We start from the raw sequence: 57,671 nt of genomic DNA, 5'->3' as shown, positions 1-57,671 counted from the left end.
GCGCCTACGCGCCGGACCTCATAGAGTTCGTCGCGGAAGTCGTCTCCCCGGAAAGCATCCGGCGGGACTACGAGCTGAAACCCCGCTGGTATGCCTCCCGTGGCATCGCGAACTACCTGGTTCTCGACCCCCTCAAGGGGCATGTCGTCACCATGTGGAACCCGGGTCCTGACGGCTATCTCGGTCGTGACACCATTCGCTACGGCCCTGAGCTGATCGTGCACTCCCCGCTCGGCAAGCTCACCGTCCCCACCTCCCTCCTCCCCGTCGATCCCAAGGCCCCCCACCCGGCCTGAACGGGCCCCGACCCACCGGTACGCTCAAGGTGTGAACGCAGGAGAAACGCAGCGCGTGCCTTGGATCGTGGGGGTGTCCGGTGCTTCCGGAACGCCGTATGCGGCGGCCGTGCTGCGGGCGCTGCTGGACGCGGGAGAGACGGTCGACCTGGTGGTCAGCCGGGCCTCGCGGCTGACGCTGCTGGACGAGACGGGTATCTCGTTCCGCGACGCCCACTGGCAGGACGACCTGCGGGAATGGCTGGCCCGGGGAGCCGACGGCAAGCCCGGGACCTTCGACGTCGACCTCGGCGGGGTGCGGTACTGGAGCGCGGGCGACCTCGCGGCCGGGCCGTCCTCGGGGTCGTACCCGGCGAAGGGGATGCTCATCGTGCCCGCCTCCACCGCCTGCGTGGCCGGTGTCGCGCTCGGGCTGTCCAAGGATCTGCTGCAGCGCACGGCGAGTGTCACCCTCAAGGAGCGCCGGACGCTCGTCGTGGCGGTACGGGAGACCCCCTTGAACGGCCAGACGCTGCGCCACCTCGTCGCGCTGGACGACGCCGGTGCCACCGTCGTACCGGCCTCGCCCGCCTTCTACGCGGGCGCCACCCATATCCAGGACCTGGTGGACTTCGTCGCCGGGCGGGTGCTGGACGCGGCGGGCGTCGAGCACGGCCTGTACCGGCGGTGGCGGGGCGAGCTGGGCAGCGGAGCAGCCGGCTAGCAGGGCACAGCGCAGTACCTCTCATCACTCCGGAACTCTTCAGCGGAAGGCTTCGATCGCATGGACGCGGTGGACAGGCAGCTCATCCAGGCCCTGAGGGAGAACGGCCGGGCCTCGTACGCGGAGCTGGGGCGTCTCGTCGGCCTGTCGGGCCCCAGCGTCACCGACCGCATCAACCGGCTGGAGGCGGCCGGTGTCATCACCGGTTATCGCGCGACGGTGAACGCGGCCTCGCTCGGCCTCGGCGTCACGGCGCTGATCGGCATCTCGCTCTCCGACGCCGCCGACCACGAGGACGTCGCCCAGCGGCTGCGGGACCTGCCGGAGATCGAGGACTGCTGGTTCATCGCCGGCGACGACTCCTACATGCTCAAGGCGCGGGCGGCGGACGTGGACGGGCTTGAGCGGATCATCCGGCGGCTGTCCGGCACCAAGGGCGTCTCCCGGACCCGTACCACCATCGTGCTGTCCACGAAGTGGGAGAACCGGGTCGGAGAGCTGCCCGAAGAGGTCTAGGGATACCGTTGGTCGGGCTGTCGTAGAAAGGTGTTGGCATGGACGTCGGGCTCAAGCGCGAGCTGGAGGAGAAGGTCCGCTCCGGGGAGCGGCTGACCCGCGAGGACGGCATCGCGCTGTACGAGTCGGACGACCTGGCGTGGCTCGGCGGCCTCGCGCACGAGGTGCGGACCCGTAAGAACGGTGACGTCGTGCACTTCAACGTCAACCGGCACCTGAACATGACCAACGTGTGCACGGCGTCCTGCGCCTACTGCTCCTTCCAGCGCAAGCCGGGCGAGAAGGACGCGTACACGATGCGCATCGAGGAGGCCGTCAAGCTCGCCAAGGCGATGGAGTCGGAGAACCTCACCGAGCTGCACATCGTCAACGGCCTGCACCCGAACCTGCCGTGGCGGTACTACCCGCGCTCCCTGCGCGAACTGAAGGCCGCCCTGCCGAACGTCTCCCTGAAAGCCTTCACGGCGACGGAGATCCACCACTTCGAGACGATCTCCGGGCTGAGCGCGAGCGAGATCCTCGACGAGCTGATCGACGCCGGTCTGGAGTCGCTGACCGGCGGCGGCGCCGAGATCTTCGACTGGGAGGTCCGGCAGCACATCGTGGACCACCGGACCCACTGGGAGGACTGGTCCCGCATCCACCGCCTGGCGCACGAGAAGGGGCTCAAGACCCCCTGCACGATGCTCTACGGCCACATCGAGGAGCCCCGCCACCGGGTGGACCACGTCCTGCGCCTGCGTGAACTCCAGGACGAGACGAACGGCTTCCAGGTCTTCATCCCGCTGCGCTACCAGCACGACTTCGTGGACATGAAGGACGGCAAGGTACGCAACACCCTCCAGGCCCGCACCCAGATGGCGACCGGCGCGGAGGCCCTGAAGACCTTCGCGGTCTCCCGGCTCCTGTTCGACAACGTGCCGCACGTGAAGGTCTTCTGGGTGATGCACGGCGTGCAGACCGCTCAGCTGGCCCTTCAGCACGGCGCGGACGACATGGACGGCTCGGTCGTCGAGTACAAGATCACGCACGACGCGGACAACTACGGCACTCCGAACAAGCTGACTCGCGAGGACCTGCTGGACCTGATCCGCGACGCGGGTTTCCGCCCGGTGGAGCGCAACACCCGCTACGAGATCATCCGCGAGTACGACGGCCCCGACCCGGCGCGCAGGGACTCCCCGCAGCCGATGCGGGTGTGATCCCTCACTGATCCCTCACGGGAGGGGGAGGGGCGTGCGGCGTAATAGATACGATGACCATATGCCCCTTACCTTCACGCTCGACCCCGCCATCACCCCGGCCCTGCGGGACGGCATCCTCGACCTGTGGACGGACGTCTCCAACGCGGGCGGCGCCGTGGGCTTCGTACCCCCCGTGACCCGGGAGGACGTCCGGCCGGAGCTGGTGACCCACTTCGTGGCGATGGCCGAGGGCCGGCACCGGCTGCTCGTCGGGTGCGACGAGACGGGCGCGCCGGCCGCGACCGCGTTCTTCGCCTACAACACGCACCGGCTGCAGAAGCACTGGGTGTGGCTGTACACGGTGATGGTCCACCCCCGGCACCAGGGCAAGGGATACGGCCGTGACCTGCTGGCGGCCGCCGAGGACGCCGCCCGCACCTTCGACGGCATCGACGCGATCCGGCTGACCTGCCGGGGCGGCACCGGCCTGGAGCGGTTCTACGGCTCCTGCGGCTACAAGGAGGTCGGCCGGATCCCCGCCGCCATCCGGGTCGCGCCCGGCGACGACCGCGATGACGTGTTCATGCTGCGGCCGCTCGACTGACCCCCTTGCAAGATCTTCTCCTCGTCATGCTTCACTGGACGATGACCCTATTTGGAATCGGACGAGTGGATTGAGATGCTCCGCTACACGCTGATGCGCCTCGGCGTCTTCGCCGGCTGCCTCGTGGTCGTCTGGGGAGCCGTCTACTCCGGCATTTTCCCGCGCGGTTTCGGCGACTCCAACTTCCTGTGGGTGCTGCTGCTCTCGCTGGTGCTGTCCGCGCCGATCAGCTGGGTGGTGTTGCGCAAGGAGCGTGACCGGGCCTCGGTGCAGATCGTGGACAGGGTCGACCGGATGAAGGCCAACCTGGAGGCCAACCGAAGCCAGGAGGATGTCGCCGACGACACCGCCCGGGCGCAGGGCGAGGCCGCCGCGTCCAACTAGTCTTGCCCTCATGGGTGGGGCGAGGTCCAAACGGATGCCGCGCGCGGTGCGGGAGCAGCAGATGCTCGACGCCGCCGTGCAGATCTTCGGCCAACGCGGCTACATGGCCGCCTCGATGGACGAGATAGCCGAACTCGCGGGTGTCTCCAAGCCGTTGGTCTACCTCTACCTGAACTCCAAGGAAGGCCTCTTCACCGCCTGCATCCGGCGTGAGGCCACCGCGCTGACGGAGGCCGTCCGCGCCGGAGTGCGCACGGACCTGCCCGTCGACCGCCAGCTGTGGGACGGCCTCCAGGCCTTCTTCGCACACACCGCCGAGCACCCCGACGCCTGGTCCGTCCTGCACCTCCAGGCCCGCACCCACGGAGAGCCCTTCGCGGCCGAGGTCGCCGCGATGCGCACGGAGATCGTCAGCTTCGTGACCCGCCTGGTCGCCATCGCCGCCCGCGAGGCCCACCGGGACCCCGATCTGGCGGAGCGCGAGGTCGCGGGCTTCGCCGAAGCCCTGGTCGGCGCGGCGGAGTCCCTCGCCACGTGGGCCAATGCGACGGAGGGCGTCACCGCCAGGCAGGCCGCGTCCACGTTGATGAACGTCACCTGGTCGGGCTTGGGAAGCTTGATGAGGGGCCACCATTGGGTTCCGCCGGCGGGGGAGGATTAGCGCCGTAGGGGTGCGTCGCCGTCGCTGGGTGCGGGTGGTCGGTGGCTGGCCCCTTGGGCAGGTGATCTGCAGCTTGCCTGAAGGGGCGCGGGGAACTGCGCGAGCAACCCACCACGCACCCGCACCCGGCAATGGCGATGTCCCCCGACGGCGCCTAGCCCACCGCCTCCCCGGTCAGATGCAGCCGTCCCCCGGCATCCCGCAGCTCGAACCGGCCTTGGCCATCCGCGCCGTACCTCACCAGCCCCGGCAGCAGTACCGGCGCCCGGAACTCCGCCCGAACCCCGGCGGAGCCACCGTGGGCGGCCACACAGCGGGCCACCGTCCACATGCCGTGTGCGATGGCCCGGGGGAAGCCGAAGAGGCGGGCGGTGAGCGGGTGCAGATGGATGGGGTTGCGGTCACCGGAGGCGGCGCCGTACCGCCGCCCGACGTCCCCGCCGAGCCGCCACTCGGCGACGACGGGCAGCGGAGCCGGCGGTTCCTCCCGGGACCGGGGCGCGGCGGGTGTGCCGGTGCGGTGCCGCGCGAGGTAGGTGCTCCGCGACTCCCATACGACCTCCCCGTCGGCCCGCATCCCGGTGACCACCGTGGCTTCGGTGCCACGCCGGTGCGGGGTCAAGCCCTCGATGTGCACGGAGAGTTCGTAGATGCCGGTGGCCGACAGGCCGGTGTGCCGGACGATGTCGACGGAGGTGTGCACCAGGCCGAGCAGCGGCAGCGGGAAGTCCCGGCCGCTCATCAGCCGCATGGCCAGCGGGAAGCCGAGGACGTGCGGATAGGTGACGGGGAGGGTGCTGTCCCCGGTGGGGAAGCCGCAGACGCGCTCGTAGGCGACCAGCCGGTCCAGGTCGACCCGCAGACCAGGTAGCACCAGCCGGTCACGCGGAAAGGCGGCCTCGGGGGAGGGCCGTTTGAACGGCGAGCGCAGCGCGCCACGGGCCAGTAGCAAGCTCAGACCGCGGTCCGCCATCTTCTGCCCCCCATTGCCTGCTTCGTCGCCTGCTTCATTGCTTACTCTGGAGTAAAGTTACCGCCGGTAAGCCTACCCGACACTGGAAGTTGAACCCTCCTCACATAACCCCCGAGGCTGCACATCCCTGGCCCCGGACCACCCCCGAACCCGCACAATCCCCTCACGGCGGACCCGTACGATCGCCTCTCTACCTGCGGTAACCCCTTTCCGCCCAGGCCACCGCAGGTGCACGCACGTCAGAGGAGCCGCCCGTGTCCACCCCCTTCCCGCACGCCCCCGTCTCCTCCGGCACCCCGGTCTCCGCCATCGACTACGACGGCCGCCCGGTCCTCGTGGAGCCCTGGGTCCAGCGGCTGGACGGTGCCGTACGGGAGGTGTCCGTACCGCCGTTCGTGCCCCCGGTCACCCACGGCTCCCTCGCGGAGCTGCCGTTCGACAACGCCGAAGCGGCCCCCGCCCAGGTCGTGCTCAGCCGCAAGCTCCCCGACGGCCGCTGGGCGGACGTGACGGCCGCTCAGTTCGCCGAGCAAGTCCTCGCCGTGGCCAAGGGGTTGATCGCCGAGGGGCTGGTGCCGGGCGACCGTGTGGCCGTCATGGCCCGTACGACCTACGAGTGGACGCTGCTGGACTTCGCCGCCTGGGCCGCCGGCCTGGTCACCGTGCCGGTCTACCCGACCTCCTCGGCCTTCCAGACCCGCTGGATCCTGCACGACTCCGGCGCGGTCGCCCTGATCACCGAGACCGTCGCACAAGCCTCCGCCATCGGCCCCGAACTGCAGCATCTGCCCGATCTGCGCCATCTGTGGGTGATGGACAAGGAGCATGTGACCCGGCTGGGGGAGGCGGGCGCACAGGTGCCGGACAGCGAAGTGGCCGTACGGCGCGGGATGTTGAGCCCCGCCACGCTCGCCACGCTCATCTACACCTCCGGCACCACCGGCCGCCCCAAGGGCTGCGCCCTCTCCCACGGCAACTTCTTCGCCGAGGTCGACAACGCCGTCGAGCTGCTCTATCCGGTCTTCAAGGATCACGACGAGGAACCGTCGGTCCTCCTCTTCCTCCCCATGTCCCACGTCTTCGGCCGGATGGTGGCCATCGCCTGCGTCCGCGCCCGCGTCCGCCTCGGCCACGCGCCGAGCCTGGCCGCCGACGACCTCCTTCCGGACCTCGCCGCCTTCAAACCGACCGCGCTGCTGACCATCCCCTACATGCTGGAGAAGGTCTACAACTCGGCCCGCGCGAACGCCGAGTCCGGCGGCCGGGTCACGGCCTTCGACCGGGCCGCGGCGGTCGCGGTCCGCTACGGCGAGGCGCTGGAGGCCCGCCAGACCGGCACCGGCAGCGGCCCGAGCCGCTCCCTCAAGACGGCCCGAAGCTTCTACGACCCCCTCGTCTACCGCAAGATCCGAGCCGCCATGGGCGGTCGCGTCCGGTACGCCATCTGCGGCGGCTCCCCGCTCGGCCGCCGCCTCGCCGCGTTCTACGCCGGCGCCGGCATCGAGATCTTCGAGGGCTACGGCCTGACGGAGACCACCGGCGCCACGACGGTCACCCCACCTCTCAAACCCCGCCTGGGCACGGTCGGTTGGCCACTGCCCGGCACCCGTGTCCGCATCGCGGCCGACGGCGAGATCCTGGTCTCCGGCGACCATGTGCTGCGCGGCTACTGGGACCCGCAGGCGGGCGGAGTCGTCCCCGCGACCCGGGACGGCTGGCTGGCCACCGGCGACATAGGCGAGCTGGACGACGAGGGCTACCTGACCATCACCGGCCGCAAGAAGGAACTGCTGATCACGGCGGGCGGCAAGTCGGTGGCCCCGGCCCCGCTGGAGAACTGGCTGCGCCAGCACCCCTTGATCTCCCAGGTGATGCTGGTGGGCGACGCCCGCCCCTACGTCTCCGCGTTGATCACCCTCGACCCCGACGGCATCACCCACTGGCGCCAGATGATCGGCAAGCACCCGGTGCCGAGGGAACTCCTGGTCGGCGACCCGGACTTGGAGGCCGTCCTGCAACGCGCGATCGACGAGGCCAACAAGCTGGTCTCCCGCCCCGAGTCCATCCGCCGCTTCGCCGTACTACCGGTCGACTTCACCGAGGAGGCCGGCCACCTGACCCCGTCGATGAAGCTCCGCCGCGACCAGATCACGGCCGACTTCAACCGCGAGGTGGAGGAGCTGTACGCCCGCTGAGGACACCGTCGGCTGAGCTTTGCCCCTAGGCTGTCTGGTCGGCCTATGCACAGCGAGAAGTACCCACGGGGGCGGTTCGTGTGTCGGATTTGAAGAAGCAGGCGACGTCGATGCATAGGGCGGCGTCGGGGCTGCGGGGGGTGGGGCATCACACGGCGAAGCCGTTGGCGGAGTTCTCGGCGCAGCAGCACGATCTGAAGGCGTTGGGGGCGTTGCTGGGTGCGAAGGGTGAGATCGAGAAGGGCATGGCCACTCTGTCCGGGCTGGCGAAGCAGCTGGAGCAGGAGTGGGAGTCGGAGGCGAAGTTCATCGGTGAGGTCTCCGATGCTTTCGATCTGCTGGATGTGCTGCTGGCGGCGGCTCAGGGCAAGAAGGGCTGAGGCGTCGGGTCATGGTGGATCTCAATCCGCTGCATTACATCAACAAGTTCAACCACATGTTCGGCGACAGTGTCGCCAGTGGTCTTGAGTTTCTGGGTATTTCGGATCCGGCGGTGGATCCGGACGGGGTGCGGGAGATAGCGAAGAAGTGGCGGCATCTGGCCCAGGGCCTGGATGATGCTTCCACTGCTGCCGACCAGGCCCTGTCGGGGGTGGAGTGGGAGGGGAAGGCGGCCAAGGCCTTCCACAAGCGGTCCAAGAACGCCCGTAAGGCCGCGGGTGACATGGCGCATTCGCTGCGTGAGGGTGCGAAGGCGCTGGACGGCTTTGCGGACAAGGCGCATGAGCTGTTGTCCGAGATCGGTGTGATTCTGGCGGAGATCGCCGAGTACGAGATCGCGGGCCTGGCCCTGTCCGTGCTCACCGGTGGTGCCTCGGAGGTCGCTTCCACGCTGATGGCGGGGGAGCGGGCGATGAAGGTCGTGGCGCTGGTCGGCCGTATCGAGGAGGAGGGCACGACCCTCGGTTCGGTGGTGCGTGGGGTGATGGAGGTCATCCGGGGTGTGGAGCGGGCGCTGAAGGCGCTGAAGGAGATCCGGGCGGTCGCCGAGGTGGGCAAGCTGGCCGGTGAGGGTGCGAAGTTCTCCGCGTTCGAGACCTTGTTGAAGGACCCCGGCGCGTTCAAGGATCCGGGGAAGCTGGCCGGGATCCTGACCGAGGGTGCGCTGATGGGCGTCGGCTTCGGGGTGCTGGGCAAGGTGCTGGGCAAGGGCCTGAAGGAACTGGGCCCGGCGGCTTTGGCGAAGTTGAGCAAGTCGATGGGCCTGGACTGCGCGGCCTTCGAGCGGCTGCGCCTGAACCCGGGCTTCGACAAGCTGCCGGCCTCCATCCGCAACATGGTCAAGAAGTTCGTCCGGGACCCGATCGACGTGGCCACCGGCGACATGGCTCTGACCCGCACGGACGTGACGCTGCCCGGTGTGCTCCCGCTGGTCCTGGAGCGCACGCATATCTCCTCTTACCGCTACGGCGGCTGGTTCGGCCCGTCGTGGGCCTCCACCCTGGACCAGCGGGTCCAAGCGGATGAGGACGGCTTCGTCTACGCCACCGCGGACGGCGCCCGCCTGTGCTTCCCCCGCCCGGACACCGAGACCAACATCCCCGTCCGCCCGGACACCCCCGGCTCCCGACTCACCCTGGCCTGGGACACCGATGTCGACGGCGGCATCCGGGTCCACGACCCCGACACCGGGCTGTCGTACGTCTTCCACTCCCCGGTCGCCGCCGCTGATGAGACGGCCGTGGACGTGCCGTTGCAGCACATCCAGGACCGCAACAACAACCGCATCACCATCGAGTACGCGGAAGGCGACGTACCCGGTGCAGTCGTCCACTCCGGCGGCTACCGCATCGCCCTCGACCACGACCGGGCGCGTTCTCGCATCATCGGCCTGCGCCTGATCGACCCCGCCCATCCTGACCGGCCGGGCACCACCCTGCTCACCTTCACCTACGACGAACACGGCCACCTGGTGGAGGAGTTCAACTCCTCCGGCCTGCCGATGCGGTACACCTACGACAGCGATGGTCGTATGACGTCGTGGACCGACCGGAACGACACCACGTACTGGTACCGCTACGACGACCAAGGCCGCGTCATCGCCACCGGCGGCACCGGAGGCGCTCTCGCCTCCACCCTCACCTACGACACAGCCACCCGCACCACCCGCGTCACCGACTCTTTCGGCCACACCCGCACCTACGAACACAACGACAACCTGCGCCTCATCCGTGAAACCGACCCGCTCGGCAACACCATCTGCCAGGAGTGGGACGACGACCTGCAACTCGTCGCGCTGACCGACTCGTTGGGCCATATCACGCGGTATACCTACGATGATGGTGGCCACATCGTCTTGCTCACCCGCCCGGACGACCGGAGGATCCAAGCCGTCTACAGTGAGCTGGGACTGCCGCAAACAATCACCGGGACGGACGGGGCGGAATGGCGCCGCGAGTACGACGAGCGCGGGAATCTCACCACTGTCACTGACCCGTCAGGAGCCGTGACCAGGTCCGCCTACGACGCAGCTGGTCGCCTCACTGAGGTCATCGACGCACTCGGCCACACAACCCGCATCCAGTGCAATGCCGCTGGCCTTCCCGAGCACATCACCGGCCCCCTGGGGGCAACGAGCCGATACGAACGGAATGCGTTCGGACGCCCCGTCGCCATCACCGATCCGCTCGGCAACGTGACGCGCCTGGAGTGGACCGTTGAGGGCAAGCCGGCCCGACGCACCGCCCCGGACGGAAGCGCCGAGTCGTGGCTTTACGACGGCGAGGGCAACTGCATCAGCCACACGAATGCGATGGGCGCCGTCTCCCGCTTCGAGTACACGTACTTCGACCTCCCGTCGGCCCGCACGGGCCCGGACGGTGTCCGGTACGAATTTGCCCACGACACCGAGTTGCGCCTCACCGAGGTCACCAACCCGCAGGGCCTGACCTGGGTATACGAGTATGACGTGGTCGGCAACCTGGTCTCCGAGACGGACTTCGACGGCCGCACGCTGACGTACCGGCACGATGCCGCGGGCCGTGTCATTTCCCGGGCGAACGCCCTCGGCCAAACGGCGTTCGAGCGCAACGCGCTGGGCCAAGTACTCCGCAAGGATGCGGCCGGCCAGGTCACGATGTACGCGTTCGACACGATGGACCGGCTCGCCCAGGCGACGGGACCGGACGGGACGACGCTGACGGTCTTGCGGGACGGGTGCGGCCGAGTGCGGTCCGAGACGGTCGACGGCCGCACGCTGACGTACACGTATGACGAGTTAGGCCGCCGCACGGGCCGTACGACGCCGACCGGCGCGACGACGACATGGTCGTACGACGCGGCCGGGCGCAGGAAAGGGATGGTGGCTTCCGGCCGGACGATCCGCTTCGCCTACGACGAAGCGGGACACGAACTGGCCCGCCGCGTTGGCGAGACGGTCTCGCTGGAGCACACTTTCGACGCACTCGGGCGCCTGACCACCCAGTCGGTGACTGCCGCAGGCGGGCGGGCGCTCCAGCACCGCACGTACAGCTATCGCGCGGACGGCAACCTGACCGACATCGACGACCAACTGTCCGGCCCCCGCCGGTTCGACCTGGATGCCGTCGGCCGGGTCAGGGCGGTACACGCGGCGAACTGGGCGGAGCAGTACGCCTACGACGAGGCTGGAAACCAGACCCAAGCGTCCTGGCCCACAGACCATGCAGGCGCGGAGGCGACCGGCGTCCGCGAGTACACAGGCACCCGCATCACCCGGGCGGGCAGCGTCCGCTATGAACACGACGCCCTTGGTCGCATCACCCTGCGTCAGAAGAGCCGCCTGTCCCGCAAACCGGACACCTGGCGTTACGAGTGGGACGCCGAGGACCGCCTGGCGTCGGTGAAGACGCCGGACGGCACGCGCTGGCGCTACACCTACGACCCACTGGGCCGCCGTACAGCGAAGCTCCGCCTTGCAGAGGACGGCGAAACGGTCGTGGAGCGGGTCGACTTCACGTGGGATGGCACGACCCTGTGCGAGCAGACCACCACATCCCCCGACCTCCCGAACCCAGTTACCCTGACCTGGGACCACCAAGACCTGCGCCCCATCGCCCAGACAGAACGAATCCTGGCCGCAGACGCTCCGCAGGAGGAAATCGACTCCCGTTTCTTTACCGTAGTCACCGACCTGGTTGGCACGCCAAGCGAACTCGTCGACGAGCAGGGCGAGATCGCATGGCGGAGCCGTAGCACTCTGTGGGGCGCAACGGCCTGGGCGGCCAACAGCACGACCTACACGCCACTGCGATTCCCAGGCCAGTACTACGACCTCGAATCGGGGCTGCACTACAACTACTTCCGTCATTACGATCCCGAAACCGCCCGATACGTTACCCCTGACCCCCTTGGGCTTACGCCCGCACCCAACCCCACTATCTACGTCCACAACCCGCAGGTGTCGTCGGATCATCTGGGACTTGCTCCCGATGGCTGCCGACCTGACGTTTCACAGCGAGAACCATCTGACAAGAACGGGCCCTTTGCCGTAATCGGCAGGCGTCCGGATACTGGAGTAGCCACTGATTGGGAGGGGCATGATGTTCTCGACATGCCCAAAGAATCATGGAAGGTGGAGATCAACGACGCGTGGGTACAGAAGATAGTTACCGAAGAAAGGGATGTTTACCTGGCATCTAACCCGACCCCCGCAAACCGGTTCAATGAGCTGGGAATGCCTACAGTTTTCAATCGCGAACTTGACCAATTTGAAAAGGCTGGGTATATTCAAGTGGGTGACTATTTGATTTCCCCAGGGCGCTAGTTAAAGTCAAATGAGTGAATGAGGGGCCTAATGGGACTGACTCCGCGAATCAAGCGGCGAATCTCCAAGGATTACTCCGCGGAAGATCGAGAAGCCGTCGAAGAAATCCTTCTTGAACTCATGGGGGACCTGGAGGAAGGGGGCGGTGCTGAGAGGGTTGCAGCCGCTACACTTATTCACGGGCAGGGGCAAGTGGATAGGTTTCTGATTGCAGTTCAGGTAGCCCGTCGAGACTGGCGAGATATCCTGATGAATTCTGGGCTGGAATACGGTGACTGGCCTGAGCGTTTGGAATCAGAATTCGGCACAAACGCCTGATATTACTCCCTTGGCCATTTATGTTGTATTCTGGCGCGATAGCCGGACTTGCTTGCACCGGGTCCGATTCTCGGCCGTCAATCCACCGCCACCGGGACACCTCATCGGTTGACGGCCTGGATCTCCTGGACGACGACATCCTGTGTGGCCCCGAAGGTTCCGTCGGGCAGATCGCCGCCTGAGCCGCCCGTGCCTGCCCAGTGGATTTTCCATGTGAGGGTGGCCTTCAGCGGGTAGGAGCCGTTGCCCGAGGAGCGCAGGTACTTTCACTCCGCAGGGTGGCGTCTCGTCGGCCTTGCCCTTGGCATACGGCTCGCCGATAAGGCCGTGCGTCATCTCGCAGACGCCTGAGGCGGGGTACGTCTCCGCGTCCGAGGTGCCCGGGTCGATCTTCAGGGAAACCGGCTCCGCGGTGGCAGTCGCCGAGATGTTCAGCAGCGGTATGGAAGCTGTCACCGAGACCGGCTTGAACTTCGCACCATCCAGCCACGCCCAGGTCGCAGGTTTACCTTGGTCGTGCCCTCCGGCGCCAAAGTCACGTGCGTGCCGGGCACGCGGATCTCGTTATAGGCCAGTTCCGCGAGGATCTTCGGCGTGACCGCTTGGGGGATGTCAGCCGGTGGCGCGGCACCTTCGTCCACCCAGAAGATCTGCTTCGTGCAATCCAGCGCGCCGGGGTCACCTCCAGGTACGCCTTCAATTGATCGGGCGTGTACTTCGGGGCGTAATAGCAGGCCGGTGGCGTCCATGTGGTCGTGGAGGTCACGGGCCCGGCTGATTGCCCCGAGCTGTTCTTGGAAGTGTCGTAGACAACGGCACCGGCGGTCGCTGAGATCTTCTGGTCTTTCTGATCCGCGTTTACCTGCGTTTCAGTGCCAGTGCCCTTACCGCCGGGGACGATATCGGCCGAGGCCGTCGGACTATGGCTGGCACTGGGCTGCCCCTCTGGCAGAGATGATCTGCGATGTCCTCCAGACTCCGTCGGAGTTCTTGTCGAGCCTGGTGTTGTACAGGACGTAACCGTTTTTCGTGACAGGAGTCTTGGCGATCTTGTGGGTCTTCTCGTCCTTACTGAAGCCCTTGCTTTCGTCGGCGCAGAAGGTAAGGGATGCCGACGTCTTGCTCTTCAGCATCACCTTGCGGTCGTAATAGCGGACCTCACCCGTTATCGTTGCGTCGGCCTTCTGGAACTGGGCCACCCAAGAAAGTGCTGCTTCGAGGGCCTTGCCCGTGTTGTAGTAGGCGAGCGCCTCGCCCTTCGGATCCGTGCCCGTGATCGCCGCATCCACGGCGCGCATACGCTCTGCGCTGTCGGCCAGCGCCGCGTCCTTCACCGGGTCACCTGTGTTCGAGTCTTCGAAGTCCAGCGTCAGATCCGACGGCAACGTGATCTTCGGACGGTTGCTCGCGCTCGATGCCGAAGCGCTCGGCGTGGCTGACAACGAAGCACCCGAGTCCGCCCCGGCGATCTTGTCCTTCGACTTCGACCCGCCTCCGGCGAGGGCGGCGGATCACGTGGGCTCCTGGTGGGACGGTTGAGGTCTGAGAAGCAGCGAATGCGGTATGGGGGCGGCGAGTTGACGCAAAGAGTGAATCGCTCGACTCCCGCGGCGTGCAGCACGCCTAACAGGGCAGACAGAGGCAACCAGCAGGGCTGTTTGGGGCTTTGGTGCCATGCCGTGACATTGCACTGGCCGGCAGAACCGATCGATCCGGCGGTTGGCTCACGCAAAGAGGGCGCAGAGATTCCGTGATCGTAATCCTGAGGCTGAGCCCCGACCGCAGGGCCGCGGCCAGGTCGGCCACACTCGTTGCCGGCCATCGGCATGCAGTTCAGGGCGAATTCGCGGGTCCGGTGCAGGACGCGTCGGTCAGCGGCCCGGCCGTGCGCCCCCGCCCCGGGAGTTGAGGTCCACCAGCAGTAGACGGGGTTGGTAGGGGAGGCGAGCGGGCCGTCCTGGGGGAGGGCGAGGGCGCGGCGCATGAGTGGCTCGCCGACCAGGATGCCGAGCGGGTCGCCGAACACCTTGGCGGCGCGACGCCGCCGAAGATGATCGCGGTCGCCCGGGGTACTTCGTCGCCGGGCACCAGTCGGACGGCCAGGCCTCTGGCGATCGCCCAGAAGCCGCCGATCGCGATACCGATCAGCACCCGGGAGCCGACAAGACGGGGAAGTTCGGGGCCACGGCCGATACGACGAGCTCAAGCTGACGCTCGGCAGCCTGTACCGGACGTCAACCGACAAGCACACGCTGTTCCTGCGCGCTCGACCACTGCCAGGCCACGGAGACCACCCAGGCCGAGCGACTGCTGGCCACCGACGACCGGCCCGTCCCCGACATGCTGTGCGACTGGATGCTCTGGCTGGTGACCTGCCCGCCCGACGACGAACGCGGCTGGGGTTGCTTCGTCGTCAACACGGCCACCCAGCTGGGTACGACGGACGAGCAGATCAGCCTGCGCACCGAGGCCGCCTTCGACGTCACTCGGCAGGCGCTGCGCTCCCTGCTGCTCAAGGGGTGTGGCGCGGGGGAACTGACCGCCGATCTGGACATCGACGGCGCGGTGAGCTGCTGTTCACCGTCGTGCTCGGACTACGTGTGCGGGAATGCGCCAGCCACGACCGAGCACCGCGATGGACGTCGCGAACCAGTCCCTGGACTGCCCTTCGGCGCCTCGATGTCTTGGTGAGGTGGTCGGCACCCGCTCCTCGGTGATCCCGCGTCGTCCGGACTCGGCGAGACGGGGAGCGGGTTGCCGCCTGGGTCGGTCGCGGCCCGCCAACGATCCTCGTACGGCACCTGACGTTCAGTCAATCCTTGGGTTTCCTCACCAGACCCAAGCGTTACCTTGGATGCCATGACCCTCGACGACCTCCGTGTGTTCGTGGCCGTGTGCCGCGCCGGCAGTCTCAGTTCCGTCGCCCGGGACCTCGGCTGCACCCAGTCCGCCGTCAGCCAGCATGTGAAGCGCCTGGAGCGGGAGATCGGGGTGGCGCTGCTGGAACGGCAGCCGCGAGGCGTCATCCCGACTCAGGCCGGGCGCATCCTGGAGGCCGCCGCGGCCGAGGGCATCACCGGCCTCGACCTCGCCGTACGGCAGTTGCGCGATCTCCTCGACGGCCACAGCGGCTACGTCCGTGTCGCCACCGGCGCCACCACCGTCCGGCACTTCATGTCCGACGCCGTGGTCTCCTTCCGCCGCCGCCACCCCGAGGTCAACCTCGAATTCCGCACGGTCAGTTCCGGCCGCAGCAGCTTCGACGCCCTCGCCGACGGCACCCTCGACCTCGCCTGGGTCACCATCGGCCCTCCGGTGCGCGGCATCGAGCAGCGGACGATCGCCGAACTGCCCTGGCTGCTGGCCGTGCGTGCAGACGACCCGCTGGCCGAACGGCCGGATCTCGACCCCGCGGAACTGCTGGACATCCGGCTCATCCGGCTGCCCCCGAACTCCACGTCAGCTGCCCACCTCTACGCGGCGTGTGATGAGTTGGGCGTGCGGTTCGCGTACGACACGAGCGTCGCCGACTGGGATACGGCCCTGCTGCTGGCCGAGTTGGGGGTGGGGCGGGCGGTCGTGCCGGCCGTACCGGGACTCCCAGTGCCGAGGGAGGGCGAGCTGCGGCTCATCCCGTTGCCGGGCCTGCGCCCCCTCCCCGTCGGCTGGGCCGTACGCCGCTGGGACGCCCTCAGCCCTCCGGCGAGGGCCTTCGCGGACACGGTCGCGCAGTTCCGCGGGTCCGCTGCCGCGCGCTGAGCGGGATTTCCGCCCAGACCGTCTTGCCTACGGCACCCTCTCCCTCTCCACCTGGTCCGCGTTCCTCGCGTCGGTACCCGGCGGGGACCGGATCGATAACGTCCGCTCATAGCCTGCTGTTCCACCCTCGCCGAGCTTCACCCGGACGGCGTTCACGCCCCGGGACCCCAGGGGCAGCGATTACATAGCAAGCGTGACGGGCCCAGCCCCGTTCGAGCGACCCCCAGCACCACCCACAAGGCTTTACGGGGAATCCGCACGGGCTTTCGTAATCCCATGGAGTGAACTCCGGGCGCGAATACTGACAGGAGAGCGTCCGTAAGGGTCAACTAGGCTGACCCGCCACGTCGTCCACGACCGGGCCCGCGGACCGGCCCCTTGCTTGTCCGGTCCGCCGCAGCCCCCTGGGTGTGCAGGCTCATCCGTCGGGCCTGCACACCCAGGCCAGCACGGTAGGAGGAACCGTGCTGCCACAGCCAGGGAAACCGAGCAATCCCGCGCATCCCCGGCCTGAGTCACGGGCTACACCGCGGTGTTGGGCGCCACGACCGGCTGGATCGACCCCGTGCCAACCGTGGAATTGCCCACTCCGCTGACGGTCGGAGCGACCTGAGTCACGGGCTTCACCGCGGTGTTGGGTGCCACGCCCGGCTGGACCGTCCCCGTGCCAACCGTGGAATTGCCCACTCCGCTGACGGATGCGCCGCCATGGTTGACGGACGTGCCGCCATGGCTGTGAGCCGAGGCCGAACCGGCTGCCGCCAGCGCGGCGACGGAAGCACCACAGACGGCGACGGCGAGCCGGGAAATCGCGAGAGACATTTATACGCCTTTTCTGGTTATCCAGGGTAAATTGCTTTTTACATATCTCTCAACGAGTTACAAAGTCTGAGGTTACTAACGTTACGTCATATGGCTTCCCCCTCCGGTGCAGGTTGACCGTGCACGTGTCGAGTCGCTGCCGGACGGGCCCTAGGCGGGCTCGGCGGGCTTCTGGGCGAACAGGAACGCCTGCGGGACCTGCGAGACGGATGCGGGGAGGCGTCCGTCGGGTTCGCGAATCGTGCGCGAGCCGAGGGCGAACCCGGCGGCCGTGAGCAGCTCCGCCATCTGCTCCGGGCGCCGGCGAAGGAAGTCCAGCGTCACCGGCCGCCCCCACGGCCGATCGAGGCGGCGCGGCTCCTCGCCGACCTGAAAGGCGAGGAGAAGATGCCCGCCGGGAGTCAGAACTCGGTGGAACTCGCTGAAGAGTGAGGGCAGTTCGTCTTCCGGAGTATGGATGCTGGAGTACCAGGAGACGACACCGGCGAGCGACTCGTCCGCGAGGTCGAGGTCCAGCATCGAGCCCTGCTCGAACCGCAGCTGCGGATTCTCACGCCGGGCGACAGCCAGCATGGAGGCGGACAGATCGATGCCGAAGACGTCGAGGCCGAGGGAGCCGAGATGTGCGGTGACCGCGCCGGGTCCACAGCCGAGGTCGGCCACGGTTCCGGCGGGGCCCACCAGTTCGGCGTACGCCCCGAGCAGCGCCCGCTCCAACGGCTGATCCCCAAGCGGATCCCGGAAATGCGCGGCGTAATCCTCGGCAACGCAGTCATAGAAGACCCGGGTGGCCCCAAGCCCATCAGCAACATCACTCATAATTACCCGACGCTACAACCCCCCGCCGACACCCCGGCCCACTCCCGCCCGAGTCTCCTCGTAGACCACGTGGTACCTGCGCGTGAACCGGTTGAGAGCGGCCGGGTCGAACCGGCCCGCCGTGCTCACCTCGGACCTGTGCTCGATCAGGGCCTCCACCACGCACTCCCAGCCTCCCGGTGAGGAGATCTGGATCACGCGGGGCGGCGGGTTGGAGCCGGGTCGGAGCGCGTGCGGGATGCCGTGCGGCAGCAGGACGAACTGCCCCCTGCCTGCAGTGTGGACGGCTCCGTCGTACTCGATGTCCAGCTCGCCGTCGAGCACATAGATGCACTCGTCGGCCACGTGGTGCGTATGACGCGGGATCGGCTGCGCCACCGTGACCTGCAGCAGCGAGAAGAGCCCGTCGGTGTCGGCGGTGCGGGCCTTGACGCTGAACGCGGGCGGTGTCGCAATCCGGCCCGGCCGCGCCTCGCCTCTGTCCAGAACGAAGAAGCGCAGCTTGTCGCCCCAGTCGTCGGGGCCGCCGTCAGCGAGGTGGTAGCGCACGCCGTACCGTCCGCCCAGCTCGTTGGCCCTCTTCCAGTCGTGCCCTGCCCCCGCCTCGGCGATGTCTTCCAGATGGCGCTCCCAGCCGCCGGGCGTCCACAGGTGCAGGGTGTGTACGGCGGAGTCGTCCGCGCCGAGGCTCTGCAGTGTGTGGGTGACACCGCGGGGCAGCATGGCGCTCATGCCACTGGTGAGGCGGTGGGCCGTGCCGTCGAGTTCGACGCCGATCTCACCGTCGATGACGTAGACGAAATGGTCGAAGGTGTCCTGGACATGGGAGGGGAGGCCGCAGTCCCCGTGGTTCTCGATGAGGGAGAAGCGGCCCTGTGTGTCCTCCACCCCCGCCTTGACCGTCGTCCGCGGAGGCAGGGGGACACGGGTGGCACGCGAGGCGCCCTCGTCCAACAGGAAGAAACGGTCCTTGGTCATCCAGATGTCCCTTTCGTAGTCAGCATGGGCGGCGGGCGGCCTTGCGGGAGGTCGTGGCCAGGGCCGCAGGAACCGTCCTGCCAGTCGGATCAGTACGGGGAAGACGAGGTAGTTGGCCAGCGGCGCGACGACCGCGACGATGACGAGCGTCCGCAGCGGGACGGGCAGGTGTGCCAGCTCGGTGCCGCACACCTCTTGGACGGCCATCAGCATCGGATAGATGGCGACGAAGGTCAGCAGGCTCTGCTTCCAGCGCGGGGGCCGGAGCGGGGTGTCCTCGGGAGCGCGGTCCTGGGCGTGTGTCACGGTCTGGTGTTCCTCGGAGCGGATCCGGAAGCGACGCCGTAGAGGGTCGACCATTGAGCGACGAGGTGGTGTTCGTCGGCGGCATCGAAGGTGTAGGCCGGCGACATGATGGGGCGCGCCTCGTCGACATGGACGAGGACGGCCTGGCGGGCGGGGTATCCAGGGCCGTTGCTTTCCAGCAGCCAGCCGCGGAGCCACTCGTAGGCCGGGTCGCCGGGCCCCCGGAGTTCGGCGGTGCCCTGGAACCCGTAGCCCCGGCGGCGGAGGAAGTCGATGGAGTTGATCGCGACGGGGGAGCCGGCGGCGAGGTGGGAGCTCGTCTGAGGGGGAGGCGATGTCCATGAACACCAGGCGGGTGTCGTCGTAGACCCTCAGGGACGCCTTCGGGGACACATGGGGTGAACCGCCGGGTCCCACCGTGGCGACGAACGACAGGTGCGCGCTCTCCACGATCAGCCGCATGTCGCTGTCGATGAGGGTCATCGGCCTTCCTCCGCGGTGATCGCTGTGGTGAGGCGGGGTTTCGCCGGGGTCGCGAAGGGGCGCTCCACTCCGCGCGCGCGGTCGACGGTGAGCACATATGCGTCAGCGGGTGCGAGGGCCAGGAACAGCGCGAGGCCCGTCGCGCTGAACACCGAGGCGTTGAACGGTGCCTCCGGGCCGGAGAAGATGAACATCGACACCGCGAAGGTGAGCAGTACACCCCCACTGGCCCACGCGGAGATCCTGACCGCCACCCCGGCCAGCAAGGTGACCCCCAGGACCGCCTCGACCGCGGTCGCCGCACCGCCCGCGGCATCGGCGAACCCTCGCGGCAAGTACGGGGCAAGGACGTGGACGTAGGCCAGGTAACGGTCGTAGTCGCCCCATGCGACCTTGCCGGTCCCGGGTGCGCCCCACAGGCCGACCCGGTCGGCGACCGCCGAAAGGAAGCCGATCGACAGGGCGAGGCGCGCGAACAAGACAGCGCTCACCCAGGCCCGCGGGCTCTCACCCGCGCGGTGAACCCGCTGCCGCAGCTCGTTCAACATGGTCACAGGCACCGATGTCCGTTCCTTTCCGCCTGGCGCGGAGCCGGCGAGCAGGCATGCGTGCACGGCCCGTCTGCGGACGGCCGCATCGTGATGGGGTCGACGTCTGTCAGCCGCTTCTGGTCTCGGGGCCAACGCTAAGCGGGAGGCGGTTCCCGGATAGAGTCCACTTCCATGGCTGATTCGGGTACCAGTTTCGGTCCGGAGATCCTGCTCTCGCTGTCGCCACAGGCGGATGCGCCGCTGTGGGTGCAGTTGGAGTCCGCTCTGCGCGATGCCGTCCGCTCCGGACATCTGGCGCCTGGCCAGCGTCTGCCGGCCAGCCGGGTCCTCGCTGCGGATCTGGGGGTGTCCCGACGCCTGGTGGTCGACGTCTACGAGCAGCTCACCGCCGAGGGTTATCTGACCGCCCGCCCGGGCTCCGGCACCTGGGTGTCCGACCTGGCCACCCAGGCGGACTCCGGACGCGCAGCCGCGGATCGACCCGAAACCCACGCTCCGCGCTGGGACATGCGTCCAGGGGTCCCCTCACTCGCCCACTTTCCCCGCCGGCAGTGGCGGCGCGTGTGGCTGTCCGCGCTCTCCGGGGCAGGCGACGCGGACCTCGGATACCCTCACGCGGGCGGCGATCCCCGCCTGCGCGAGGCGGTCGCGGCGTACCTCACCCGGACCCGGGGCGTGGCCGCCACCGCGGAATCCACCCTGATCTGCGCCGGGTTCACCCAAGGGCTGGACCTGCTGTGCCGCACCCTGCGCGCCCGCGGCGCCACCACCGTGGCTCTGGAAGACCCCGGGCTGCCGCACCGGGCCCCCGTCATCCGGCGTGCCGGCCTGACTCCGCTGCCGATACCGGTCGACGCCGACGGGCTGGTCGTCGACGCGCTTCCCGACCGCGGAGTCGACGCCGTTCTGACCACTCCTGCGCACCAGTTCCCGACCGGCGCCGTGCTGGCACCGCACCGTCGTGAGGCGCTGCTCGCCTGGGCGGGGAGGCGCGGCGCCGTCGTACTCGAAGACGACTACGACGGCGAGTTCCGCTTCGACCGCCGGGCGATCGGCGCACTACAGGGACTGGCGCCGGACTGTGTCATCTACCTCGGTTCGACGAGCAAGACCCTCGCCCCGGCCCTGCGCCTGGGCTGGCTCGTCACCCCGTCCGCCTTCGTCGAGGCGCTCATCACCGAAAAGTTTCTGGCCGACCACGGCACCGCCGCGCTGGAGCAGCTAGCCCTCGCCGAGATGATCACCAGCGGTGCCTACGACCGGCACATCCGCCAGAGCCGCACTCGTTACAAACTCCAGCGGGAGGCACTCGAAGCAGCCGTTCGCCGCCACCATCTGCCCCTACGTCTGACCGGCGTTCCGGCGGGAGTGCAGACCCTCGCCACGCTTCCCAAAGGCCTCGATTCAGACAGTCTCGTCCGGCGGGCGGCCGCCATGGGTATCGCCTTCGACTCCGTCACCCGCTACCAACTGGCTCCCGACAGACCGGCCCGTTCCCTGGTCATCGGCTACGGCAACATCACTCCCCACGGCATCGACCAGGCCATGGCAGCCCTCGCCCGCATCATGAAAGCCGGGCCCACCGCGTAGTTTTCGCGGGCGACGTATCGCTTGAGGCATCGCATGATGTCCATCCCGGACAGCCCGCCGCCGTCGCATCGCCACGGCGGGCGAAGTAGTCCGGCCGGTGTGACACCGCCCGCCCGCCCGCCCGTTCGCCGCCGGCCATCACAGGCTCGGCACGTTGCGCTGCCAACGGCACGAGGCGAAGCCCTCCAGCCGGCCAGGGGCCGGCCGCCCACCCGGGGCCGACTTTCGGCACCCCGCCCGGGGCTGACTTTCGGCACCCCGCCCGGGGCTGACTTTCGGCACCCCGCCCGGGGCTGACTTTCGGCACCCCGCCCGGGTCGGCTCCTCGGCACCGTTGGCTGGCCTCTCGGCTTCGCTGGCCCGTCTCTCGGCTTCGTCGGCCCGCTCCTCGGCTTCGTCGGCCCGCTCCTCGGCTTCGCTGGCCCGTCTCTCGGCTTCGTCGGCCCGCTCCTCGGCACCCGCCCGGAGCCGCCCCCGACACTCCCGCGCCCATGGTCTCGACATGCATCCGGACCCGACCCCAGGTACCTAGCCGGGCCCGTCCGGTACTCCCCGCTTGCCCCGGCAGCCGTCCGGTTGCCCCCCGGCCCGGCCACCCGCACCCGGCCACCCGCACCCGGCCACCCGCCACCCGGCCACCCCACACATGCCCCCGATGGGACGTCTCGATGGGACGTCTCGATCAAACGAGTCGGGTGGGTGAGTGGGTGGACAAAGAGGGGGTGAGGAAGGTTTGGGCAGCCGCTGCAACGCCGTAGGTACAAGGCTCAGCCGAGCCCCGCCAGCCGCAGCAGCGCCGTAGTCCCAGCCGCCCCCACGACCACCACCACGAACGGCGCCCTCCGCCACGCCAGCGCCACACCCACCAGCACCCCGGCCGGCCGAGCCCACCCCGCGAAACCCCCGCCCTCGGCCAACGCCCCCGTGGCCAGCAGCGCGACCAGCAACACGACGGCCCCGGCGGAGGCCAGCTCCTCCACCCGGGCCGGTATCTCTACCCGCCCCCGCAGCACCGGCCCCACCAGCCGAAAGGCATACGTCCCCAGCGCCAGCACCAGAATCACGACAACGGTGGCGTTCACGATCCGGCCTCCAGGGACCGTCGGCGGTACAGAAACAGCCCCGCCAGCGCGACCAGCACCGGCACCCCGGGCGGCACCGCGGGCGTCACCGCCAGGGCCAAGGCGCCGCCGGCCACCGCACACCGCCGTACCACCGCGTCCGCCCGCACCGCCGGCAGCACCAGAGCCACCAGCACCGCGGGGAACGCCGCATCCAGCCCGTACCGTGCCGTGTCACCGAGCGCCCGCCCCGCCATGGCCCCGGCCAGCACACCGATGTTCCACACGGCGAACAGACCGAGCCCGGAGATCCAGAACGCCCTCCGCCGTCGTACCGGGTCGGGCTGTGCGAGAGCGAAGGCGACCGTCTCGTCGGTGACCAGGTGCGCGCCGAGGAAGCGGGCCGTACGCCCGGGTCCGAGGATCTCCGCCACGGCCAGACTGAAGGCCGCCGTCCGGGTGTTCAGCAGCAGCCCCGTCGTCGCCGCGGCGGCCGGCCCGCCCCCGGCGATCAGCACACCGACCGCGCTGAACTGGGCCGATCCGGCATACACCACCAGCGACATCAGCACCGGCACCCACACCGGCAGCCCACCGGCGACGGACACGGCACCGAAGGAGACCCCCACGATGCCACTGGCCAGCCAGACCAGCGAGCTGTCACGGACGAGCGAGGCATCACCGGGCGAGGTGATGGTTCGTTGCAGCGAACACATGTTTTCTAGACTGGACATGAAGAGGTCCGTTCGTCAAGGCGAACGAACGTACCGGTGGAGCGAACGAGGACGACATGAGTGACAGATCCACGGCACCCGGCAAGCTCCCGATGGAGTGGATCGCCGCGTCCCTCAAACGGGAACGCACCCGCGCCGGCCTGTCCCTGTCGGAGCTGGCGAAGCGCGCGGGAATCGCGAAGTCCACGCTGTCCCAGCTGGAGGCGGCGAGCGGCAACCCGAGCGTGGAGACGATCTGGGCGCTGGGCGTCGCGCTGGGGGTCCCGTTCAGCGCGCTGGTGGAGCCGCCCACCCCCAGCGTCCGGGTGATCCGCGCCGGCCAGGGCCCGGGGGTCGCCTCCGAGCAGGCCAGCTACGTCGGCACCCTGCTGTCGGCGAGCCCTCCCGGGGCCCGGCGGGACATCTACCAGATCCGCGCCGAACCGGACTCGGTGCGCGCGGCGGAACCGCACAACCCGGGCACGGTGGAGCACCTGATCGTCGCCACGGGCCGGGTGAAGGCGGGACCGGCCGGGGAAGAGGCCGAACTCGGCCCCGGTGATTACATGACCTATCGGGGGGACGTCGCTCACTCGTACGAGGCACTGGCCCCGGACACGACCTTCGTCCTCGTCATGCAGCACACGTAGAGATCGCGGAGAATTCGCCGGGAATTCACACGGGGAGCCGCGACGGAAAGGGAAAGGCAGGAGCCCCGTCGCCGGAACGGCGCGGGGCTCCTTGGGTACTGCACTCAGGTTCTGCGATCAGGCAGTGATCAGGCGGGGGTGACGTTCTCCGCCTGCGGACCCTTCGGGCCCTGCGTCACGTCGAAGGTGACCTGCTGGTTCTCTTCGAGCGAGCGGAAGCCGTTCGCGTTGATCGCGGAGTAGTGAACGAAGACGTCGGGGCCGCCGCCCTCCTGGGCGATGAAGCCAAAGCCCTTTTCGGCGTTGAACCACTTCACGGTTCCGGTAGCCATAAGCCCTCCTTGGGCTCAAAAGGGTTGCCCTGCTCCAGAACCTGCAAGTGCGAAACGGTGCTGCACAACTGCATTCGTCTGAAAACGACGAGAGCCCGCGGTCACATGCTCCGCAGGCTCTGTACTGCAAGGGAAACCAAACTGCAACTTGCGGCGAGCCTAGCACGCGGGCAGCCGAAAGCAATAGAGGCCAAGATCACTTCACCCGGATGTTTGAACGGCCGTTGGTCCATTTGACGGCGGGGGCGGTCCCGGCACCGTACCGCACGGGGTCTAGTCTCGCGATGTGGACCTTCCCCGCACCCGGCCGCGCGTCGGCCACATCCAGTTCCTGAACTGCCTGCCCCTCTACTGGGGGCTCGCGAGAACCGGCACCCTCCTCGACTTCGAGCTGACCAAGGACACCCCGGACAAGCTCAACGAGATGCTGGTCCAGGGCGAGCTCGACATCGCGCCCATCACCCTGGTCGAGTTCCTCAAGCACACGGACGAACTGGTCGCCTTCCCCGACATCGCCGTCGGCTGCGACGGCCCGGTGATGTCCTGCGTGATCGTCTCGCAGCTCCCGCTCGACCGGCTGGACGGCGCCAAGGTCGCCCTCGGCTCGACCTCCCGCACCTCGGTCCGGCTCGCCCAGCTCCTGCTCGCCGAGCGTTACGACGTCCAGCCCGACTACTACACCTCCGCACCCGACCTCAGCCTGATGATGCAGGAGGCCGACGCCGGCGTCCTCATCGGCGACGCCGCCCTGCGCGCCAACCTCCACGACGGGCCGCGCTACGGCCTCGACGTCCATGACCTCGGCGCGCTGTGGAAGGAGTGGACGGGCCTGCCGTTCGTCTTCGCGGTGTGGGCCGTACGCCGGGAGTACCTGGAGCGCGAACCGGTCCTCACCCGCAAGATCCACGAGGCCTTCCTCGAATCCCGCAACCTCTCCCTGGAGGAGGTCGGCAAGGTCGCCGAGCAGGCGGCCCGCTGGGAGGCCTTCGACGAGTCGACCCTGGCGCAGTACTTCACCACCCTCGACTTCAGCTTCGGCACCCCGCAGCTGGCGGCCGTCGCCGAGTTCGCCCGCCGCGTCGGCCCGACGACCGGCTTCCCGGCGGACGTGAAGGTGGACCTGCTGCAGCCGTGAGCCCACGTCACTAGGCTTCTGCCAGGCATAAGTCGGGTAGAGACCTCGGGACCACTCGACGGGCGCCGAGACCGCAGGCGTTGCAGTCGCAGTCACAGGTGCCGGAGTCTTAGGCGTTGGAGGGGAGCGCGCCATGCGGCCGCTGGACGTGGACGAGCCGGCCACTGTGGGGCCCTACCGGCTGCTCGGCCGGCTCGGCTCCGGCGGCATGGGCCGGGTCTACCTCGGCCGCAGCGCGGGCGGCCGTACGGTCGCCGTGAAGATCGTGCACCCGCACTTCGCCCTGGACGAGGAGTTCCGCGCCCGCTTCCGCCGCGAGGTGGCGGCCGCCCGCCGGGTCGGCGGCGCCTGGACCGCGCCGGTCCTGGACGCGGACCCGGACGCCCCGGTGCCCTGGGTCGCTACGGCCTACGCAGCCGGCCCCTCCCTGGCGGCCGCCGTGACCGACACCGGCCCGCTGCCCGCGCACACCGTACGAGCCCTGGGCGCGGGCCTCGCCGAGGCGCTGACGGCCGTACACGAACTGGGCCTGGTCCACCGGGACGTGAAGCCGTCAAACGTCCTGCTGACCCTGGACGGGCCGTTGCTGATCGACTTCGGCATCGCCCGCGCCACGGACGGCACGGCGTCCCTGACGTCAACGGGCGTGTCGATCGGCTCACCGGGCTACATGTCCCCCGAACAGATCCTCGGCAAGGGAGCCACAGGCGCCGCCGACGTCTTCTCCCTCGGCGCGGTCCTCACCTACGCGGCCACCGGCGAACCCCCCTTCCGCGGCGACTCCTCGGCCGCGCTGCTCTACCAGGTGGTCCACGAGGCCCCCGAACTGGGCTCCCTCGCAGGCGAGTTGCGCGACATCGCGGCGGCCTGCCTGGCCAAGGACCCGTCCGCCCGGCCGACCCCAGCCGAACTGGCCCACCGCCTGGCCCCCGAAGGCGCGGCCCGCCTGATCACCGGCGGTTGGCTGCCGGGGCCCCTGGTGGAACAGGTCAGCCGCAGCGCGGTACACGTCCTGAACCTGGACACGGGGGAGACGTCCCACTCGGGCCCGGTGCCCTTCGACACCTCAGCGGAAACAGAGCCCCCGGCCCCGGCCGCGTCCGCCACTGGAGCCGGTGCCTTCGGGCCTCCGCCCGCGATGAACCCCGCGGAACCGCCGACGCCACCCCCCGGGAAACCCTTTGGAGACCCCACTGTCGTACCCGCGCAGCGTGACGCACCCCCACCCGGCCGGGTCTCCGTCAGCATGGCGGCGGCCGCCACACCGGTGGAGGGCGCCCGCGGCCGCCGGCTGAGCTGCACGGTGGTACTGGCGGTCGCCGGAGCGCTGGCCGCGGGGGGCCTGGGCCTCGGCGCACTCCTGCACCCCTGGTCCCAAGGGGACGGTAACGAGGGTGGCGCGGGCAACACTCCCTCCCACTCCCAGGCACCGACGGCGGCATCCAGCGCGGCCACGGGCGGCACGGGCGCCCCCGACAACAGCCCCTCACCGGGCCCGATCCCGGCCCGCTACCTGGGCACCTGGCAGGGCCAGGCCACCGCCCTCGACGGCAACCTGCCCATCGGCACTTTCCGGCTCACCGTCCATCAGGCGGCCGTCGGCGCGGAGTTGGGCCGCCTGACCCAGACCGACCAGCTCGGCGGGGTGTGCACCGACATCCTCACCCTGAAGCAGATGACGCCGACAAAGCTCATCGCCACCTCGACCGGCGCCAAGGGCAACCACGGGGGCTGCGATCCGGCCGCGCACCAGATCGAACTGACACCGGTCGGCGACGACCTGAAGTACACGTCGGACAGCTCGGCGGAAGGGAATCCGGTGTCGCGGATGTCGAAGGTGGGCTGAGGGGCCGACACCCGCAACTGTCGCTGACCGGCTCCCCATCGCTCTGACCTCCGTCACATCGGTGTCGTGACCGTCAAGTGCGTCCCGGTGCCCAGGTGCAGCATGCCCCTCCCTGGCGTGATGGGGCCGCCGACCATGCTCCGTGTCGTACGGATGCCGATCAGCTCGCCGGCGGAGGTGTCCTGGGGCGACAGCAGGATGCCGCGCCGGGCCTTCTTCATGTCGACCTGCCAGCCGGAGAAGCCGTCGCAGATCTCCTCCTCGTCACCGGCGATGACGACGGCCAGGCCCTGCTCAACGCCCCGTTCGACGATGCGCTTGAAGACGTCCTCGGCGTCGCAGTCGTCCAGCACCTCCGCGTCGTCGACCAGGACGACGATGGGCTGCTCGGGAGAGGCCGACCCGATGGTTTCCTCCAGCTCGTCCTCGTCGATGTCACGGCCCGTGAAGACCTGCAGCACGCCCTCCTGGCCCGCGAGTTCGCGCAGCGGGGAGGGGCGCGGTGCCGCGAGGACCAGGCGTATGCCCTGTTCGAGGTAGGAGCGCGCCATGGACAACAGGACCGTGCTGCGCCCGGACTTGGCCGGGCCGCCGATCACGAATGCCGGAACGCCCTGGGCGAGGTCGGGGCCGAACGCGGTGAGTTCGTCGCCGCCGACGCCCACCAGCGACCACAGCGGGGAGGCGCTCGTCGTCGGCTCGCGCATCGCCCAGGCGTCCGCGAAGGAGATCCGGCTGGGCAGCACGTCGACCCGGAAGGGGCGCAGCGAGCGCGGCACCCCGGCGTCCCGCGCGGCCGCCGCGTCACCGATCGCGACCAGCGCGGCCGCCTGGCCCTGACCGGTGGTGTCCTCGGAGAGCAGCGCGAACTGGGTCTCCGTGGCCGTCTCGGCCCGGAACGCGCGGCCGGGCGCGATCTCCTCCGGGACCTTGCGCGCGTTGATGTCCAGCATCGAGAAGTCACCGCGGTCCGCGAGGCGCAGACCGTACTTGTCCTCGGTCAGCGAGGCGATCCGGCCCGACAGCAGCTGCCGGTCACCGGTGATCACGATGTGGATGCCGACGCTCGCGCCCTCGCGCATCATCGCCATCAACTGGTCAGTGAGGTCGCCGTGGTTGTACTCGCCGAGGGTGGGCAGCCAGCCCTCCCAGCGGTCGAGGAGCACCACGATGTGCGGTAGCCGCTCGCCCTCCGGCACGGCGCCCCGCTGCTCGCCGATGTCGGCGTAGCCCTGCTCCGCGAACAGATCCTGACGGCGGGTCAGTTCGCCGGACAGGCGGGTGAAGAGGCGGACGATGCGTTCCACTTGGTTGCGGCCGACGACCGCGCCGCAGTGCGGCAGCCGGGTCAGCGCGTTGAGGGCGCCGTTGCCGCAGTCGATGCCGTACAGATGGACGTCGGCGCACGACAGGGTGCGTGCCAGTGAACCGGCGATGGTGCGCAGGACCTGGGAGCGGCCGCTGCGCGGGGCGCCGGCGACGAGCAGGTGCCCGAAGCCGGCGAAGTCGACGGCCACCGGGCGGCGGGCCTGGTCGGACGGCAGATCCGCCACACCGAACGGCGCGGCCGGCAGAGCGCCCGCGCCGCGCACCGACGGGATGTCGTCCAGCAGCAGAGTCTCCTCCAGGGCGGGCAGCCACGGGGAGTGCTGGGCCGGGATGGCCAGCGTCCGGTTGGCGTCCAGTACGGCGTCCACCAGTACCTTGAGGTCGGTGATCTCGTCGTCCTCGCGCGCCTCGGACTTCGGCTTCTGCAGCGCCGCCCGCCCCAGGTCCTGCCAGGCGAGCTGCTCGGCCCACGGTGCGAGGGCCTGCGGGTCGGCGGCGCCCGGGCGGCGGCCACCGACCCGGCCCGACTGGAACGGGATGAGGGAGGCGTGGCCGAGCCGGACGTAGGCGCGTCCGGGGGTGCTCTTGCTGATGTGGCCGGCGTCGGGCGCGTCGATGACGTCCGTCGACTCACCGGCGTCGGTCACGCGCAGCGCGATACGCAGGTTCGTGTTGGCACGGATCTCGGGCGAGACGACACCACTGGGCCGCTGCGTGGCCAGCAGCAGGTGAATACCGAGGGACCGGCCACGCTGTGCGATGTTGACCAGACCCGTGACGAAGTCCGGCAGGTCGCGGACCATGGACGCGAACTCGTCGATGACGATGAGGAGCCGGGGCAGGGGCGGATGGGACGGATTGCGCCGCACGAAGTCCTGGTAGTCCTCGATGTCCTTGATCTCGACCGCGGCCAGGATGTGCTCGCGCCGCTTCAGCTCGGCGCCCAGCGATTCCAGAGCCCGCTCGACGAGATGGGCGTCGAGGTCGGTGACCATGCCGACGGTGTGCGGCAGCTTCACGCAGTCCTTGAACGCCGAGCCACCCTTGTAGTCGACGAGGACGAATGTCATGTTCTCGGGGGTGTTGGCCACGGCGAGGGCGGCCACGATGGTCTGCAGCAGCTCCGACTTACCGGAACCGGTCGTACCGGCGATGAGACCGTGCGGGCCGTCGCGCCGGATGTCGATGCCGAACGGGCCGTCGTACGACTCGCCGATGACGGCCATCGTGGACTGCCCGCCCGTGCGCCAGCGTGCTGCGACCGCGTCGGCGCTCGGCGGCTCCAGCTGCAGCACGTCGAGCAGGCGGCTGGCGGAGGGCAGCGCGGAGTCCTCGGTCTCGCCGCTGATGTCGCGCAACGGGGACAGCGAGCGGGACAGCCGGACGCACCAGGCCGAGGAGACGAAGTCCGGCCGTACGTCGGTCATGCCGCGGGCACCGCTCTGCTGGACCCGCAGCCGCAGCGGGAAGTCCTGTTCGGTGGCCTCGTGTGCTTGCTGGGCCGTCTGGTGCCAGGCGTGGAAGGAGGGGAAGCCACCGGCCGGGGGCTGCGCCGCGGCGGCCACGGCCGGGGCGGCGGGATCGTCGGTGCGCCGCGGCTCGACGACGACGACACCCTGGCACTCCCCGGGCAGGAACCGCTCCTCCTCGTCCAGGCAGATCGCGTAGATGGCGACGGCCGGACCTTCGCGCAGTAGCCGTACGACACCGGGCATCGAGCGCAGCCGTCGCGATCCGTCCCATACGACGACGACGTCGGGCTCGGCGAACGCCGGCCCGTCACCGCGCTTGCCGGATTCCTTCAGGGCCTTCTGCCGGGCGTCCAGCAGCTGGGTCAGCTCGCCGACACGGGCGCCGACGGTCTCGGAGTCGGTGCCGATGAGCACGTTGACGTCCTGCCCACCGGAGGGGTGGGCGTGCGGCAGCCAGCGCACCCAGTCCCAGCGGGTGTGGGCGTCGTTGTCCGTGAGGACGTAGAACTGCACGTCCATCGGGCTGTGCAGCACCGCGGTCTGGGCGACCGCCCACCGTCCCAGCGCCTGCACTGAGTCGCCCGGTCCGGCGATACCGATGACCCCGAGATCCTTCAGCGGCAGCGCGACCGGCGCGTCCTCGATGTGCCAGACGACCTCGCGCCGGTGCTCGTCCTGCTCGGGGTCGTCGAGCACGACGTCGGAGCGGACCCGGCCGGTGCCGACCCGCACCAGCAGGTGGTCGGCGTCGGTGCGACGCCGCTCCCACAGGCGCGTACGGGGACCGGTGCCGAAGGCGAGCACGGCGGCCGGATCGGGGATGGCGGCGCGACGGTCGAGGCGCTCGGTGCGCAGTGCGTCCTGGGCGTCCTGCTCGATCCGTTCCTTGTGCTCCTTGTACTCCTTGAGCTGCTTGGCATGGGACTTGCGCCCGTGCTTCTTGTCCACGAAGTGGTTGCCGAAGAGCATGAGCGGGCTCATCACGGCCATGATCAGGTAGTACCAGCGCCCGAACACCATGGTGGAGACGACGGCGCCCACCAGCGGAAGCAGCGCCATCAGCCAAGGCAGCGGCCGGGCCTCGTAGTCACCGGGCGGTGTGGGCAGCCGGAAGTGGGTCTTGCGCTCGGGCGGGCGCAGCCGCGGGGGCCGGTTGTAGTCGAGACCGACGCCGTCGTCCGACCACTTCAGGGCCGCGTCCGGCGGGGAGTAGGCGACGATCTCGAAGAGGCTGTTGCCGAGGGACAGTTGGGCACCGAGAGGCCAGGTGTCGCCGTCGAGGGGCTCGCCGTCGAGCCGGGGGCCGCGGCGGTCGTCGGCGTCCTTTCCGTCCTTGTCCCTCTCGTCCTTGCTGCTCTGCTCCGTGCCGGTGTCGTGAACGACGACCTTGCAGGTGCCGTCGATGGCTATGGACAAGGTCGCGGCGCGCTCCGCCAGTTCGCCGTCGTCGACGCGGAGCTGGGCGCCTGACCCGCCGCCGATGGCGTACCGCCCCACGCCGAGTCGGTGCACCGCACCGGCCGCGGGCCCGCCGACGACCCGGAACTCCACCACACCGGTGGGCTCGCCGAACACACACCCGGCCGGGTCGTGCAGGCTGACGACGGCTCCGTCCCGCAGCGGCGATCCGCCGACGGTCGCGCTCGGGTCGAGGGGATAGCCGTCGACGAACGCATGGGGGGCACCGCCGGCCTGCCGGTGCCCGCCGATGGGGATGATCTCCGCGCCATGGCCGGCTCCGACCTGCCGCGCCAGTTCCCGGGTGATGTCGCCCACTGTCGACTCCGGATCGGCGTCGAGCACCACGTCGGCGCCGGCACCGACGAGCGGGTCGACGACGGTCAGACTCAGGCGCACGTTCGTCCTCCTCGTGGGGCTGAGACCGTCCCCGGAACGCTGAACACAGTGGTAGTGACATTAGCCGTCCCCGCTGACAGTGCCGCAACGGGATGTGCACCGGTTCACGACTCCCTCGCACAACTGCCCTGTGGCCTCAACGGTCTCAGCCGTAGGATCTTTGCTCGTGCGGACGCTTGCGGTGGCACGCCGGGGTAGCGTCGCGACTTCAGGCCACGGGGGAAGGCCCCGTGGCGATCGGAACGGGAGGGAGCCGTCATGGCCAAGGACACTGACCTTACTTATGCCGAGATGGACAAGCAGGCTGGCGAGCTCATCAAGGCCATGCACCACATGGAAGAGCAGCTCAAGGGCATCGAGAGGGGCGTGGAGAACCTCGTGGCGCACGGCTTCACCACGCAGAAGGCCTCAGGCTCCTACGAGGACTCCATCAAGGACTTCACCAAGGGCGCGGCGAAGACCATCCAGGGTCTGCACGGTCTGTCCAAGTTCCTGACGGACGCGAAGAAGGCGTACGAGGACCTGGACGACCGGCTGGCCAAGGGTGCCAAGGGTTAGTAGGCCGCTGGAGCGATGACGGGCGGTGCGGCTCGCGCCTCAGTGGCCTGGCCGCACTGCCCGGATCGAGAGAGCTCTGGCCTCGCCCGGAGGCGCCAAGTGAACGCCCCGCCCGGCTCTTTAGGCTGCGCTCACCGCATCCGCGGCCCTGCTGTTGACCGCCTGATTCCGGAAGAGGCAGCCCCGGGTTGCTCTTCCTCTGATCCATCTATCGGTTTATGCCATCTTGACGGAAGCCCGGCTGGTGGCGCCACACACCCCATGGGTGGCGTTGGTTAGCTGAGCTACCCACGACCTTGACAGGAGCCTGAAGTGAACCGCCCTGCCCGGCTCGTCACAGCCGTGCTCATCACATCCGCGGCCCTGCTGCTCACTGCCTGCGGAGGCGGCGATGCCGGATCCGACGACAACGGCAAGATCGCAGGCGCGGATGCAGGGGGTCAGAAGACCGCGTCGCCCAGCGCCAGCCGATCGGACTCAGCCAAGCGCCCGGAGATCAAGCTTCCGTCGGACGTGAAACTGACCTTCACACCTGAAGAGACCGGTAACTCCGTCAAGGACGCGATCCTGCGTGACAATGCGGAGTTCCACCGCGCGCTCGATGCGGCGATCGTCGCCCAGAACCCGGGACTTCCCGCCTTGAAGTACTACACGGACGGTGAGGGCGCGGCAGCCGCTCAGAAGTGGGTTCAGCAGTTCAAGGATGCCGGCTGGACTGTCACGGGCTCCGTGCGCTACTTCAACCGCGTCGTGAAGGTGAAATCCACGACCAACGCAGCGATCGGCTACTGCGGCGACGAGAGCAAGGGTTACAGCCGGGTCATCAAGACCGGGGAGCTCAAGGGTACGAAGGTGACCAAGGACAACTACGTCGCCTACAGCGCTCAGGTCACTAAGAACGAGCAGGGAGTTTGGCAGCTCGTGAAGATCACGTCGACCCGTGGTGCTGTGGGGTGCCAGGCGTGATCAAGGCGCTCCGGATGGCCGTGGTCACTGTGGCCGTGGGAACAGCCGGGCTGTGTTCCATACCAAGTGCCCTCGCCGCACAGGACCCTCCGGGTGGTTCCCTTGGCGGAGGATCAGGTTCGGGAACGGATGCGCACGCCTCGGCCGGGGTCGACGGTGACAAGGTTTCGTCAGCCGTTTCCGGCGCGATCGTCTTCGACCGCTCCAAGAATGGCACCGGCAGTTCGGTCGGGCCCGTCACGTCGACGACGTCTTGGACTCCCCCTGCCTGCTACTACGCGCCGAAGTACACGCCCAAGGCACTTGAGTCGCAGATGCGGCAGGTGTGGGAAAGCAGCGCGCCTAGCCCCGAGTGGTCGCTGAAGACCCAGAACTATTTCGTCAACGGCGACCCGTACAAGGACTTCAACAAGGACAAGGAAGGCAAGGGCTACTGGTGGGACGCCTACGTCACCGAGGGACGCGAGGCGGACCCGGCGTCCCAGGACTGCGACAAGTTGCCCTTCTGGGTTGACAAGGGGGCGGCGCCGCCGGCTGACGCGCCCCAGGCCATCAGCCCCGAGATGCTCGCCCAGCTCGCCTACGCCGAAATTCGCGTTCCCTCGACCAAGGTCACCCTGGCCCCCGAGGGCACAACGAAGGTGAACCTGCCTACCTGGGCATGGCTGGACACCGCGAACTTCAAGCCGGTTTCCGTCACCGCGTCCGTACCGTTGCTTGGTCTCAGCGCGACAACTACCGCCGAGCCGGTCTCGTTGACGATCAAGCCGGGCACGGACGACGCGGTTACCTATCCTGCCTCCGGTCAGTGCGGGATCCACGACGGGCAGATCGGCGAGCCCTATGCGAAGGGCAAGTCCGACGAGACCCCGCCCTGTGGAGTCAAGTACCTGCGCTCCTCCGGCGACGGCTCGTACAAGCTTCAGGCGACTATCACCTGGGAGATCAGCTGGACGAGCACAACGGGACAGGACGGAGACCTTCCGGACGGCACGTTTGGTGCAGAGCAGGACGTGGTCGTCCAGGAGATCCAGGCCGTCAATCGCTAGCCAAATACACGGGGGTAAGTTCAGGGTCAACGCGTACACCTTGCACAACTGGGTGTAGGTCGGCCGCGAGGCCGGCCGCCAGGACGCGGGCGGCGCGCTGAGTGAGCCGGAGCCTGAGGAACTGGCCCGGCCGCGGCCGCAGAAAGCGCAGTGGGACAAGGAGCGTCCCGAGCTGCTGATGAAGCGTGATCTTCTCAAGCGCTCGGTGGTCTGTGGGTAAAGGACTCGATGAACCAGCGAGCGTGGCGGAGTTCATCGCGTACCAGAAGGCCATGTTCGGCATCCCGCACGAGAGCGCAGTCCTGGCTCCACAAGTGGATCAACCGTGCTCCCACAGCTCGCGAACAGTGCCAGGAGCGGCTGGATGAGGAGAGCAAGCGGCTGTCTGCCGCCTCGGACAGCACGTACGGCTCGCCCCAGATCACTCGCGAACTGCACGAGGCCGGCTGGATCGCCTCCAAGGACACAGGGGCGGCGCTGATGACCGGGCCGGGGCTGTGTGGACGGCGACCGAAACGGCGATGGAGCCTGCCCCGGACGGGCCGCCGGGACCCAGCCGGGGATCTGGTGCACTTGCACCTTCGCCGCTGTCGCACCCGACGTGTTGTGGTGCGGGGAATTCACGTAGATCGACATCGACGAGGGCCGCTCCATCTCGCCACCGTCGAGGACTTGGTCCCCTGCCGGGTACTCGGCCACGCGATGTCCGCCCACGGACCGCGGCTGCTGCCGGGTGGGGACCGTGCAGTTTATGGGGCGAGTCAGGGCGCGCTGGACAACGGTGCCGCCGAGGGAGCACGCCCAAGATCGAGTTCGCCCACCGGCACCACTTGTCCACCTGTGCCGAGGAATGCATCAAGATCTTGACCTGGATCGCGGACCTCTGCTGGCTCAGGGCCGAAATGGCGTAACAAACTCTCCACGCTACGCGGGGATTGACACGCTGGACAGGTCCTCGGAGGGGGATTCGAATGAGATGGTCTGGAGGATGGCAGACATCATGTTGCAGAACTCTGCCCAGTAGTCCATGGCGGCGGTGTCCAATGTGAAGACAACTGTGTACGGCCCCGTGGAGAACGGGACGTGGACCTGGATCTGGCCAGTCAGAAGTTCGACCGGCCCATCGGCGCGTGTCACCTCGGGTTGGACGGTGAGTTCGTTGACGCGCACGCAGGAAACCGCCGGTCCACAGGGCAGGTCGAGCCAACGGGCATCGTTGTAGGGGTTTCCTGACAGCGCGGCGAGAATGCCCTGGGCGGCTATCTCGGTGTCGGTCTGGTCGGTCTTGGCTACGGCGACCGTCAGGGCGCACTGTGCGACCCCTCCTTCCTCTCGCGCGAAGAGCCCCATGGCGGAGTAAGCAAATCCGTTATCGGCCATGTACTCGGCGAGGGCGGCGTAGAAAGGTGCCGAGGGCTCCCAGATTGCCTCGTTGCCACTGGAGTAGAGCTCGCGCACGAACTCACGGGAAAGCCCTGCACGTTCCTCAGGCGAGGGGGCTATGGGAAGCGCGTGAAGGCCGTTCGGCGCGACGAACGAGAACGGTGGGACGATCTCGGACTCGACCTCGACGGTGGTGGTCATTAGATACTCCAGTCGGGTGTCAGAGGTCGTTTGGATCGAATCCGCCGCGTCCGCCCGCCTGACTCATGAAGCAGAAAGGCTTCAGGACGCCCAAATCGGGCTTCACGCGCTGGGTGGTCGTCACTTCGATGAGGAACTTTCCGCTGGGACGGCGGGTCACCACCGGCGCGACGGAGCTGTCCCGATCACTCACTGATGAGAGGTAAGACTCAACGTACGCGCGCTGTCGGGGGGTCAGGGCATCCCAGGGGACGAGCTCGGGGGGATGGACCAAGTGCCGGAGCACAGGCCAGTACTGCCTCTTGTTCGGCGGGGCGAGTCTGCACCATGAACCGTCAGTAAAATGCACCTTCGCTTCGCCGCCCACACTGCTGTATCGCATCCGTTCGACACACGCTATCTGCGACCGCCCGGCCTCCCAGAGGACCTGGTCACGTAGCAGGTCATCGTCGGGGAAACCGGTGATGACCACGCGCCGGTCCGTGATGATGATGTGGGTTCGGTAGTTTTCCGGGCAGCGTGAGGGGTCGATCTGCCAAGGCAGCGTCCGGGCGAGGGTGCCGGATGCCGCCCACAGGACGGGGAAGTCCGTCACTTCGTTCTCCAGTTCCTGCGCGCGCCCGGGACTGTTGCCCGAGCCGGGAAGGAAGCTGCCTGAACCTGCGAGGGTTTCCAGCGCGCCGCCGACAGCGACGTAGAGTGCCCGCAACCCGAACAGGCCGACCTGTCGGCCACGGTGCTTCTCCTCCTCGGGCCGAAGTGAGAAGGAAGGTCCTTCGGGCCAGCCGCACAGTTCACCTTGGATGTCGTTTCGCTGCGTGTCGCGGAACCATCGCATACCGGCCACCGCCGGAGCCGTGCCTGTTGCGAAGACGATCGAGTCGCGGGCGAGGAGCGTTTCGCCGGGTTCAGGAGTCCAGGTCGCCATTGTCCGGTGCGCTTTCAGTGTGAGGTGGCAGCATCATGGAAGCTGTCACCAGGATGGAGCGCTTCTCCGATGTGCTGGGGGATACTGAAGACCTTCGGTAGAGCCTTGATCCCGGCATCCAAGGCGATGCCCTTCATACTCAGGGGATGAAGGTCCAGCCTTCCTCCTGTGACCAGTTTGAGGCCCTTGCTTCCGAGTAGCTGGCCTTGGTGGTAACCCGCTTCGGACAGTCCGGCCAACCGGCTCATGACTCCGCTCTCGTGTGAGATGAGACCGATGTCGCCGAACTTCCCGCCGAGCACGACCTTCTTTCCGAAGAGAGCGAGTCCCCCTTCCACCTTTCCCGCCAGATCACCCGTGGCGAACACGTTCCGGGCGCCGGCGGCGAGCTTCCCGGCCTTGAAGCCTTCGCCGAACTCGCCCGCCGCACGCATCGCCGCCACACCCTCGTCCGCCACCTTCACGCCCTTGCCGAAGGCACCGAGCCCGGGCATGAGTCCGAGCGCGTCGAAGCCCATCTGCATCCAGCTCACGTCGGCTCCGGACGCTTTGGCGATGGAATGCGAGAGTAGAGCCAGACCGCTGGTGAGCAGCGCCGCCGCACCGAAAATGGCTCCCAGCGGCTCGAACGGCAGAGTGATGATCGCCAGCATTCCGAGAATGCCGCTCAGGTCGCTCAGAAGATCGCCTACCAGTTTGATCAGGTCAGCGTGTTCCTTGAGCCACTCGCCGGTGGCATCCCAGGCATGCTCGATGCCCTTACCCAGCTTAGACCAGAACCCTGGCTCGGCCGGAGCGATGTCTCCTGCCTTATCCAGCTCCTTGCCGACCCTGACGGCGGCCTTTCGGTAGCGGTCCTCCAGGTCGTGAACCTTGTTGATGACGACATTGACCTGGCCGGATGCCTTGCCCAGCTCATCGCTGCCCTTGTCACCTGCCTTGGCTTTCGCCTTCGCCTCTGCGTCGAGCTTCTCGCCCGCCTCCTTCTCCAGGCGGTCAGCCTCATCCTGGAAGCCGGACAGTTCACCGGCCCAGCGGTGCAAGGCGTGCGAGGCCTTGTCGAAGGCCTCGAAGCTCTTCCTGATTAGCGGCGTAACGTCGGTTGAGATGTGTTCGCTGAAGGCGACCGCTGTCTTGCCTTTCCAGGCGCCGCACTCGATACGTTCCAACTCCTGCAGAGACTGGCCGAGCTCGCTCGCCAGGCCGCCCAGCTTCTTCGCCAGTTCGCGGGTCTGTTCGACGTCTCCGGGAGTCGGGTCCCAGCCTATGTGGGGGAAGGTGGGGCGTCCCATGGCTCGTCAACCTTCCTTCTTGCCGGACTTGCCTGACTTGCCAACGCCGCCGGACTTCGGCGCCTTCATGGACTCCGCCAGCTGCTGATCCAGCTGACCGAAGGACGAACCGATGTTGTTGATCATCTTGATCGCGTTCTGGTTGTGCTTGCCCAACTGCTTGATGCCGTAGCCCCAGTCATCGGCGAACGCGTGCACGTCGTTTACGAGATCGGGCGGCCCTACCACCGAGCCGTCAGTGTTGCGTAGGGTGCGGCGCGCGGTGTCCATACGGTCGGCGATCGTTGAGAAGGTCCTCTTCAGGTCCTCGAAGATCGTGCCCTCAAGGCGTAGGTCACTCATGGTCGGTCCGTCCCTGCCGTGGGTGTATGCGACGGTGCAATGGCGCGAAGCCCGCCTCAGTGATCCTAGGGTGGTCCATGCCTCCTTCGGGACGAGGGCCGCCAGTCTGTGGTCGGGGCAACTGCCGATCCTGGCATGTTCGATTTCGGCGTTGCGTGAGCGAATCGTGGAGGCCTCGTCTCCACTGTGTGCGGAAGCGAGGACCGTGGCCCCTTGCGTCCCCGGATTTCGCAAGGTCGGTCCCGGATTGCCGACGATGCCAGGCCCTCGGGTTCTCGGCCGTTCTCGTCGCCGACGGCTGGGAGTGAACTGAACTCCCGCTGGCGAAGGCTGGGATGCTTCAGGCAGGCCCTGCTCACCTTGGCTCATCTGCGCACCTGCAGGGTTCGCCGTCTGTCCGGCTGCACGCATGACCTGACCGCGGCCCGCACACACGGTGTGATCCAGGCCTTCTGCCCGTCAGCTTCTCGTCCTCGCCGACCGTGCATACCACGGAACCATGTCACGGTCCGCACCATTCCTAGGGCCGAAGCCTTCGGGAAAAGTACGCCCGATTCAACCGCGACCGCGTCCGACCGCGATGGCTCGGGCGAACACACCTTCGCCCACCCCGAGCAAGGGCAGATCCTTCGCAAATCTCGCTGCAGTGCCAGCCGAGTTGGTTGCTCGTTCGCTGCTGTTCGCGACGTCTAGATCGCTTGGCACTCACAATGAGAAGCCTTCAGTAACACCAGCAGGGTCTCTGTCAGACCCTGCTCTTTTGCCTGCTCACCGGGCGTGTTCCGAGGGATCACTCGGTCGGATGCCAAGATACCGGCGAACAACGGTCAGGAGTCCGACGGCGCCTTGTAGAGCCGTACCGTGGCGGCAATTTTCCGTATCGTCGCATCCGGTACCTCGTTGGGCACGTTCTTGGCGCCGAAGAACGACCAGGAGACCAGGTCCCCTGAGGCGTTCTTGAAGCCGAAGGTCCAGGCCTTGCCGTCCGACGCACACTTTTTCGACTTCTTCACGCCCACGGACCAGGCAGTGCCCAGAGTGCCCTTGAGGCCGGAGTTCGTGGTGAACGCTTCGACGCTGGTCTTCACATTTGTCTTGTCCGGCTGGGTGTACCCGCCGTACACCCAGGTCTTCGGGTCGGAGTCGGCGATGTCCTGAGCGCTTCGGTAACCGTTGTTGCCCCTCGTACCCACCTGAGCCAGCGGTGTGTCCTCCAGCGTGCCGTCCCGGTCGTTGTCGGAGGAACACCACTTCTTCTGCAGCATCGCGACATTGCGTATCGCGATGAGTGGGTTGTCGTTCGGGTCCCCGTCCTTGGCGACATAGGAGACCCAGCCGGCGGACTGGATCTCCCATTGGGGCGGGACGTCGAACGCGATTCCCTGCTCCGGGTTCGTCAGGACCTTCCAGCCCTTGATCGTGGCGGCTTGGGTGTCGGGGCTCCGCGGATTGTCGGAACTCTGCGTCGGAGAGGCGGTGTTGGTGGGCTTCGGATGGGGGCCGTCGTGCTTGTGGTTGCCGAGCACCAGGAGTCCGGTGACGCCCGCGGCAAGTACGACGGCCGTCGCGGCGATGACGGCGACGATGCTGGTCCGGTTCCGGCCGCCGCCCGTCGGCGGAGGCACGGGCGCGCCGGCGGTCGGCTGCTGCGGGGGCATCTGCCAGGGTTGAGGCTGCTGGTACGGGTTCGGCTGGCCGGGACCAGGCTGCAGGTACGGGTTCGACTGATGCCCGTTCGGGTGCTGCTGCGGGTTCTGGTTGCCCCTCGACGGCTGCTCTCCTGGCCACATGTGCCGTAAGGATACGGTGGCCAACTTTCGGAGCGCGAACGAGGGCACTATGAGTGGCCGGTGACGTGGGCCGCGACTTTCAGCGCCTTCAGCCAGCCGCTAAACCGTGTACACGGCAACGGCAAGGCCTAGTCCATGAGCAATGCCCGAGGGCTCGTCAACGGTTAGCTACGAAGGAGCGATCCGCTTGCGGAAATCTTCAGAGATCTGCTCCAACTTGGGCCGCGCCGGGTTGAATTCGAACACGGGTGAACTGTACGTAGCCCCAGCAGTACAGGCATAGAAGCTCACATCATGACCAGGTAGCCACAGACGGCTCTACGGTTGTTCGGCAAGAGACCGCGGCGACGGAGGCGACCGTCCCGGGGCATGACCGCTGGCTCGCGCCGGGCAGCCAGGGCGGATACCTGTCGAGCCTGGCCGACGACATCGAGGTCGCACAACTGGACGCAGGCACGACCTGCTCTCCTGCGCCTGAAAGGTGTTGGCCGATCCCTCGGCGCCGTACGCCGAGGTGCAGTACGCCGGATCCGGTTGACCGAGTGCCTGGGTGACGCCCCGCGGTGGGCGGCATCACGCGGCAGCGTAAGCCGACGGCCTCGCTGCTGGTAGTGCCCTTGAAGATCGCGTCATCCATTACGTCGGCTCCTGCGCACACGGCCTCCTGGAGTTCCGCGGGCCCTGGCAGCACCTTGGCATCAGCTTTGCATCGTTCTCAAATTTCCTCCGGAAGCGAGGCAAGGAACCCCTCGACGTCCGGTTTCACGTAACCCGACAAATTGGTCAACATGGTTACCGCTTCCTTTAGCTCCCGGGCGAGTTCAGGAAACTCCGTCCACATCTGCGGGCTGACGGTGACCACCGCATACAACAAGTCGTCGTCATAGAAGCCGCCCGCTGCCTGACCGGGTGCCTTTTCTCTCAGGATCTCCACCGCCAGCGGAAGTAGCGAAGGAAGTCCGACGTTCTGGGCGATCAGTCGGGCAAGCTCGTGGGGCTGTAGTGTTCCGACGGGACGCCGACGCAACTCATGGACGGCCTTGACCAATGAGGTTGTGTCCTCCGGAGGGGCTGGCCAACGACCCTCCAGCTGTTCAAGCGATTTACTGCGGTCGACGGAATGAGGCAACGCCGTAACCTTTCTTGTGTGATTCTATTGATGGCGGATGGAGTGCAGGAATCCGTTCAATCGGTCGAGTTCGTCGATGGTTTCCTTTCGCCTTCTTATCAGCACCTCAAGGCCTCGCTCAGTAATACCGTCTGGAGGGTTTTTCAACTCCTTCTCCAGGGCTTCCCGGACGTTGTTCAAACCGTTGCGAGCCTGAGTTAGGTCCTTGATGTGATCGAAGGGGGTCCCATCGGGTTTCATGGCGACCACCTCGCCTCGCGCCTCCCGGCGCGCTGCATTGTAGTGGTTGTGCTTCGGCTGGGAGTTTATATCCTTGAGGGGATCCTTTTTGATGTTCTCAAGCTTCTCGATCGCGTCCAGCGCCGCCTGGCGCAACCCCAGTTCGCGGCACTTGGGCGCCAGCCCCAGTGGATCGGCCCACGACTGTGGGTTGTGGACGTAGGTGAGAGGGTTCGGCGCAGGAACCAGCCCGAGGGGATCAGGGCTAAGGTAGCGGGCACTCTCCGGGTCGTAATAGCGGAAGTGATTGTAGTGGAGGTCGGTTTCTGGATCATAGTATTGCCCGGGGAATCTGAGTGGCGTGTAGGCGGTACTGCCTTTCGCCCAGGCCGTCTTTCCCCAAAGCGTGGAGCGCGTGCGCCACTTGATGGTCCCGTCCTTGTCGAGAAGTTCCGTGGGGGAGCCGACGAGGTCCGTAACGATCGCGAAGAAGCGTGAATCGACCTCTTCTTGAGGGGAGTCAGCGAGAGTGACACGTTCACTTTGGACAAGCGGCTGCAAACCATCGTGATCCCAAGTCAGAGTGAGGCGATGGGGAGTATCCGCAGCGGCGGCGGTCTGCTCGCACAGCGTGCTGGCATCCCAGGTGAAGTCCACCTGCTCCACGGCTGTCGTGGCGTCCTCGGCCAACCGCAGCTTGGCGATGCGGCGCCCCAAAGGATCGTAGAGGTAGCGCCAGAGGGTCCCGTCCGGCGTAACGACCTCGGTGAGACGGTCTTCCGCATCCCAGCTGTAGCGCCAGGTATCCGGCTTGCGAGAGAGCCTGGTCTTCTGCCTCAGGGTGATCCGGCCCAGGCAGTCGTGCTCGTAGCGGACACGCCCTGCCCGTGCGATACGGTTGCCCACGTACTCACGTGGTCCGGTGGCCTCGTGGCCTGGGTGGGCAGACGGCCATTCCGCCATGGTCTGGTTACCGGTTTCGTCGTACGCGTAACGTTCCGTCCAGCCGTCCGCTTGGATCTCCGTGACCCGTCCGATGACATCCAGAGAGATACGCCGACTGCCGCCCAGGTAGCTGTTCAGGCGCTCAAGATAGCCATCCGGTCGATAGCAGTACTCGTGCTTCTGGACAACTCGGCCACCGAGACCCGTTACAGCATGGGAGGTGAGACGGCCCACCGCGTCGTAGGCGCTGGTCAGGGTGACGGACTCGCCGACGCGCCGGATGAGTTCGCGGCCGACCCCGTCATAGGCAAGGTCGATCGTTGCACTTGCGGCACTCAGCTGCACGAGGTTGTCCGCGGCATCGTGGGTGTAAGTGGTTACGGCGCCTGTCGGGGTGATGCGGCTCCTGCGTCGTCCGCCTTCGTCGTATGTGTACCTCATCGTACGGCCGTTGACTGTCTCGGCCGCCAGGTTGCCACCGATGTCGAAGCGCCGATGCATCGACGCATCGGGTCCTGTCGCCTGTACAAGTCGCCCGCTGGTGTCGTACGCGTACGTGGTGACAAGACCGTGGGCGTCTTTGCGGACGACTCGGCCGAGTGAATCGTGGTCAAGCCGGATGTGTTGGCCGATCGCGTTACTCCGGCTGACGAGGCGGCCGGCGGCGTCATGGATGTAGCTGAGCCTACTACCGTCAAAGTCCGTCTCCGCGGCCAGGCGGCCTGCGGGGTCGAACTCGTACCGCCATGAACGGCCCACAGGATTCGTGACGCGTACGAGGCGCAGCTCGCTGTCATGCGTGTACTCGTAGCGCACCCCGTCGGGGTCGACACGCGCTGTCAGCAGGTCGAAGTGACCGTACTCGAAACGAGTTACCGCTCCCGTCGGACTGAAGTGGGCGGTGCAGTTTCCTTCGCCGTCGTACTCCCAGCACTCCGTAGTTCCGTCGGGCCTGATCCGCCGAGCGGGCTGTCCGTCGATCGTCCACTCCAGGCGAGTAGTAGCGCCTAGGGGGTCCGTGATCGCGACGGTGCGGCCAAATGAGTCGCGCTCATACACAGTGACGTTGCCTAGCGGATCCCGGATCTCGAGCGGCAGTCCCACCGGGTCGCTTTGTATGCGTGTGAGGTGTCCCAGAGTATCGGTGATCGACGTCAGGTGCCCCAAGCGGTTGTAGGCGAAGCGAGTCGTCGCCCCGCTTGGGCCCGTCACCGCAACGCAATTTCCGCGCTCGTCGTAACTTTGACGCCACACTGAGCCATCTGGATCCGTCACCGTCTCGACAAGCCCTGGTGCGGTGTATATGGCTGTCGTCTCGTGACCGTCGGGCCGGACGGCTCTGACCAGGTCGCCTTGATCGCTGTAGCCGAATTCTGTGGCGTTCCCCAGCGGATCGACAAACGAGCTCAGTCGCAATCGGTTGTCCCACTCCTGGCCGCTGACGTTGCCGAGGGGGTCGGTCTCGCGGATCAGGCGCAGGTGTTCGTTATGTTCGTAGACGCGGGTGTGGCCGAGGGAGTCGGTCACACGGGTGGTCAGCGTTTCGGTGTCGTAGGTGAGGGTGGAGGCGAGGGCGTCGCCAGTGCCACCGGTGGCGATGGCCCGGCCCTGGTCGTCGTACTGGTACCAGTAGGTGGTGTTGTTGCGGTCCGTCCAGGACGTGATGCGGCCGTCGGTGTCGTAGGTGTACTGCATCGGCAGTCCGGAGGAGTTGTATTCCTCGGCCAGGTGGCCGGCCTCGTCGTAGCCGAAGGTGAACAGGGTGGTGCCGGGGCGGTTCGGGTGTGCGGGGTCGATCAGGCGCAGGCCGATGATGCGGGAACGCGCCCGGTCGTGGTCGAGGGCGATGCGGTAGCCGCCGGAGTGGACCACCGCGCCCGGGACATCGCCGTCCGAGTACTCGACGGTGATGCGGTTGCCATTGCGGTCCTGGATGCATTGCAGGGGCAGGTCCACGACCGTGTCGTCGGCAGCCGCGACCGGGCTGTGAAATACATACGACAGCCCGGCATCCGGATCGTGGACGCGGATGCCGCCGTCGATGTCGGTGTCCCAGGACAGAGTGAGGCGGGAGCCGGGCGTCTCCGGGCCCACAGGCGTGTTTGTCTCGTCATCCGGGCGGGGGAAGCACAGGCGGGCGCCGTCAGCGGTGGCGTAGACGAAGCCGTCTTCGTCCGCCTGAACACGCTGGTCCAGGGTGGAGGCCCAGGACGGGCCGAACCAGCCGCCGTAGTGGTAGGACGATATGTGCGTGCGCTCCAGGACCAGGGGGAGCACGCCTGGCAGGGTCACGTCCGTGCGGGTCAGGGCCATATCGCCGGTGGCCACGTCGATCGGGTCCCGGACGAACTTCTTGACCATGTTGCGGATGGAGGCGGGTAGCTTGTCGAAGCCCGGGTTCAGGCGCAGCCGCTCGAAGGCCGCGCAGTCCAGGCCCATCGACTTGCTCAACTTCGCCAAAGCCGCCGGGCCAAGGGCTTTGAGGCCCTTGCCCAGCGCCTTGCCCAGCATGCCGAAGCCGACGCCCATCAGCGCGCCCTCGGTCAGGATCCCGGCCAGCTTCCCCGGATCCTTGAACGCCGACGGATCCTCCAGCATCGTCTGGAATGCCGTGAACTCCAGCCCCTCCTTGGCCATCCGGCCAGCCGCCGCGACGCCCCGGATCTCCTTGAGCGCCTTCAACGCCCGCTCGACCTGCTCGATGACCTGCATCACCCGGCGCACCACCGTGCCCAGGGTCGTGCCCTCCTCCTCGATCCGGCCGACCAGCGCGACGACCTTCATCGCCCGCTCGCCGGACATCAGCGTCGAGGCCACCTCTGAGGCACCCGCGGTCAGGACGGACAGGGCCAGGCCCGCGATCTCGTACTCGGCGATCTCCGCCAGAATCACACCGATCTCGGACAGCAACTCATGTGCTTTGTCCGCAAAATCGTCCAGTCCGTTCGCACCCTCACGCAGCGAATGCGCCATGTCCCCGGCCTGCTTACGCGCCGCTTTCGACCGCTTGTGGAAGGCCTTGGCCGCCTTGCCCTCCCACTCCACCCCCGACAACGCCCCATCAGCGGCGGTGGAGGCATCATCCAGGCCCTGGGCCAGATGCCGCCACTTCTTCGCTATCTCCCGCACCCCGTCCGGATCCACCGCAGGATCGGAGATGCCCAGAAACTCAAGACCACTGGCGACACTGTCGCCGAACATGTGGTTGAACTTGTTGATGTAATGCAGCGGATTGAGATCCACCATGACCCGACGCCTCAGCCCTTCTTCCCCTGAGCCGCCGCCAGCAGCACATCCAGCAGATCGAAAGCATCGGAGACCTCACCGATGAACTTCGCCTCCGACTCCCACTCCTGCTCCAGCTGCTTCGTCAGCTTGGACAGAGTGGCCATGCCCTTCTCGATCTCGCTCTTCGCACCCAGCAACGAGCCCAGCGCCCCCAGCGCCTTCAGATCGTGCTGCTGCGCCGAGAACTCCGCCAGTGGCTTCGCCGTGTGCTGTCCCACCCCTCGCAGCCCCGACGCCGCCTTGTGCATGGATGAGGCCTGCTTCTTCAGGTCCGACATGCCACCCGCCCCCGAATCTCACTCTGTGCACATGCCAACGCCTCGACGGTAGTCGGGGGCATTATGTGAATGGCATGGACTCGTCCAATGGAGAGTAAAGCTCCCTGATGCGAGACCGAGAACCCCAGCGCTATCGCTGGGCAAGGCCTTCGTACAGATCGGCGTTGCTGCCTGCCGCACGATGGTGTCTTCTCGGTGTCGCCTGCTGTGGCCGGCCGCGCTCACGGAGGTGCCTGTCTCGGTGCCGACCCGCCGCGAGCAGCGGAGGGGGCAGCGGTACCGCCGCGGCGATGGCCAAGATCAGGTGGTCCAGAGCGTAGCCAGGGATCTCCCGCGGCCGACGGTCCACCCTGCTCCCTCGCGGCTGTTGGTGGTGCAAGTGCGGCGGCCGTAAATTTCCGCAACCGCGGCCTGGCTGATCCTCCAAGTTACTGCGATCCCGCTCGTTCCGCCTGCTACCTGTTGACCGCCTGAATCTCCTGCACGGTGACGTCCTGTGTCGTGCCGAAGGTGCCGTCGGGTAGATCGCCACCCGCGCCACCGGTTCCCGTCCAGGTGATCCGCCAGGTGACGGTGGCCTTCAGCGGGAACGTGCCGCTGCCGGAGGAGCGGAGGTACTTGATGCCGCAGGGCGGGTCCTGGTCGGCCTTGCCCGTGGCGTACGGCTCGCCGACGGAACCGTCGGAACTGACTGCGCATTCACCCGACGCCGGGTAGGTCTCGGCGTCAGCGATGCCGGGTTCAAGCTTGAGAGATACAGGTTCAGCGGTCGTGGTGGCCTGGATGTTCAGGCCGGCTACGTTCAGTGAGGCGGTTACGGAGACCTTCTTGAACCTGGCCTTGTCCAGCCAGGCCCAGGTGGAGAGATTGACCTTGGTGGTGTCCCCCGGAGCGAGCGAGACCTTGGTGCCCGGCAACAGAATACGGTTGTAGGCGAGTTCGGCGAGGACCTCCGGGGAGATCGCGTTCTTGACGGGTGCGATGTCGCCGTTCTTCACCCAGGAGGGAAGGTCGCTGCAGGTCCATGCTGCCGGGTCGTTGAGCCGTGTCGGGTCCTGCACGGAGACCCACCAGTTGCCTTCGTCGGCCTTGTCCAAGTTGTAGTTCTTATACTTCCCGTCCTTGTACATGTCCCGGTATTCGGCGGTTGCCTCCTTGGCGTAATTGGGTTGTTGTGGGTCGTCGACCACCTGCTTGTAGCCGTCTTCCATCTCCTTGGAGAACTGCTGTGCCGAGATCGGTTCGTACCAGCAGGCGGGTGGGGCCCAGTTGCCTACGGGGGTGACTGCGGGGGACGACGAGTCGCTGGGGTTTCTGGTGGAGCCGGAGAAGGTGACTCGAGACTCGATCGACTGCCCGTCCCGCTTGGACGACGTGGTCGTATGGCCCTGGTTACCGCCGCCTGGGCGGAAGCTTGCCCAGGCGGGTGGCGTGAGTACGCCGCAGGCGAGAGCGGTGGTGCCCGCCACGACGGCCCATCTTCGCAAGCTGGTCGTTGAGTTACCCCTGGTCAGGGAGTGCATGCCTTGTTCCCCCTGTCGCTCCGGAGAGCATTTGTCTGCCAGACCCCTTTGTCGTTCTTCTCCAGGCGCGTGGTGTAGAGGAGGTACGAGTCGTTGGTCACGGGATCCTTGTTGATTTTGCCGGTCTTTCGGCTCTTCTCGTATGCCCTGCCTTCGAATGAGCAGTAGCTGAGCGTGGCGCTGTTCGCCGCGTAGATATTGACTCGGGGATTGAAGTAACGAGTTGTCCCTGTGAGGACGACACCCGCGTCCTTAGCTTGTTTGACCCACTGGGCGGCTCCCACGAGGGCATCCCCTGTGTAGTAGAAGCCGAGCGACGGCTCGTCGGGGTTTGCCTGCGAGAGGGCGTAGTTCGTGGCGTCGATGCGTCGTTCGGCGTCGGCGAGCACCGGATCGGTCTTGGGGTCTCCGGCCTTCCATCCTTCGAAGACGTCCTGGACATCGCCGGGAAGCGTGATCTTGGGGCGGCCTGCACCGTCGTCCGAGGAAGGGCTCGGCGATGCCGAGGTCTTCGTGCCGTTGGTGTCGGCGCCCGCGATCTTGTTGTTGTCCTTCGACGAGCTGCCACCACTGCCGCATGCCGTCAGCAGGAGGGCTGCAGTCGCAGTCAAGGCGACGGCAACGGGTAGAGAACGGCGGCTCACGATCGACTCCCAACAGGAAGAGGTCTTATGTCGGTTGGCCAATGGGTCTGACGCTACAGGCGTGGTTCTCGGTTTCACCAGAGCGAACCGACCGCAGGAGCCGCGGCGGCCTGCTGCCTACGTCACACAGGTGGTCTGAGGTCGGCTCGGCCGGGTGCACGTGCGCGCCAGTGGGATGCCGGCTCACGTGAGTGAATTGTGCAGGCCTGATGAGTGGTACGTGAGGAACAGGTCTCCGTCTTGGCGACGAGAGCAAGGAGCCGGGACGCGCCTTGAGGGGCTTATGTGCGGCTGATACGGTGCGATGGCTTGACACTGGCCCCGGCGCTGGTTATCCAGGCGCGGCAAGTCGGCGGAGTGTCCCGGGCGTCGTGAACGGCCCGGTTGTGAGCGGAATCTGACAGGCGAGACTTTCTTGGGTGTACGGGGAGCGTTTGCGTGAAGATCCAAGAGCGTGCGGGGGCTGGCGCCGGTCGGGCCGGTGCTGCGGCTCAGGGGACGGTCGGCGAGCGGCTTCCCACTCCGCCGCGGGAGCGCAAGCCCGCCCTGGCCGCGCTCGCGGTGCTGCTGATCCTGCTCGGTGCGCTGGGCGCGACCACGCTGGTGCTGCGTGCCGGGAACCGGATCGAGGTCGTCAAGGTGACGCAGCCGATCCAGGCCGGGCAGGCCGTCAACAGCGGCAACTCCACGTCCGTGATGGTCGCCGACGACAGCAGCATCGACTACGTCCGGTGGGACCAGTTGGGCGCCCTGAAGGACTACAAGGCGCGGACCACGATCTACCCCGGCACTATCGTCGTGGGCCAGATGTTCACCAAGGGGAATGTGCTGCCGGCCGGCAAGGCCGTCGTCGGTGTCTCCCTCAAGGACGGCCAGTACCCGGCGGACATCCAGCCCGGTGACACGGTCGCCGTCTACAACGTCGGCAGCAGCAGCTCCAGTTCGAGCAAGACCGGCACCGGTGCCGGCGCCTCCTCCGGCTCCTCCTCTGGTTCCTCCGGCGATCCCCTCACCACCGCCAAGGTGGGGAACATGAAGGACGCCGGCGACGCCACCATCAGCACCGGCAATCTCTCGCTGACCCTGATCGTCGACCAGGCCGACGCCGCCGCCGTGGCACGCGCCGCCTCCGACCAAGCGATCGCCGTCGTGCACGTCTCCGGCTCCGGCAACTAGAAGGCGGCCCCCACCCCATGGCGCTCATCGCTCTCGCCGCCGACAAGGGTTCCCCCGGTGTCACCACGGCGGCCGTCGCGCTCGCCGCGGTCTGGCCGCGCCGTGTCCTGCTCGCCGAGACCGACCCGGCGGGCGGTGACCTCGTGTACCGCAGTACCGCCGCGCACGGTGGGCCGCTCAACCCCAACACCGGCCTGCTGTCGATAGCCGCGACCGCCCGGCGCGGGCTGGTGCCCGATCAACTGTGGGACCACGTCCAGCCGTTGAGCGGCGGGCTGGAGGTACTCGTGGGCCTCGGCATAGCCGAGCAGGCCGCCGGGCTCGCCAGCCTGTGGCCGACCCTCGGACGCTCCTTCGCCTCCCTCGCCGACTCGCCCCAGGCGCCCGCCGACGTCATCGCCGACTGCGGACGCATCAGCGGCGACACCCCGGCCGTCGAGCTGTTCCCGCACGCGGCGCTCGTGCTGCTCCTCTCCCGTACCGAGCCGGAGGCGCTGGCCCGGGTCCGGGACCGGGCCGCCCACCTGTCCACGCGGCTGCACGGGGGGTCGCGCGGTGCCGCCGCCCTTGCCACCCCGCTCATCGGTGTCGTTCTGATCGACGACCCGGCCGGCTCCGGCAAGCTCGTCAACCAGGTCAACGACATGCTGGTGCACGCCCAGACCGGCGCCCGGGTCGTCGGCACCCTCGCGGACGACCCGGCCGGCGCCGACATGCTGGCCGGCCGTAAGCGCGGCCGCCTCGACAAGTCTCTGCTGGTCCGCTCGGCCCGCAAGATCGCCGCCGATCTGAACCAGCAGTACGGCGCAGCCTGGGCCGTCTCCGCCCAGGCTCAGCAGACCCAGTACCCCCAGGCTCAGCAGACCCGGTACCCCGAGGCCCAGCAGGCCCAGCAGGCCCAGGCCCAACAGGCCCAACAGGTCCAGTACCGCCAGGCCCAACAGGGCGCGCATCAGCAGCCCCAGCAGGGCGGACATCCCCAGGTCCAGCAGGGCGGGTACCCTCAGGCTCAGCAAGGCGGCTACGGCTACCCCCAGGCTCAGCAGGCCCAGCAAGCCGGCCACCCCCAGGCTCAGCAGCCCCACCAAGGCGGGCCCCACCAGCCGCAGCAAGGCCAGTCGCAGCCGCCGTACCAGCCCCAGCAGGGTCACGCGGAGGCCGGCCGATGACCGCTGTCGACCACCAGTTGGTCAAGCGGTTCCGGCAGGACGCCGGTGACCGTATCGCCGAGCAGCGGCGGCTGGACCAGGTCAGTGGCGTCGCGCCGATGTCCACCGAGGACGAGCGGCAGTACGCCCGCGCGGTGATCGCGCAGATCCTGGAAGAGCACGCTCGCGCCGAGATCAACGCGGGCCGGACGCCGCTGGACGCCGAGACCGAGGAGCAGTACGCCGCCGCCGTGCACGCCGCGCTGTTCGGCGTGGGGCGGCTTCAGCCGCTGCTGGACGACCCCGAGGTCGAGAACATCGACATCAACGGCTGCGACCAGGTCTTCGTCGGATTCGCCGACGGGCGTGAGGTGAAGGGCGAGCCCGTCGCCGACTCCGACGAGGAGCTCATCGAGCTGATACAGGTGCTCGGCGCCTACTCCGGTCTGTCCTCGCGGCCCTTCGACTCCGCCAACCCGCAGCTGGACCTTCGGCTGCCCGACGGCTCCCGGCTCTCCGCCGTCATGGATGTCGCCCGGCGGCCCGCGCTGTCCATCCGGCGTGCCCGTATGGGCAAGGTGTTCATATCCGACCTGGTCGGCAACGGCACGCTGACGCCGGAGGTCGCCCATTTCATGGCCTGCGCGGTCCGCGCCCGCAAGAACATCATGATCGCCGGTGCCACCAACGCCGGTAAGACCACCCTGCTGCGGGCGCTCGCCAACGAGATCCCGCCGCACGAGCGGCTCATCACCGTCGAGCGCGCCCTGGAGCTGGGCCTCGACACCTTCCCCGACCTGCACCCGAACGTCGTCGCGTTCGAGGAGCGGCTGCCCAACTCCGAGGGGCAGGGCGCCATCCCCATGGCGGAGCTGGTGCGCCGGTCGCTGCGTATGAACCCGTCCCGCGTCATCGTCGGCGAGGTGCTGGGCGACGAGATCGTCACCATGCTGAACGCGATGTCGCAGGGCAACGACGGCTCGCTGTCCACGATCCACGCCAACAGCTCCAGCGAGGTCTTCAACCGCATTTCGACGTACGCGTTGCAGGCGTCCGAGCGGCTGCCCATCGAGGCCAGCCAGATGCTGATCGCGGGCGCGGTCAACTTCGTCGTCTTCATCCAGCGGCGCAACAACTTCCAGAGCGGCGGCCGGCTCCAGCGCATGGTCACCTCCGTCCGCGAGGTCAACGGCGTCGACGGCCGTGTGCTGTCCAGTGAGATCTTCGCCGAGGCCCCGGACGGACGGGTCGTACCGCATGCGCCCATCGCCTGCCTGGAGGACCTGATGGCCCAGGGCTACCGGCCCCACGGAAGCTGGGGGTGACCATGGACTTCGGCGCACTCGGGGCCCTGTTCTCGACCGCGGTCCTGTACTCCATCGGCAGCGGCGTCGCCGTCGGCGGCGGACTCGCGCTGCTGCTGATCGCGATCCGCGGCCTGCCCGCGAAGCCCGAGCACGAGAAGCAGCGCGCCAATGAACGCGCCGCCGAACTCGTCCGGTTCGCCGGGCGGCGCGGCTCGCTCGCCGTCATCGTCGGCCTCGCCGTGCTGCTGCTGACCCGCTGGGCGGTGGCGGGCATCGCTGCGGGCGTCCTCGTCTTCTTCTGGGACCGGCTCTTCGGCGGTGCCGCCGAGGAGCGCGCCGCCATGCGCCGCGTGGAGGCCCTCGCCTCCTGGACCGAGTCCCTGCGCGACACCATCGCCGGCGCCGTCGGCCTGGAGCAGGCCATCCCGGCGTCCGCGCGGGCGGCCGCCCCTGTCCTGCGGCCCCATCTCGACGCGCTCGTCGACCGGTTGCGTGCCCGCACTCCGCTGCCCGACGCGCTGCACATCCTCGCCGACGAGATCGACGACGCGTCCGCCGACATCATCGTCGCCGCGCTGATCCTCAACGCCCGGCTGCGCGGCCCCGGTCTGCGGCAGGTGCTCGGCGCCCTCGCCAAGTCCGCGCGCGAGGAGGTCGACATGCGCCAGCGGGTGATGGCCCAACGCGCCTCCACCCGGCGCTCGGTGCAGATCGTCGTCGCCGTGTCGGTCGCGTTCGTCCTCGGACTCGCCGTTTTCAACCGGGACTTCGTAGCACCGTACGGCACCCCCGTCGGACAGCTCGTCCTCTCCGTGGTCTGCGCCCTGTTCGCACTCGGCTTCTGGTGGCTGCGCAAGCTGTCCACCATCGAGACGCCCGAACGGTTCCTGGTCCGGGACGAGTCGGCGGTCCTGTTCGTGCGGCCACGCACGCCGGCGGCCCAGGAAGAGGGGGTACGGGGATGAGTCTCACGCTGCCGATCGTCGTCGGAGTCGCCTTCGGTCTGGGCGTCTACGCGCTGATCCGGGCCCTGATGCCGTCCAGACGCAGCGCGGTCGCCCAGGTCGCGCGGATCGACGCGCTGAGGGCGCGCGGAACGGCGTACGGTTCAGCGCGCCAGACGAGGGAGGCCCAGGGCCGGCTCGGCTCGCTGCGCGCCCGCGTCGGAGTCCGCGTCTCGGAGTTCTACCTCCAGCAGGGCTGGGAACAGCGCTCGCTCCGCGCTGACCTGGCTGTCCTGGAACGGAGTTGGGAGAACTTCCTCGCGACCAAGGTGCTGCTGGCGGTGGCCGGTCTGATCTTCGGGCCGTTCCTCTTCGCCGTGGTCTGGACGATGGGCTTCGGCTCCAGCCCGGTCATCCCGGTCTGGCTAGCCCTGCTGTGCGCGGCTCTGTTCTTCTTCCTGCCCGATCTGGAGGTACGGCGGGACGCGGCCGACAAGCGCCGGGACCTGCGCCGGGTCATCGGCGCGTACCTGGACCTGGTGTCGATGAGCCTGGCCGGCGGACGCGGTCTGCCGGAGGCGCTGATGGCGGCGGCCGAGATCTCCGACGGCTGGGCCAACCAGCGCATCCGCAACGCACTGGCCGACGCCCGGATCACCGGGCACAGCCAGTGGCACGCCCTGGGGATGCTCGGCGAGGAGCTGGGCGTGGAGGAGCTGAAGGACCTCTCCGCCTCCCTGGCGCTGGTGCAGGACGACGGCGCCAAGGTACGCGAGTCACTCGCCTCCCGCGCCGAGACCATGCGGCACCGCGAACTCGCCGAGATCGAGGGCAGTGCGGGCGAGAAGTCCCAGTCGATGCTCGTGGCACAGTTGCTGCTGTGCGCCGGCTTCCTGGTGTTCCTGATCTTCCCGGCGGCGATGCGGGTGTTCCAGGTGTGAGCCCTCTTCCCTGAGCGTTTCCCCAAATGCGCGAACCTACTGCCAACTGCTGTATCGAGAGAACAATGGGGGACAACCCACAATGAACACACGGAACTTCAACACCGGGATCCCAGGGCTGGACTTCCTGGTCACCTTCTTGCGCGGGCGCGTCGAGCGGGCCCGCTCCGGTGAACTGGACCGCGGTGCCTCGGCGGTGGAGTGGGTCATCATCTCCGCGGTCGTCGTGGCGATCGTCGGCGTGGTGGCCGCGATCATCAACGAGGCTCTGAAGGGCGGCGCCACCAAGGTCGGTGACTGCATCAAGGGCGCGAGCGCGGACAAGACCTGCTGAACGGTCGTAGGGCAGAACGTCGTAGAACGTCGTAGGACAGAACGGGGAAGACGGGGTAGTGGTGAGTCTCGGCAGCTGGGTGCGCCGCCGGGCGGCGGCCGCACGTGGCCGGACCGCCGACTCCGGCATGACCGCGATCGAGTTCGTGCTGCTCACGCCGGTCCTCTTCTTCATGATCTTCGCGACCGTCCAGTTCGCCCTGTACTTCTTCGCGGACCACGTGGCCCAGGCCGCGGCCCAGGCGGGGGCCCGCAAGGCTCGTGCCACGGCCGACGAGCAGCCCGGCGCATGGCGCGGTGAGGCGCGGGGCGTGGCCGACTCCTACATCCGCCAGCTCGGTCCGCAGCTGGTGCTCTCACCGGACGTACAGACCGTCCAGCCGGAGCAGCACACGGTCGGGGTGGAGATCTCGGCGCGGATACCGACCGTGTTCCCGGGCCTGGACCTCACTGTCCACGCGCGGTCGGTGGGGCCGGTGGAGCGGTTCGTGAAGGAGGGCGGGAACTGATGCTCTCCGGGCCGAGGGGGCGGGTGCACTTCTGGCGAGGACAGGTGCGGTCCTGGCGGGGGTCGGTGCGGTCCTGGCGGGAGCCGGTGCACGCCTGGCTGGGACGGCGATACGCCTCCCGACGCGGACCGGCCGCCGCCGACCAGGGCCTGTCCACGGTCGAGGTGGTCATCCTCGCCCCCGTGATGATCCTCTTCATCCTGGTGCTGGTGGCCTTCGGGCAACTCGTCGACGGGCGGGGCGCGATCGACGGCGCGGCCCGGGACGCGGCACGGGCCGGCTCCATCCAGAAGGACCACGCGCTCGCGATGTCCGAGGCGCGCAGGGCCGCCGAGTCGGATCTGGCGGACGTCTGCTCCGGCCCGGTCTCGGTGGTCCAGACGAGTAGCGGTTTCAACCCGGATGTCGACCCGTTCTTCACGGTGGAGGTCAGCTGCCAGGTCAGGGGCCTTGCCACGCTGGGCCTCAATGTGCCGACCCAGCTGTCCGCCCGCTTCTCCTCCCCGCTGGACCCGTACCGGAGGTCCGCGTGAGAGACGTCGTACGCACCTGGTGGGCCGGGCGCCGGGGCCGCCTGGACGACCGGGGTTCGGGCGCGGGCGCGGTCATCATCTTCGCCCTGGTCTTCCTCTCCCTGGCGGCCTTCGTGATCGACGGCGGCCTGTCCATCTCCAAGCGGGAACGGGCCGCCGACATCGCGGAACAGGCCGCCCGGTACGCCGCCCAGGACATCGACAAGGACGCCCTGTACGAGAACCAGGGCGCGGCGCCGATCAAGTACCAGGACTGCGACGCCCGGGTGAAGGCGTTCGCCCGCGAGATGGGCATGAGCGGCGCGGACGTCGGCGCGACCCACTGCGTCACGGCCGACGCCGAGCATGTGGAGGTCGAGGTCCAGCTGACCTACCAGCCGGTGTTCACGGGCCTGTTCTACGGCGGCGATGTGGTCGTGCACGGCAGCTCGGTGGCGAAGAACGAGGTCGGCTGACCCGGGCTCACCGGTTGACGGACCGGATCTCCTGGACGTTCATGTCCTGAGTGGTCTCGAAGGTGCCGTAGGGGAGGGTCGCGGCAGACTGAACTTTTCGTGGGTGCGGCGAGCCACGGTCGAGTCTCCCCCGGAGGTCGGTGTGTGCAGCAATGGACGAAAGTATCAGGGGGGTATGACAGCCACTTGGGGAACAGCGGGGGGATGTGCGGAACTTGTGCAGAGTCGGCGAGTGACCGGCGCGAAGGCTGCCCGAGCAGGCCTGGGTTCGCGGCGTCGGCCCTGCCGCCCCTTCGACGCTGTCAGTCCGAGTCAATAGGATCTCTGTAGGCTCTCAGCACCCCGACCACATTTCCCGCCCATACGACCCAGGAAACCCGCCATGGCGCGACGCAGCACATCAGGCTCGACGGGAAGTTCGACGGGCCCGCGGAATCGGACACCCCAGCCGGTGCGCGTGCGCCGTCGTACGTTCGGGGACTTCGTCATGGCGTTCCTCGCGTTCGTCGCCCTGCTCGCGCTCGTCGTCGGTGTACCCGGTGCGCTGGCCTACTTCGTGGGCTGGCCGCTGCCGCACGGAATGCCGTCGCAGGACTGGCTGACGCAGGAGATCACCGTGCAGACCTTCCTGCACGTCCTCACGGTCGTCGTCTGGCTCGCCTGGGCCCAGTTCACCGCCTGTGTACTCGTGGAGGTCAGAGCCGCCGTCTCCGGTGTCGGCCTGCCGGGCCGCGTCCCGGGCGCCGGCCCCAGCCAGCTGCTCGCGCGGCAGCTCGTGACCGCGCTGCTCCTTGTCGGGGCCACCGCCGCCAGCCTCACGCCCGGGCTGTCGCAGCTCGGGCACAACTCCGGCCTGGAGGGCAACCACAAGGGCACGGTCGCCGCCGCCCAGCAGACCCCGGGGCTGCTCTCCCAGCAGCAGGCCAAGGCCACCGCGGCGGCCGTCGCCGAACAGGCCGACCACGTCGCGGCGCAGGCCAAGGCCGACGGCGGCAAGCACGGAGCCACGAAGTTCTACCGGATCCAGCCGCCCGAGGGCCGCCACCACGACTCCCTGTGGGAGATAGCCCAGCGCCACCTCGGCGACGGCCGCCGGTACAAGGAGATCTACGAACTCAACAAGGACCGTCTCCAGGCCGACGGCTCCCGCCTGACCGAGGCCAGTCTGATCCGTCCCGGCTGGATCATGGAGATGCCCGGCGACGCCCATGGCGGCGAACTCGTCGAGATGCCCGACGCGCACATCTCCCATGCCGCGCAGAAGCAGATCCAGCAGTACGACAAGACCGGCCACCACGCCCACGAACAAGGGCAGCACGCCCACGGACAAGACCGGCACGCCCAGGGCGGCGGCCATGCGTCCCTGCCCGCGCAGCGGGGTTCGGCCACCGGCACGGGTGCCGACGGTGCCGGACAGCAGACCCGGCAGCACGCCACCGCGTCCCAGGACCACTCCTTCGGTCTGTCCGAAGCCCTCGTCGGCGCCCCCCTGCTGGCCGCCGGTCTGCT

The 57,671-nt window shown here is 68.0% G+C and carries 49 protein-coding genes and 2 pseudogenes (1 of these 51 cut by a window edge); 30 read left to right on the top strand and 21 right to left on the bottom strand.

The annotated features are described in order from the left end of the window. From M878_RS66635 to M878_RS66605, 7 genes are all read left to right on the top strand, one after another. Positions 1–296 carry the 3' portion of a Uma2 family endonuclease gene (locus tag M878_RS66635; RefSeq protein WP_023547543.1) on the top strand. 277 nt of this gene lie to the left of the window's left edge, so 296 of the gene's 573 nt are visible here — the last part of the coding sequence; the start codon falls outside the window, past its left edge; the stop codon is at positions 294–296. Between the two features lie 55 nt (positions 297–351). Then, complete coding sequence (locus M878_RS66630; RefSeq protein ID WP_031225114.1) at positions 352–999, top strand: UbiX family flavin prenyltransferase; 648 nt, start codon at positions 352–354, stop codon at positions 997–999. 60 nt (positions 1,000–1,059) lie between these two features. Further along, entirely contained in the window at positions 1,060–1,515 is a 456-nt protein-coding gene (locus M878_RS66625) for an Lrp/AsnC family transcriptional regulator (protein ID WP_023547541.1), read from the top strand. Between the two features lie 38 nt (positions 1,516–1,553). Continuing rightward, the gene (mqnE, locus tag M878_RS66620; RefSeq protein WP_023547540.1) at positions 1,554–2,717 is read left to right on the top strand and encodes an aminofutalosine synthase MqnE; all 1,164 of its coding nucleotides are present in this window, start codon (positions 1,554–1,556) and stop codon (positions 2,715–2,717) included. Between the two features lie 61 nt (positions 2,718–2,778). Next, on the top strand, positions 2,779–3,303 hold the full coding sequence (locus M878_RS66615) for a GNAT family N-acetyltransferase (protein WP_023547539.1): 525 nt from the start codon (positions 2,779–2,781) through the stop codon (positions 3,301–3,303). 75 nt (positions 3,304–3,378) lie between these two features. Beyond that, complete coding sequence (locus M878_RS66610) at positions 3,379–3,687, top strand: DUF4229 domain-containing protein (protein WP_031225113.1); 309 nt, start codon at positions 3,379–3,381, stop codon at positions 3,685–3,687. A 10-nt stretch (positions 3,688–3,697) separates the two neighbouring features. Further along, a complete protein-coding gene (locus M878_RS66605) occupies positions 3,698–4,348 on the top strand; it encodes a TetR/AcrR family transcriptional regulator (protein WP_031225112.1) in 651 nt (216 codons plus the stop codon). Positions 4,349–4,502: 154 nt separating this feature from the next. Here M878_RS66605 and M878_RS66600 read toward each other — a convergent pair whose 3' ends face one another. Then, positions 4,503–5,321, bottom strand: coding sequence for a MaoC family dehydratase (locus M878_RS66600; protein ID WP_023547536.1), 819 nt, complete (start codon positions 5,319–5,321; stop codon positions 4,503–4,505). 254 nt (positions 5,322–5,575) lie between these two features. Between M878_RS66600 and M878_RS66595 the strand changes: the two genes are divergently transcribed. From M878_RS66595 to M878_RS94360, 4 genes are all read left to right on the top strand, one after another. Beyond that, positions 5,576–7,516 carry an AMP-dependent synthetase/ligase gene (locus M878_RS66595; RefSeq protein WP_023547535.1) on the top strand — a complete coding sequence of 647 codons (1,941 nt, stop codon included), beginning with the start codon at positions 5,576–5,578 and terminating at the stop codon, positions 7,514–7,516. 110 nt (positions 7,517–7,626) lie between these two features. Beyond that, entirely contained in the window at positions 7,627–7,896 is a 270-nt protein-coding gene (locus tag M878_RS66590) for a hypothetical protein (RefSeq protein ID WP_031225111.1), read from the top strand. Between the two features lie 11 nt (positions 7,897–7,907). After that, positions 7,908–12,260, top strand: a complete 4,353-nt coding sequence (locus M878_RS66585) for a DUF6531 domain-containing protein (RefSeq protein ID WP_023547533.1) — start codon at positions 7,908–7,910, stop codon at positions 12,258–12,260. A 30-nt stretch (positions 12,261–12,290) separates the two neighbouring features. After that, positions 12,291–12,578: a hypothetical protein gene (locus M878_RS94360; RefSeq protein WP_078630621.1), complete on the top strand. Its 288-nt coding sequence runs from the start codon at positions 12,291–12,293 to the stop codon at positions 12,576–12,578. Between the two features lie 101 nt (positions 12,579–12,679). Here the strand turns inward: M878_RS94360 and M878_RS94355 are convergent. Both M878_RS94355 and M878_RS48055 read right to left on the bottom strand, forming a co-directional pair. Beyond that, a pseudogene (locus M878_RS94355) lies at positions 12,680–13,479 on the bottom strand (hypothetical protein). A 19-nt stretch (positions 13,480–13,498) separates the two neighbouring features. Next, complete coding sequence (locus tag M878_RS48055; RefSeq protein WP_245238113.1) at positions 13,499–14,020, bottom strand: hypothetical protein; 522 nt, start codon at positions 14,018–14,020, stop codon at positions 13,499–13,501. Between the two features lie 898 nt (positions 14,021–14,918). On the opposite strand from M878_RS48055, the gene M878_RS92245 reads away from it, so the two are divergent. Both M878_RS92245 and M878_RS66575 read left to right on the top strand, forming a co-directional pair. After that, on the top strand, positions 14,919–15,269 hold the full coding sequence (locus tag M878_RS92245) for a TetR family transcriptional regulator C-terminal domain-containing protein (RefSeq protein ID WP_023547530.1): 351 nt from the start codon (positions 14,919–14,921) through the stop codon (positions 15,267–15,269). A 168-nt stretch (positions 15,270–15,437) separates the two neighbouring features. Continuing rightward, a complete protein-coding gene (locus tag M878_RS66575) occupies positions 15,438–16,337 on the top strand; it encodes a LysR family transcriptional regulator (RefSeq protein ID WP_023547529.1) in 900 nt (299 codons plus the stop codon). Positions 16,338–17,309: 972 nt separating this feature from the next. Here the strand turns inward: M878_RS66575 and M878_RS66570 are convergent. From M878_RS66570 to M878_RS66560, 3 genes are all read right to left on the bottom strand, one after another. Then, positions 17,310–17,978 (bottom strand): class I SAM-dependent methyltransferase, encoded by a 669-nt coding sequence (locus M878_RS66570; RefSeq protein WP_031225108.1) that lies wholly within the window; start codon positions 17,976–17,978, stop codon positions 17,310–17,312. A 12-nt stretch (positions 17,979–17,990) separates the two neighbouring features. Then, entirely contained in the window at positions 17,991–19,262 is a 1,272-nt protein-coding gene (locus M878_RS94350; RefSeq protein WP_245238111.1) for a cupin domain-containing protein, read from the bottom strand. Between the two features lie 479 nt (positions 19,263–19,741). Then, on the bottom strand, positions 19,742–20,299 hold the full coding sequence (locus M878_RS66560; RefSeq protein ID WP_023547526.1) for a hypothetical protein: 558 nt from the start codon (positions 20,297–20,299) through the stop codon (positions 19,742–19,744). A 168-nt stretch (positions 20,300–20,467) separates the two neighbouring features. Here M878_RS66560 and pdxR point away from each other — a divergent pair, with 168 nt between their 5' ends. Continuing rightward, positions 20,468–21,886 carry a MocR-like pyridoxine biosynthesis transcription factor PdxR gene (gene pdxR / locus M878_RS66555; RefSeq protein ID WP_023547525.1) on the top strand — a complete coding sequence of 473 codons (1,419 nt, stop codon included), beginning with the start codon at positions 20,468–20,470 and terminating at the stop codon, positions 21,884–21,886. Positions 21,887–22,024: 138 nt separating this feature from the next. On the opposite strand, the gene M878_RS000000101840 is transcribed toward pdxR, so the two are convergent. From M878_RS000000101840 to M878_RS66545, 3 genes are all read right to left on the bottom strand, one after another. After that, positions 22,025–22,390 (bottom strand): alanine-zipper protein, encoded by a 366-nt coding sequence (locus M878_RS000000101840; protein ID WP_106962723.1) that lies wholly within the window; start codon positions 22,388–22,390, stop codon positions 22,025–22,027. Between the two features lie 263 nt (positions 22,391–22,653). Beyond that, a complete protein-coding gene (locus M878_RS66550) occupies positions 22,654–22,968 on the bottom strand; it encodes an AzlD domain-containing protein (protein WP_023547524.1) in 315 nt (104 codons plus the stop codon). After that, positions 22,965–23,663: an AzlC family ABC transporter permease gene (locus M878_RS66545; RefSeq protein WP_023547523.1), complete on the bottom strand. Its 699-nt coding sequence runs from the start codon at positions 23,661–23,663 to the stop codon at positions 22,965–22,967. The genes M878_RS66550 and M878_RS66545 overlap by 4 nt, the downstream gene beginning before the upstream one ends. A 74-nt stretch (positions 23,664–23,737) precedes the next feature. Here M878_RS66545 and M878_RS66540 point away from each other — a divergent pair, with 74 nt between their 5' ends. Beyond that, positions 23,738–24,310: a helix-turn-helix domain-containing protein gene (locus M878_RS66540; protein ID WP_031225105.1), complete on the top strand. Its 573-nt coding sequence runs from the start codon at positions 23,738–23,740 to the stop codon at positions 24,308–24,310. Positions 24,311–24,438: 128 nt separating this feature from the next. Here the strand turns inward: M878_RS66540 and M878_RS66535 are convergent, their stop codons facing one another. After that, the gene (locus M878_RS66535; protein ID WP_023547521.1) at positions 24,439–24,642 is read right to left on the bottom strand and encodes a cold-shock protein; all 204 of its coding nucleotides are present in this window, start codon (positions 24,640–24,642) and stop codon (positions 24,439–24,441) included. Positions 24,643–24,928: 286 nt separating this feature from the next. Between M878_RS66535 and M878_RS66530 the strand changes: the two genes are divergently transcribed. Both M878_RS66530 and M878_RS66525 read left to right on the top strand, forming a co-directional pair. Further along, positions 24,929–25,777 carry a menaquinone biosynthetic enzyme MqnA/MqnD family protein gene (locus tag M878_RS66530; protein ID WP_023547520.1) on the top strand — a complete coding sequence of 283 codons (849 nt, stop codon included), beginning with the start codon at positions 24,929–24,931 and terminating at the stop codon, positions 25,775–25,777. A gap of 133 nt (positions 25,778–25,910) precedes the next feature. Continuing rightward, entirely contained in the window at positions 25,911–27,623 is a 1,713-nt protein-coding gene (locus tag M878_RS66525) for a serine/threonine-protein kinase (protein ID WP_023547519.1), read from the top strand. A gap of 53 nt (positions 27,624–27,676) precedes the next feature. Here M878_RS66525 and M878_RS66520 read toward each other — a convergent pair whose 3' ends face one another. After that, entirely contained in the window at positions 27,677–32,281 is a 4,605-nt protein-coding gene (locus M878_RS66520) for an FtsK/SpoIIIE domain-containing protein (protein WP_023547518.1), read from the bottom strand. 258 nt (positions 32,282–32,539) lie between these two features. Here M878_RS66520 and M878_RS66515 point away from each other — a divergent pair, with 258 nt between their 5' ends. The 3 genes from M878_RS66515 (at position 32,540) to M878_RS48040 (ending at position 34,854) form a co-directional block, all read left to right on the top strand. Next, positions 32,540–32,839: a WXG100 family type VII secretion target gene (locus M878_RS66515; RefSeq protein ID WP_023547517.1), complete on the top strand. Its 300-nt coding sequence runs from the start codon at positions 32,540–32,542 to the stop codon at positions 32,837–32,839. Between the two features lie 312 nt (positions 32,840–33,151). Beyond that, entirely contained in the window at positions 33,152–33,805 is a 654-nt protein-coding gene (locus M878_RS66510; RefSeq protein ID WP_023547516.1) for a hypothetical protein, read from the top strand. 14 nt (positions 33,806–33,819) lie between these two features. Beyond that, the gene (locus M878_RS48040; protein ID WP_167345822.1) at positions 33,820–34,854 is read left to right on the top strand and encodes a hypothetical protein; all 1,035 of its coding nucleotides are present in this window, start codon (positions 33,820–33,822) and stop codon (positions 34,852–34,854) included. 924 nt (positions 34,855–35,778) lie between these two features. On the opposite strand, the gene M878_RS66505 is transcribed toward M878_RS48040, so the two are convergent. The 10 genes from M878_RS66505 to M878_RS66475 form a co-directional block, all read right to left on the bottom strand. Then, the gene (locus M878_RS66505; protein ID WP_023547514.1) at positions 35,779–36,438 is read right to left on the bottom strand and encodes a hypothetical protein; all 660 of its coding nucleotides are present in this window, start codon (positions 36,436–36,438) and stop codon (positions 35,779–35,781) included. 19 nt (positions 36,439–36,457) lie between these two features. After that, positions 36,458–37,366, bottom strand: coding sequence for a hypothetical protein (locus M878_RS97515; protein WP_158692697.1), 909 nt, complete (start codon positions 37,364–37,366; stop codon positions 36,458–36,460). A 14-nt stretch (positions 37,367–37,380) separates the two neighbouring features. Beyond that, a complete protein-coding gene (locus M878_RS66500; RefSeq protein ID WP_023547512.1) occupies positions 37,381–38,658 on the bottom strand; it encodes a putative T7SS-secreted protein in 1,278 nt (425 codons plus the stop codon). Positions 38,659–38,664: 6 nt separating this feature from the next. Continuing rightward, positions 38,665–39,000, bottom strand: a complete 336-nt coding sequence (locus M878_RS66495; protein WP_023547511.1) for a hypothetical protein — start codon at positions 38,998–39,000, stop codon at positions 38,665–38,667. A gap of 827 nt (positions 39,001–39,827) precedes the next feature. Further along, the gene (locus M878_RS66490; RefSeq protein ID WP_031225100.1) at positions 39,828–40,790 is read right to left on the bottom strand and encodes a DUF8017 domain-containing protein; all 963 of its coding nucleotides are present in this window, start codon (positions 40,788–40,790) and stop codon (positions 39,828–39,830) included. Positions 40,791–41,505: 715 nt separating this feature from the next. Beyond that, a complete protein-coding gene (locus M878_RS48030; RefSeq protein WP_031225099.1) occupies positions 41,506–41,919 on the bottom strand; it encodes a contact-dependent growth inhibition system immunity protein in 414 nt (137 codons plus the stop codon). A 24-nt stretch (positions 41,920–41,943) separates the two neighbouring features. Continuing rightward, positions 41,944–46,329 carry a polymorphic toxin type 28 domain-containing protein gene (locus tag M878_RS66485; RefSeq protein ID WP_023547508.1) on the bottom strand — a complete coding sequence of 1,462 codons (4,386 nt, stop codon included), beginning with the start codon at positions 46,327–46,329 and terminating at the stop codon, positions 41,944–41,946. Positions 46,330–46,340: 11 nt separating this feature from the next. Continuing rightward, positions 46,341–46,649, bottom strand: coding sequence for a hypothetical protein (locus M878_RS66480; RefSeq protein WP_023547507.1), 309 nt, complete (start codon positions 46,647–46,649; stop codon positions 46,341–46,343). 455 nt (positions 46,650–47,104) lie between these two features. After that, positions 47,105–47,860 carry a hypothetical protein gene (locus tag M878_RS48025; RefSeq protein ID WP_023547506.1) on the bottom strand — a complete coding sequence of 252 codons (756 nt, stop codon included), beginning with the start codon at positions 47,858–47,860 and terminating at the stop codon, positions 47,105–47,107. Positions 47,861–48,159: 299 nt separating this feature from the next. After that, entirely contained in the window at positions 48,160–48,816 is a 657-nt protein-coding gene (locus M878_RS66475; protein ID WP_031225093.1) for a hypothetical protein, read from the bottom strand. A gap of 438 nt (positions 48,817–49,254) precedes the next feature. Here M878_RS66475 and M878_RS66470 point away from each other — a divergent pair, with 438 nt between their 5' ends. The 10 genes and pseudogenes from M878_RS66470 to M878_RS66430 form a co-directional block, all read left to right on the top strand. Further along, positions 49,255–49,992: a hypothetical protein gene (locus M878_RS66470; protein ID WP_031225091.1), complete on the top strand. Its 738-nt coding sequence runs from the start codon at positions 49,255–49,257 to the stop codon at positions 49,990–49,992. Between the two features lie 17 nt (positions 49,993–50,009). Further along, a pseudogene (locus M878_RS48020) lies at positions 50,010–50,828 on the top strand (hypothetical protein); the annotation flags it as partial. Positions 50,829–51,157: 329 nt separating this feature from the next. Then, the gene (locus M878_RS66465; RefSeq protein ID WP_023547502.1) at positions 51,158–52,465 is read left to right on the top strand and encodes a TadA family conjugal transfer-associated ATPase; all 1,308 of its coding nucleotides are present in this window, start codon (positions 51,158–51,160) and stop codon (positions 52,463–52,465) included. A gap of 2 nt (positions 52,466–52,467) precedes the next feature. Then, positions 52,468–53,412: a type II secretion system F family protein gene (locus M878_RS66460; RefSeq protein WP_031225088.1), complete on the top strand. Its 945-nt coding sequence runs from the start codon at positions 52,468–52,470 to the stop codon at positions 53,410–53,412. Beyond that, the gene (locus tag M878_RS66455) at positions 53,409–54,332 is read left to right on the top strand and encodes a type II secretion system F family protein (protein WP_023547500.1); all 924 of its coding nucleotides are present in this window, start codon (positions 53,409–53,411) and stop codon (positions 54,330–54,332) included. The genes M878_RS66460 and M878_RS66455 overlap by 4 nt, the downstream gene beginning before the upstream one ends. 82 nt (positions 54,333–54,414) lie before the next feature. After that, a complete protein-coding gene (locus M878_RS66450) occupies positions 54,415–54,666 on the top strand; it encodes a hypothetical protein (protein ID WP_023547499.1) in 252 nt (83 codons plus the stop codon). A 127-nt stretch (positions 54,667–54,793) separates the two neighbouring features. Beyond that, complete coding sequence (locus tag M878_RS66445; RefSeq protein WP_245238396.1) at positions 54,794–55,174, top strand: TadE family protein; 381 nt, start codon at positions 54,794–54,796, stop codon at positions 55,172–55,174. Further along, positions 55,174–55,707: a TadE/TadG family type IV pilus assembly protein gene (locus M878_RS66440; protein WP_078630304.1), complete on the top strand. Its 534-nt coding sequence runs from the start codon at positions 55,174–55,176 to the stop codon at positions 55,705–55,707. The genes M878_RS66445 and M878_RS66440 overlap by 1 nt, the downstream gene beginning before the upstream one ends. Continuing rightward, positions 55,704–56,162, top strand: coding sequence for a Tad domain-containing protein (locus M878_RS66435; protein WP_023547496.1), 459 nt, complete (start codon positions 55,704–55,706; stop codon positions 56,160–56,162). The genes M878_RS66440 and M878_RS66435 overlap by 4 nt, the downstream gene beginning before the upstream one ends. Positions 56,163–56,544: 382 nt before the next feature. Beyond that, the coding region (locus tag M878_RS66430) for a LysM peptidoglycan-binding domain-containing protein (protein ID WP_037730668.1) at positions 56,545–57,671 on the top strand (1,127 nt) is incomplete at its 3' end.

Origin of the sequence: Streptomyces roseochromogenus subsp. oscitans DS 12.976, assembly GCF_000497445.1 — a bacterium.
GTDB lineage: Bacteria > Actinomycetota > Actinomycetes > Streptomycetales > Streptomycetaceae > Streptomyces > Streptomyces oscitans.
The sequence above is the reverse complement of the archived record's forward strand: the minus strand, read 5'-3'. Positions and strand labels throughout refer to the sequence as shown.

Bases quoted from the DNA above. Each gene is read 5' to 3' on its own strand.
- M878_RS66625 (WP_023547541.1), top strand. From the start codon at position 1,060: ATGGACGCGGTGGACAGGCAGCTCATCCAGGCCCTGAGGGAGAACGGC.
- mqnE (WP_023547540.1), top strand. From the start codon at position 1,554: ATGGACGTCGGGCTCAAGCGCGAGCTGGAGGAGAAGGTCCGCTCCGGG.
- M878_RS66615 (WP_023547539.1), top strand. From the start codon at position 2,779: ATGCCCCTTACCTTCACGCTCGACCCCGCCATCACCCCGGCCCTGCGG.
- M878_RS66610 (WP_031225113.1), top strand. From the start codon at position 3,379: ATGCTCCGCTACACGCTGATGCGCCTCGGCGTCTTCGCCGGCTGCCTC.
- M878_RS66605 (WP_031225112.1), top strand. From the start codon at position 3,698: ATGGGTGGGGCGAGGTCCAAACGGATGCCGCGCGCGGTGCGGGAGCAG.
- M878_RS66600 (WP_023547536.1), bottom strand. From the start codon at position 5,321: ATGGCGGACCGCGGTCTGAGCTTGCTACTGGCCCGTGGCGCGCTGCGC.
- M878_RS66590 (WP_031225111.1), top strand. From the start codon at position 7,627: ATGCATAGGGCGGCGTCGGGGCTGCGGGGGGTGGGGCATCACACGGCG.
- M878_RS66585 (WP_023547533.1), top strand. From the start codon at position 7,908: ATGGTGGATCTCAATCCGCTGCATTACATCAACAAGTTCAACCACATG.
- M878_RS94360 (WP_078630621.1), top strand. From the start codon at position 12,291: ATGGGACTGACTCCGCGAATCAAGCGGCGAATCTCCAAGGATTACTCC.
- M878_RS92245 (WP_023547530.1), top strand. From the start codon at position 14,919: ATGCTGTGCGACTGGATGCTCTGGCTGGTGACCTGCCCGCCCGACGAC.
- M878_RS66575 (WP_023547529.1), top strand. From the start codon at position 15,438: ATGACCCTCGACGACCTCCGTGTGTTCGTGGCCGTGTGCCGCGCCGGC.
- M878_RS66570 (WP_031225108.1), bottom strand. From the start codon at position 17,978: ATGAGTGATGTTGCTGATGGGCTTGGGGCCACCCGGGTCTTCTATGAC.
- pdxR (WP_023547525.1), top strand. From the start codon at position 20,468: ATGGCTGATTCGGGTACCAGTTTCGGTCCGGAGATCCTGCTCTCGCTG.
- M878_RS000000101840 (WP_106962723.1), bottom strand. From the start codon at position 22,390: ATGTCGAGACCATGGGCGCGGGAGTGTCGGGGGCGGCTCCGGGCGGGT.
- M878_RS66545 (WP_023547523.1), bottom strand. From the start codon at position 23,663: ATGTGTTCGCTGCAACGAACCATCACCTCGCCCGGTGATGCCTCGCTC.
- M878_RS66540 (WP_031225105.1), top strand. From the start codon at position 23,738: ATGAGTGACAGATCCACGGCACCCGGCAAGCTCCCGATGGAGTGGATC.
- M878_RS66535 (WP_023547521.1), bottom strand. From the start codon at position 24,642: ATGGCTACCGGAACCGTGAAGTGGTTCAACGCCGAAAAGGGCTTTGGC.
- M878_RS66525 (WP_023547519.1), top strand. From the start codon at position 25,911: ATGCGGCCGCTGGACGTGGACGAGCCGGCCACTGTGGGGCCCTACCGG.
- M878_RS66515 (WP_023547517.1), top strand. From the start codon at position 32,540: ATGGCCAAGGACACTGACCTTACTTATGCCGAGATGGACAAGCAGGCT.
- M878_RS48040 (WP_167345822.1), top strand. From the start codon at position 33,820: ATGGCCGTGGTCACTGTGGCCGTGGGAACAGCCGGGCTGTGTTCCATA.
- M878_RS66505 (WP_023547514.1), bottom strand. From the start codon at position 36,438: ATGACCACCACCGTCGAGGTCGAGTCCGAGATCGTCCCACCGTTCTCG.
- M878_RS97515 (WP_158692697.1), bottom strand. From the start codon at position 37,366: ATGGCGACCTGGACTCCTGAACCCGGCGAAACGCTCCTCGCCCGCGAC.
- M878_RS66500 (WP_023547512.1), bottom strand. From the start codon at position 38,658: ATGGGACGCCCCACCTTCCCCCACATAGGCTGGGACCCGACTCCCGGA.
- M878_RS66495 (WP_023547511.1), bottom strand. From the start codon at position 39,000: ATGAGTGACCTACGCCTTGAGGGCACGATCTTCGAGGACCTGAAGAGG.
- M878_RS66490 (WP_031225100.1), bottom strand. From the start codon at position 40,790: ATGTGGCCAGGAGAGCAGCCGTCGAGGGGCAACCAGAACCCGCAGCAG.
- M878_RS66485 (WP_023547508.1), bottom strand. From the start codon at position 46,329: ATGGTGGATCTCAATCCGCTGCATTACATCAACAAGTTCAACCACATG.
- M878_RS66480 (WP_023547507.1), bottom strand. From the start codon at position 46,649: ATGTCGGACCTGAAGAAGCAGGCCTCATCCATGCACAAGGCGGCGTCG.
- M878_RS48025 (WP_023547506.1), bottom strand. From the start codon at position 47,860: ATGGAAGACGGCTACAAGCAGGTGGTCGACGACCCACAACAACCCAAT.
- M878_RS66465 (WP_023547502.1), top strand. From the start codon at position 51,158: ATGACCGCTGTCGACCACCAGTTGGTCAAGCGGTTCCGGCAGGACGCC.
- M878_RS66460 (WP_031225088.1), top strand. From the start codon at position 52,468: ATGGACTTCGGCGCACTCGGGGCCCTGTTCTCGACCGCGGTCCTGTAC.
- M878_RS66455 (WP_023547500.1), top strand. From the start codon at position 53,409: ATGAGTCTCACGCTGCCGATCGTCGTCGGAGTCGCCTTCGGTCTGGGC.
- M878_RS66450 (WP_023547499.1), top strand. From the start codon at position 54,415: ATGAACACACGGAACTTCAACACCGGGATCCCAGGGCTGGACTTCCTG.
- M878_RS66445 (WP_245238396.1), top strand. From the start codon at position 54,794: ATGACCGCGATCGAGTTCGTGCTGCTCACGCCGGTCCTCTTCTTCATG.
- M878_RS66440 (WP_078630304.1), top strand. From the start codon at position 55,174: ATGCTCTCCGGGCCGAGGGGGCGGGTGCACTTCTGGCGAGGACAGGTG.